Origin of the sequence: Peribacillus muralis (assembly GCF_001439925.1) — a bacterium.
Taxonomy (GTDB): domain Bacteria; phylum Bacillota; class Bacilli; order Bacillales; family DSM-1321; genus Peribacillus; species Peribacillus muralis.
In genome coordinates this window covers 1-55,766 of the sequence record NZ_LMBV01000027.1, presented here as the reverse complement: position 1 = coordinate 55,766, position 55,766 = coordinate 1, and the positions used below count along the sequence as shown (strand labels likewise).

General features: G+C 40.1%; 48 protein-coding genes, 1 other RNA gene and 1 pseudogene. 17 read left to right on the top strand and 33 right to left on the bottom strand.

Annotation, left to right across the window (positions count from 1 at the left end; all coding sequences use genetic code 11):
- Positions 1-953 precede the first annotated feature (953 nt).
- The 4 genes from ASU00_RS21160 to nirB (ASU00_RS21145) form a co-directional block, all read right to left on the bottom strand.
- Positions 954-1,274 (bottom strand): hypothetical protein, encoded by a 321-nt coding sequence (locus ASU00_RS21160; RefSeq protein WP_057915441.1) that lies wholly within the window; start codon positions 1,272-1,274, stop codon positions 954-956.
- 137 nt (positions 1,275-1,411) lie between these two features.
- Positions 1,412-3,028 (bottom strand): family 14 glycosylhydrolase, encoded by a 1,617-nt coding sequence (locus ASU00_RS21155; protein ID WP_057915440.1) that lies wholly within the window; start codon positions 3,026-3,028, stop codon positions 1,412-1,414.
- A 212-nt stretch (positions 3,029-3,240) separates the two neighbouring features.
- Entirely contained in the window at positions 3,241-3,558 is a 318-nt protein-coding gene (gene nirD, locus ASU00_RS21150) for a nitrite reductase small subunit NirD (RefSeq protein ID WP_057915439.1), read from the bottom strand.
- 17 nt (positions 3,559-3,575) lie between these two features.
- On the bottom strand, positions 3,576-5,990 hold the full coding sequence (gene nirB, locus ASU00_RS21145; RefSeq protein WP_057915438.1) for a nitrite reductase large subunit NirB: 2,415 nt from the start codon (positions 5,988-5,990) through the stop codon (positions 3,576-3,578).
- A 201-nt stretch (positions 5,991-6,191) separates the two neighbouring features.
- Here nirB (ASU00_RS21145) and ASU00_RS21140 point away from each other — a divergent pair, with 201 nt between their 5' ends.
- Complete coding sequence (locus ASU00_RS21140; protein ID WP_057915447.1) at positions 6,192-6,518, top strand: MerR family transcriptional regulator; 327 nt, start codon at positions 6,192-6,194, stop codon at positions 6,516-6,518.
- 166 nt (positions 6,519-6,684) lie between these two features.
- Here ASU00_RS21140 and cobA read toward each other — a convergent pair whose 3' ends face one another.
- From cobA to ASU00_RS21120, 4 genes are all read right to left on the bottom strand, one after another.
- Positions 6,685-7,458 carry a uroporphyrinogen-III C-methyltransferase gene (gene cobA / locus ASU00_RS21135; protein WP_057915437.1) on the bottom strand — a complete coding sequence of 258 codons (774 nt, stop codon included), beginning with the start codon at positions 7,456-7,458 and terminating at the stop codon, positions 6,685-6,687.
- 72 nt (positions 7,459-7,530) lie between these two features.
- On the bottom strand, positions 7,531-9,681 hold the full coding sequence (gene nasC, locus ASU00_RS21130) for an assimilatory nitrate reductase catalytic subunit NasC (RefSeq protein WP_057915446.1): 2,151 nt from the start codon (positions 9,679-9,681) through the stop codon (positions 7,531-7,533).
- A 100-nt stretch (positions 9,682-9,781) separates the two neighbouring features.
- The gene (gene nirB, locus ASU00_RS21125; protein ID WP_057915436.1) at positions 9,782-12,103 is read right to left on the bottom strand and encodes a nitrite reductase large subunit NirB; all 2,322 of its coding nucleotides are present in this window, start codon (positions 12,101-12,103) and stop codon (positions 9,782-9,784) included.
- Between the two features lie 27 nt (positions 12,104-12,130).
- Positions 12,131-13,336, bottom strand: coding sequence for a nitrate/nitrite transporter (locus ASU00_RS21120; RefSeq protein WP_057915435.1), 1,206 nt, complete (start codon positions 13,334-13,336; stop codon positions 12,131-12,133).
- A gap of 277 nt (positions 13,337-13,613) precedes the next feature.
- Here ASU00_RS21120 and ASU00_RS21115 point away from each other — a divergent pair, with 277 nt between their 5' ends.
- Positions 13,614-14,156 (top strand): ribonuclease H-like YkuK family protein, encoded by a 543-nt coding sequence (locus ASU00_RS21115; protein ID WP_057915434.1) that lies wholly within the window; start codon positions 13,614-13,616, stop codon positions 14,154-14,156.
- 118 nt (positions 14,157-14,274) lie between these two features.
- Here the strand turns inward: ASU00_RS21115 and ASU00_RS21110 are convergent, their stop codons facing one another.
- The 5 genes from ASU00_RS21110 to ASU00_RS21090 all read right to left on the bottom strand — a co-directional run bounded on the left by ASU00_RS21110 (position 14,275) and on the right by ASU00_RS21090 (position 18,322).
- A complete protein-coding gene (locus ASU00_RS21110; RefSeq protein WP_057915433.1) occupies positions 14,275-14,532 on the bottom strand; it encodes a DUF2533 family protein in 258 nt (85 codons plus the stop codon).
- Between the two features lie 219 nt (positions 14,533-14,751).
- Positions 14,752-15,177 (bottom strand): OsmC family protein, encoded by a 426-nt coding sequence (locus ASU00_RS21105; RefSeq protein ID WP_057915432.1) that lies wholly within the window; start codon positions 15,175-15,177, stop codon positions 14,752-14,754.
- A 262-nt stretch (positions 15,178-15,439) separates the two neighbouring features.
- Positions 15,440-16,666, bottom strand: a complete 1,227-nt coding sequence (locus tag ASU00_RS21100) for an MFS transporter (protein ID WP_057915445.1) — start codon at positions 16,664-16,666, stop codon at positions 15,440-15,442.
- A gap of 359 nt (positions 16,667-17,025) precedes the next feature.
- Positions 17,026-17,907 carry a mechanosensitive ion channel family protein gene (locus tag ASU00_RS21095; RefSeq protein ID WP_057915444.1) on the bottom strand — a complete coding sequence of 294 codons (882 nt, stop codon included), beginning with the start codon at positions 17,905-17,907 and terminating at the stop codon, positions 17,026-17,028.
- Between the two features lie 22 nt (positions 17,908-17,929).
- Entirely contained in the window at positions 17,930-18,322 is a 393-nt protein-coding gene (locus ASU00_RS21090) for a sporulation protein (RefSeq protein WP_236712793.1), read from the bottom strand.
- A 637-nt stretch (positions 18,323-18,959) separates the two neighbouring features.
- Between ASU00_RS21090 and ASU00_RS21085 the strand changes: the two genes are divergently transcribed.
- On the top strand, positions 18,960-19,496 hold the full coding sequence (locus ASU00_RS21085; RefSeq protein WP_057915430.1) for an IseA DL-endopeptidase inhibitor family protein: 537 nt from the start codon (positions 18,960-18,962) through the stop codon (positions 19,494-19,496).
- A gap of 437 nt (positions 19,497-19,933) precedes the next feature.
- Here the strand turns inward: ASU00_RS21085 and ASU00_RS21080 are convergent, their stop codons facing one another.
- Together ASU00_RS21080 and ASU00_RS21075 are read right to left on the bottom strand one after the other, a co-directional pair.
- Positions 19,934-20,926 (bottom strand): HAAS signaling domain-containing protein, encoded by a 993-nt coding sequence (locus ASU00_RS21080; protein ID WP_057915429.1) that lies wholly within the window; start codon positions 20,924-20,926, stop codon positions 19,934-19,936.
- Positions 20,913-21,260, bottom strand: coding sequence for a PadR family transcriptional regulator (locus ASU00_RS21075; protein WP_057915428.1), 348 nt, complete (start codon positions 21,258-21,260; stop codon positions 20,913-20,915). The genes ASU00_RS21080 and ASU00_RS21075 overlap by 14 nt, the downstream gene beginning before the upstream one ends.
- A gap of 159 nt (positions 21,261-21,419) precedes the next feature.
- Between ASU00_RS21075 and ASU00_RS24765 the strand changes: the two are divergent.
- Positions 21,420-21,593 (top strand): annotated as a pseudogene (locus ASU00_RS24765) (glutamate synthase-related protein); the annotation flags it as partial.
- A gap of 191 nt (positions 21,594-21,784) precedes the next feature.
- On the opposite strand, the gene ASU00_RS21065 reads toward ASU00_RS24765, so the two are convergent.
- Entirely contained in the window at positions 21,785-22,723 is a 939-nt protein-coding gene (locus ASU00_RS21065) for an MBL fold metallo-hydrolase (protein ID WP_057915426.1), read from the bottom strand.
- A 553-nt stretch (positions 22,724-23,276) separates the two neighbouring features.
- On the opposite strand from ASU00_RS21065, the gene ASU00_RS21060 reads away from it, so the two are divergent.
- Entirely contained in the window at positions 23,277-25,343 is a 2,067-nt protein-coding gene (locus ASU00_RS21060) for a Na+/H+ antiporter (protein ID WP_057915425.1), read from the top strand.
- Positions 25,344-25,440: 97 nt separating this feature from the next.
- On the opposite strand, the gene ASU00_RS21055 is transcribed toward ASU00_RS21060, so the two are convergent.
- The 6 genes from ASU00_RS21055 to ASU00_RS21030 all read right to left on the bottom strand — a co-directional run bounded on the left by ASU00_RS21055 (position 25,441) and on the right by ASU00_RS21030 (position 32,915).
- Positions 25,441-27,240 (bottom strand): S9 family peptidase, encoded by a 1,800-nt coding sequence (locus ASU00_RS21055; protein ID WP_057915424.1) that lies wholly within the window; start codon positions 27,238-27,240, stop codon positions 25,441-25,443.
- Positions 27,241-27,532: 292 nt separating this feature from the next.
- On the bottom strand, positions 27,533-28,540 hold the full coding sequence (locus ASU00_RS21050) for a C40 family peptidase (protein ID WP_413783537.1): 1,008 nt from the start codon (positions 28,538-28,540) through the stop codon (positions 27,533-27,535).
- Positions 28,541-28,567: 27 nt separating this feature from the next.
- Positions 28,568-29,650, bottom strand: coding sequence for a dipeptide epimerase (locus ASU00_RS21045; RefSeq protein ID WP_057915443.1), 1,083 nt, complete (start codon positions 29,648-29,650; stop codon positions 28,568-28,570).
- Positions 29,651-29,849: 199 nt separating this feature from the next.
- The gene (locus ASU00_RS21040) at positions 29,850-30,167 is read right to left on the bottom strand and encodes a DUF3870 domain-containing protein (RefSeq protein WP_057915422.1); all 318 of its coding nucleotides are present in this window, start codon (positions 30,165-30,167) and stop codon (positions 29,850-29,852) included.
- Between the two features lie 377 nt (positions 30,168-30,544).
- Positions 30,545-31,777 carry a Zn-dependent hydrolase gene (locus ASU00_RS21035; protein ID WP_057915421.1) on the bottom strand — a complete coding sequence of 411 codons (1,233 nt, stop codon included), beginning with the start codon at positions 31,775-31,777 and terminating at the stop codon, positions 30,545-30,547.
- 244 nt (positions 31,778-32,021) lie between these two features.
- Positions 32,022-32,915 carry a hypothetical protein gene (locus tag ASU00_RS21030; protein ID WP_057915420.1) on the bottom strand — a complete coding sequence of 298 codons (894 nt, stop codon included), beginning with the start codon at positions 32,913-32,915 and terminating at the stop codon, positions 32,022-32,024.
- Positions 32,916-33,850: 935 nt separating this feature from the next.
- On the opposite strand from ASU00_RS21030, the gene rocF reads away from it, so the two are divergent.
- The 3 genes from rocF (at position 33,851) to ASU00_RS21010 (ending at position 36,608) form a co-directional block, all read left to right on the top strand.
- The gene (gene rocF, locus ASU00_RS21020; RefSeq protein WP_057915418.1) at positions 33,851-34,804 is read left to right on the top strand and encodes an arginase; all 954 of its coding nucleotides are present in this window, start codon (positions 33,851-33,853) and stop codon (positions 34,802-34,804) included.
- A 93-nt stretch (positions 34,805-34,897) separates the two neighbouring features.
- A complete protein-coding gene (locus ASU00_RS21015; protein WP_057915417.1) occupies positions 34,898-35,116 on the top strand; it encodes a hypothetical protein in 219 nt (72 codons plus the stop codon).
- Between the two features lie 55 nt (positions 35,117-35,171).
- Positions 35,172-36,608 (top strand): amino acid permease, encoded by a 1,437-nt coding sequence (locus tag ASU00_RS21010; protein ID WP_057915416.1) that lies wholly within the window; start codon positions 35,172-35,174, stop codon positions 36,606-36,608.
- 438 nt (positions 36,609-37,046) lie between these two features.
- On the opposite strand, the gene ASU00_RS21005 is transcribed toward ASU00_RS21010, so the two are convergent.
- Positions 37,047-37,331: a hypothetical protein gene (locus ASU00_RS21005; protein ID WP_057915415.1), complete on the bottom strand. Its 285-nt coding sequence runs from the start codon at positions 37,329-37,331 to the stop codon at positions 37,047-37,049.
- 200 nt (positions 37,332-37,531) lie between these two features.
- Between ASU00_RS21005 and ASU00_RS21000 the strand changes: the two genes are divergently transcribed.
- Both ASU00_RS21000 and ASU00_RS20995 read left to right on the top strand, forming a co-directional pair.
- Positions 37,532-38,863, top strand: a complete 1,332-nt coding sequence (locus tag ASU00_RS21000; RefSeq protein ID WP_057915414.1) for an oligosaccharide flippase family protein — start codon at positions 37,532-37,534, stop codon at positions 38,861-38,863.
- A 369-nt stretch (positions 38,864-39,232) separates the two neighbouring features.
- On the top strand, positions 39,233-39,424 hold the full coding sequence (locus ASU00_RS20995) for a DUF3934 family protein (RefSeq protein ID WP_057915413.1): 192 nt from the start codon (positions 39,233-39,235) through the stop codon (positions 39,422-39,424).
- A 141-nt stretch (positions 39,425-39,565) separates the two neighbouring features.
- Here ASU00_RS20995 and ASU00_RS20990 read toward each other — a convergent pair whose 3' ends face one another.
- Together ASU00_RS20990 and ASU00_RS20985 are read right to left on the bottom strand one after the other, a co-directional pair.
- A complete protein-coding gene (locus tag ASU00_RS20990) occupies positions 39,566-39,931 on the bottom strand; it encodes a DUF948 domain-containing protein (RefSeq protein WP_057915412.1) in 366 nt (121 codons plus the stop codon).
- A gap of 94 nt (positions 39,932-40,025) precedes the next feature.
- A complete protein-coding gene (locus ASU00_RS20985) occupies positions 40,026-40,412 on the bottom strand; it encodes a DUF948 domain-containing protein (protein ID WP_057915411.1) in 387 nt (128 codons plus the stop codon).
- A 395-nt stretch (positions 40,413-40,807) separates the two neighbouring features.
- Between ASU00_RS20985 and ASU00_RS20980 the strand changes: the two genes are divergently transcribed.
- The gene (locus tag ASU00_RS20980) at positions 40,808-41,119 is read left to right on the top strand and encodes a hypothetical protein (RefSeq protein WP_057915410.1); all 312 of its coding nucleotides are present in this window, start codon (positions 40,808-40,810) and stop codon (positions 41,117-41,119) included.
- 78 nt (positions 41,120-41,197) lie between these two features.
- Here ASU00_RS20980 and ASU00_RS20975 read toward each other — a convergent pair whose 3' ends face one another.
- Positions 41,198-41,866 carry a DEAD/DEAH box helicase family protein gene (locus ASU00_RS20975; protein ID WP_057915409.1) on the bottom strand — a complete coding sequence of 223 codons (669 nt, stop codon included), beginning with the start codon at positions 41,864-41,866 and terminating at the stop codon, positions 41,198-41,200.
- A 245-nt stretch (positions 41,867-42,111) separates the two neighbouring features.
- Here ASU00_RS20975 and ASU00_RS24760 point away from each other — a divergent pair, with 245 nt between their 5' ends.
- Positions 42,112-42,318 carry a YqaE/Pmp3 family membrane protein gene (locus tag ASU00_RS24760; RefSeq protein WP_082630544.1) on the top strand — a complete coding sequence of 69 codons (207 nt, stop codon included), beginning with the start codon at positions 42,112-42,114 and terminating at the stop codon, positions 42,316-42,318.
- A gap of 76 nt (positions 42,319-42,394) precedes the next feature.
- On the opposite strand, the gene ASU00_RS20970 is transcribed toward ASU00_RS24760, so the two are convergent.
- Positions 42,395-45,040, bottom strand: coding sequence for a helicase-related protein (locus ASU00_RS20970; protein ID WP_330219557.1), 2,646 nt, complete (start codon positions 45,038-45,040; stop codon positions 42,395-42,397).
- A gap of 422 nt (positions 45,041-45,462) precedes the next feature.
- Here ASU00_RS20970 and ASU00_RS20965 point away from each other — a divergent pair, with 422 nt between their 5' ends.
- On the top strand, positions 45,463-46,443 hold the full coding sequence (locus ASU00_RS20965) for a sensor domain-containing diguanylate cyclase (protein ID WP_057915408.1): 981 nt from the start codon (positions 45,463-45,465) through the stop codon (positions 46,441-46,443).
- Positions 46,444-46,692: 249 nt separating this feature from the next.
- On the opposite strand, the gene ASU00_RS20960 is transcribed toward ASU00_RS20965, so the two are convergent.
- Together ASU00_RS20960 and ASU00_RS20955 are read right to left on the bottom strand one after the other, a co-directional pair.
- Positions 46,693-46,872 (bottom strand): hypothetical protein, encoded by a 180-nt coding sequence (locus ASU00_RS20960; RefSeq protein WP_057915407.1) that lies wholly within the window; start codon positions 46,870-46,872, stop codon positions 46,693-46,695.
- Positions 46,873-47,622 (bottom strand): type II toxin-antitoxin system SpoIISA family toxin, encoded by a 750-nt coding sequence (locus ASU00_RS20955; RefSeq protein WP_057915406.1) that lies wholly within the window; start codon positions 47,620-47,622, stop codon positions 46,873-46,875. It abuts the gene before it with no gap.
- Between the two features lie 238 nt (positions 47,623-47,860).
- Between ASU00_RS20955 and ASU00_RS20950 the strand changes: the two genes are divergently transcribed.
- Positions 47,861-48,946 carry an MBL fold metallo-hydrolase gene (locus tag ASU00_RS20950; RefSeq protein ID WP_057915405.1) on the top strand — a complete coding sequence of 362 codons (1,086 nt, stop codon included), beginning with the start codon at positions 47,861-47,863 and terminating at the stop codon, positions 48,944-48,946.
- 73 nt (positions 48,947-49,019) lie between these two features.
- Here the strand turns inward: ASU00_RS20950 and ASU00_RS20945 are convergent, their stop codons facing one another.
- A complete protein-coding gene (locus ASU00_RS20945; RefSeq protein WP_057915404.1) occupies positions 49,020-49,934 on the bottom strand; it encodes a DMT family transporter in 915 nt (304 codons plus the stop codon).
- 220 nt (positions 49,935-50,154) lie between these two features.
- Here ASU00_RS20945 and ASU00_RS20940 point away from each other — a divergent pair, with 220 nt between their 5' ends.
- Positions 50,155-50,481, top strand: a complete 327-nt coding sequence (locus tag ASU00_RS20940; RefSeq protein ID WP_057915403.1) for a YnfA family protein — start codon at positions 50,155-50,157, stop codon at positions 50,479-50,481.
- Between the two features lie 83 nt (positions 50,482-50,564).
- Here ASU00_RS20940 and ASU00_RS20935 read toward each other — a convergent pair whose 3' ends face one another.
- Both ASU00_RS20935 and ssrS read right to left on the bottom strand, forming a co-directional pair.
- Positions 50,565-50,753, bottom strand: a complete 189-nt coding sequence (locus ASU00_RS20935; RefSeq protein WP_057915402.1) for a hypothetical protein — start codon at positions 50,751-50,753, stop codon at positions 50,565-50,567.
- Between the two features lie 229 nt (positions 50,754-50,982).
- A non-coding RNA gene (gene ssrS, locus ASU00_RS24755) (6S RNA) lies at positions 50,983-51,170 on the bottom strand.
- A gap of 280 nt (positions 51,171-51,450) precedes the next feature.
- On the opposite strand from ssrS, the gene tatA reads away from it, so the two are divergent.
- Positions 51,451-51,657: a twin-arginine translocase TatA/TatE family subunit gene (tatA, locus tag ASU00_RS20925; RefSeq protein ID WP_057915400.1), complete on the top strand. Its 207-nt coding sequence runs from the start codon at positions 51,451-51,453 to the stop codon at positions 51,655-51,657.
- Positions 51,658-51,926: 269 nt separating this feature from the next.
- On the opposite strand, the gene ASU00_RS20920 is transcribed toward tatA, so the two are convergent.
- Positions 51,927-53,228, bottom strand: a complete 1,302-nt coding sequence (locus tag ASU00_RS20920; protein WP_057915399.1) for a globin-coupled sensor protein — start codon at positions 53,226-53,228, stop codon at positions 51,927-51,929.
- Between the two features lie 847 nt (positions 53,229-54,075).
- Between ASU00_RS20920 and ASU00_RS20915 the strand changes: the two genes are divergently transcribed.
- The gene (locus ASU00_RS20915) at positions 54,076-55,137 is read left to right on the top strand and encodes a DUF3900 domain-containing protein (RefSeq protein WP_057915398.1); all 1,062 of its coding nucleotides are present in this window, start codon (positions 54,076-54,078) and stop codon (positions 55,135-55,137) included.
- The last annotated feature ends 629 nt before the right edge of the window (positions 55,138-55,766 follow it).

Genomic DNA, 55,766 nt, shown 5'->3' with positions numbered 1-55,766 from the left:
CGTATCTTACTGAGGGGCTCTATTTTTTTCAAACCTGATATTTAACGATCTACAGGAATGCTAACCTGCCCATTTAGTTGCATAGGAAAAAACCAAAATCAATAATTGATTTGGTTTAACATTCAACTCTCTAAATTCCCTCCACCTAAGAAGATCAAAAGAGTTCATTAGAACATTAATGTGGATCTTTGAACAAAGAAACCACATATTGAATAATAAATCACCAAACCTATCTTCATTGTTATATAAACAATGAAAAAAACCCTATTATAATAGGGTAATGATAGAGTCAGTAAAGATAATTACCTCAATGTAACCTTAGCCACAAAATTGCCTCTTGTTGTGTTTAAACGCAACTTTTTAAGATCTTCTGCTGTGCTAGTTTAAGTACATTTTATTGCATTCCCTTTTCTGCCATAGCATACTTTTCAATTTTAACATTCCTAAAAACATAGTTACGTTCTTAAAAACAGGAACCCTCTTTGGTGCTAAAACGTTGTACAATCAGTCTTAAGAAGATGGAAAGGTTGATTTTGGGTTATGCTCGTTTCAGTACAGAAGTACAAAATTTAGATATGTAATTGGATGCCTTGCAAAGACTTGGAGTGGAAAATCGATACTTAAATAAGATTTACCTATAAAAAGGATTACTTCACCTTATTTAAAAATTATGGAGACTCTATCTTTGCTCTCAAGCACAGTGGAATGAAGCAGAGGGGGCGACACACCAGCGGGAAATGCGCGTCTACTTGAGACCCCACAGGCTGAAAGTCTAAGGAGGCTCAAGGACCGGCTCTGGTCTGGATAGGGAGCGCCTGCAGTGCAATGATACGGTCAAAACTCAGAAAGCTAAAAACCGTAGACAAACTCCATTATTATCGAGTTTGCCTACGGTTCCAATTATGTTAGCAATGGCTTTATATTATTTGCTTATAAGATACACGTTCAGCCCTTTAGTAGCCTCCCAAACGCTCCTCCAAAGACATAATCCGGAAGGTCATCTCTTGATTTCTGGATAAACCACCCATTACTATTTGATTATCTTTGGTAATGGTGACATATCTGAACGTTTCATCGCCGTTAATGGTAATTTTAGTTTCCCTTGTCGTTTCCATTTTCGCAAAGCCTTGGTCTGTGTACGTAAGCGGAAGTAAGTCATCCAACCCTTCATCAGGACTACCGAGCCACTTAAACATGAAATCCTTCAATGAAAATTGTTCGATCATCGATAAATGCTCTTTAAAAATTAATTGATCCATTGTTATTTCTTTCAACTTATCCACTCCTCAATCTTAGTTAAAGTGTATATGGATAAACGCCGAGCATCAAGAGCATTCCAATGACAAACGATTTACATTTAGATTACGTGCCTCATAGGCAGCAATATATTAGGCCAGGTTAGCAGAACCTATTACCAGGAGGAACTATAAGTTCCTTTGCCAGTCACTGGAGTTTTAATGCTTTTATTCGGACCTTGTTGCCACGTAATCTTACCATTTTCATCTTTCATGACGAACTTGAATTGATAATTTCGATCTGCGGCTAAACGAAAGGTCCCTCTCCAGCTGCCCTTTTTATTTTGAGTGAGCTTGTATTCGTAATCGACCGGATTCCACCTTCCGATTTCTCCTCTATCACCAATTAAGAAAACACCCTGTGTAGCAGGGACATTTTCAACGGTGAAGGTAACTGGAATCGATCTGCCTTCCAACTTATTCGCCAACATTCGTAATTCTGCTGTGGGATTTCCTTTATCATCGAATAAATACGACATCCTTAGGAAAGTGAAACCGTCAAAATCATAGTTAAAAACCATTTCCGCTATATTATCAAAGCCCGCTTCATTGTTGATAACCGGTAGTGCATTTTCCCCGTTTAATGAAATCCCTTTTTCATTCGCTAATTCAGCAATTTGGGCAACCAACGTTTTAGGGGCACTATAGTAAGGTGCTGCATGTGCGTCTTGATCTCCCATTTCCAAACAGGTGAACGTAAGGGCCATGTTTGATTTCTTGAATTGATTCAATAATTGGGAGTAGTTATAGTACCCGGCACTATACTCTGCTGAATGCGGCATGATTGGATCATTCATTTTCCAATGGACTCCTGAGATCTTGGCACCAATGGGGACGCTGAACACTTTATCGAAATGTTTATGGGCAAATTTGGAGATTTTGGCAAGATGCTTTTCAAGCGCTCCTTGATACCATTGCATGAAGTCGTTTCCATATTGTGTATCGATTGCTCCGCCCTTGATGAAAAATTCATCCCCGTTTTCTGGCGGTTGTATCTCCTTCCAGTTTTTATATGATTTGCCCCAAGCGGCATTTAATTTTTTTATTGTTGAATATTTTTCTTTCATGGTCAGCCTGAAATCCCGTTTTGCTCCTTCTGTATAAGCTTGGAGCTGTCCCCTTTCAGGATAATCCCAGCCATCAGCATTTTGATAAGAGGGGTATCTTAGTTCCCCAGCTGGTCCCGCACTTAGATATATTTTTGCGATTAGATCCTTCTTATCAGCAAAGTTCTCTGCAAAGGATTTATACAATTCATTGTATTGATTGGCTGTACCTTCCCACCAAGGAGCAAGCACTTCTTTATTCCAGAAACCACTTTCACTCTTGAATGCCATGTTTTCTGCAGTGTCTTTACTCCAGAGCCAGCTCGGGATGGGATAATTACAATCATCCCCCACATTACCTCCGCATTGATGCGTAGACAAAATGGGTACCCACTTTAAACCGGAAGCTTTCACTGTTTCTCCATACTTTTGATAATAGGACCAATCAAACTGATTATCTTTTTTACTCTCGACCAACCCCCACCATATATCTGTCGTTATGGCATAGACTCCATGATCCTTCAGCTGAATCAGCTCTGCTTCAAATGCCTTCCAATCCGTTATTTCACCTAATGGAGCCATCACATAAAGCTTGTAATCTGGTTTTACTTCTGCTAATCCAGGTGTACTTGATAAAGGAACAAAATACAGCATAAAGGTAAAAACGCCAACAGATAATTTGTTCATAAGAACGCCAACCTTTCCCCTAATCTTTTATAAACATCTCTAGTTGTAATCGTTACATTCATTTCGTTTAATCCAGCCTTCCTTTACTAGAAATTATATTTGTTTTGGTAATATTTATCAATTTAATTCGTCAAGGTAATTTAATTCATGGCTTCACAAAGAAAAAATGGATAGTCCAATAGACTATCCAGTGAGTGAGTTATCTATATTTTTTATAAAACAATATAAACATTATCGTCTTCTATTTCAACATTGAATGTCTTTACACAGCCATTATCAGGTTTTTGGACTTCTCCATTCGTAACATTGATTTTCCAGTCATGCATCGGGCAAAAGACGTGATCACCACTCACGATGCCTTCAACCAGAACGCCGCCTTTATGTGGACAACGATTTTCAATGGCTCGGAATTCACCATTTGCTAAATGAAAAAGAGCAATTTCATGAGAGCCTATGGTTACGGTTTTTCCCAAATTCTTTGGCATCTCATTTACTGCTGAAACCTTGATCTTTTGAAGCGTTTCCCCCATTTTGGCTTCCCCCCTATTCATTTATTTGATATAGCTGGAATTTTCACTTTTTGAAAAAACCCGGTTTGGATTACATTGCTATCAATGATTTCTTTCCACGGTTCTTGCAATACTGATAAGGCCTCATTTAACCGTTGATTAAGCTCCATCCTTTTTTGTTTATCACCCATAACATTTTTAATGACATCGAACCCTACACGTTCGACCCAGACAGACGTTCTTTCTAAATAATTGGCAGTCTCTCTGTAATGCTGAATGTATGCACCGGTAATTTCAATTACCTCATCACTTGTTTTCACTTTGCATAATAATTCTGCAGCTCTTAAGTGGGTACCTCCGTTGCCGCCGATATAAATTTCCCATGCACCGTCAACTCCGACAACACCAAGATCTTTAATACCTGATTCAGCACAATTACGAGGACATGCCGACACAGCCATCTTAACCTTATGCGGCGTGCCTACACGTTCAAATTTCTTCTCCAGGGCAACGCCTAGCCCGATTGAATCTTGGGTGCCAAAGCGGCAAAAGTTTTCACCGACACATGTTTTCACAGTCCGAAGCGTTTTCCCGTATGCATATCCAGAAGGCATATCAAGGTCAGCCCATACACTTGGAAGGTCTTCTTTTTCGACACCGAACATATCTATTCTTTGTCCGCCTGTAACCTTAAGTAGCTTAACATTATACTTGTCGGCAACATTTGCTATTTTCCGTAATTGATCAGGATTAGTGACGCCGCCATACATTCTGGGCACAACCGAAAATGTACCATCCTTTTGAATATTTGCATGTAATCTTTCATTGACAAAGCGAGATTCTTTTTCATCTTCATATTCAACAGGATAGATCATGCCTAAGTAATAGTTCAGTGCCGGTTTACACTTCGAGCATCCATCACTTGTACTCCAGCCGAGAACATTCATGACTTCACGAGTATGGGTCAGACTTTTTTCGCGTATTTCAGCAACAACCTCATCTCTGGATAAAGTGGTGCAGGTGCATATCGATTCCTTCTGATTTGTCTTACTGAAATCAGCGCCTAATGTCAGTTCGAGAATATCACCGACTAACGGTCTACAACCACCGCATGATCTTGAAGCATTTGTGCAGCCTTTTACCTCATCAATACTTGTTAAAGCTTTAGATTCAATAGCCGACACAATATCGCCCTTCGTTACTCCATTACAACCACAGATGATTTCTTCATGTGACATCGAACTGACAAGACTAACACTCGGTTCACTTGTTCCAACATGTAAATATTCGGAAACGTCGGCATTTTTATTAATCATGCTCAATAGGTTATTGCTTTCTTTTGTATCCCCGAATAATACCGCACCAGAAATTTTCCCATTCCGAATACTTACTTTTTTGTAAGTACCATTCCATTCATTAAATTCCTTGATTGATTTAGTATGTTCATCCTCAAAAATTTCTCCAGCTGAAAATACATCAACACCAGATACTTTTAACTTAGTAGACAGCACTGAACCCTCGTAAGGTTTGCCTTCCATCCCGCAAATACTTTTGGCCAATACTTTTCCCTGTTCATATAGGGGGGCGACTAAACCATACACCATCCCTCGGTGCTCCGCACATTCACCAACAGCATAAATATTAGGGATTCTTGTCTCCATATAATCGTCCACGATAATTCCTCGATTAACAGGGATGCCGCAATTCCGGGCCATTGCAACATTTGGTTTAATCCCAACTGCCATGACCACTAAATCTGCACTTATTTCCTCTCCATCACTAAAACGTAATCCCTTTACATCAATCTCACCTACAACCTCCTGCGTCTGTTTCCCAAGATAAAAATTCATTCCTTGGCTTTCAAGTTCCCTTTGCAGCATTTTTCCTGCTGTTGGATCAAGTTGCCTATCCATCAAATATTGCGAAAGGTGGATAACATCTACCTGCATACCTAGATTCAAAAGCCCTCTGGCCGCTTCAAGACCTAGTAATCCTCCTCCAATGACTGCAGCTTTATTTTTGCTTTTCGAATATCCAATCATTTTTTCGCAGTCTTCAATATTTCGAAAGGCGGTCACTCCTTTTTTATCAGCCCCTTTTATCGGTAGAATGAAAGGAATTGATCCGGTAGCTAAAATTAATTGATCATAACCCACTTCACGATTCGTGTCTGAGTAAATGATATGCTTAGTGGTGTCTATGTTCGTGACGGTTTCACCTGAAAAAAGTGTAATATTGTTATCTTTGTACCAGTTCCAATCATTTATTGTCATTTCATCTATTGTCGTAGCACCTTGTAATACATTGGAAAGTTGAATTCTATCATAATTCGGATGTGGTTCACTTCCGAAAACAGTCACCTCAAACCTATCTGGTTTTATTTTCAAAATTTCTTCTATACATCTGACTCCTGCCATGCCATTCCCGATGAGTACCAATTTCTTCTTCGTCATGTTATGTCCTCCAATTACGTTTTTTTGAAAGGATTATGTGCTTGATTATAGGCGAGGACAAAATGTATAACAACAAGCGTGTTATATAATCTAACATATTTTTTGTAAATTTGTTATAAATGTTAGATTTTATAACAAATATTCAGAAAATTGAGATATAATACTTACTATTCTAACTAAATCTCAAATGAGGTGATTTTCATCGTCCAGCAAAAAGAATCGTATTTAGACAGAAAAGTAATATCCATAGGAGTAGTCAGGGAGTTAACCGGACTTTCGGAAAGACAAATCCGCTATTATGAAGAAAGAAAGCTCATTTTTCCCGAAAGGTCTAAAGGAGGTAACCGCAAATACTCTTTTTCGGATGTCAAGGCATTAGTGGAAATCGCCGATAAAATAGAAGATGGTGTGCAAACCAATGAAATTAGACAGGAAAAATTAAAAGAAAAGAAAAAAATTGAACAAGAAAACATGCGAAAAAAAATGTTGCAGGGCCAATTAAATGCACACTTTGGCTTACGCAATTGATTTTCGCTAAGAGTTCGGTATGATTATCCAATTCCATACCCAGATTTCATATTTAAATAATCCCAGATCACGGTTTCAATACTATGCAGTTCTAAAAAATAAGTAACATTATTACACTGGGCATGATATCTTAAGTGTCCAGTTTTCCATTTTCATTACAGTCAAGCTATCTAGTGAACTGCCTATCGTTTACTTTCTCAGGAAACCATGATAAGTTTTCGGATAAATTCACCACTTTTCCTATGATAATCATGGCAGGATTGGCAATTTGCTCTCTTTTAACAATGGCTACTATTGTATCAATTGTCCCTGTAAAAGTTCGTTGAAAACCTGTCGTTCCTTGTTCAATGACAGCAATAGCCGATTCAGGCTTCTTTCCGCAGGAGCGTAGTTGTTCACAGATATAAGGAAGGTTTTTGATTCCCATATAAATAGCAAGAGTGTCAACACCATGTACCAAATGGTTCCAGTTGATGTTATCAGGTTTGCCCGTCACACCATGTCCTGTGACAATCGCGAAGGAACTCCCCCATTCCCTGTGCGTCACGGGAATTCCTGCATATGCTGGCGCAGCGATTCCAGCTGTGATTCCAGGAACTATTTCGAATTGAATTCCGTGCTTTACTAGCACTTCCGCTTCCTCACCGCCTCGTCCAAAGATGAAAGGATCTCCCCCCTTTAGACGAACGATTGTTTTTCCTTCTAATGAGTTACTAATTAACAATGAATGAATGTCCTCTTGAGAGACACAATGTTTACCGGGCGCTTTTCCGCAAAAAATGTATTCAGCTTCAGTTTTTCCGTATAAAAGCAATTCACGATTGACTAATCGATCATACAAGATAACATCCGCTTTTGCGATGCACTTGGTTGCCTTGATGGTAATTAGATCTGGATCACCAGGTCCAGCTCCTACAATATAGACCTTACCCTTTTCCATGATTTTTCTCCTTTTTTGTTAGTTATGCAAACTTCATCTGAAATCCAAACTGAGTGGACAGTCTCTTTCTGATTAATTAGAAGTTAACTCAACTATCGGTTGTACTTTTACAGCACTGACTTTAAAGCCAGGCATTTTACATGTCGGGTCTAAATCCTGTGAAACGAGGTTATTGACATTTTGTGAGTCCGCCCAATGAAATGGAACGAATATCGTATCATGGCGAATGGTTGCTGCCCATTTGCTTCTTACAACAATACTTCCCCGCCTTGATTCGATTTTTACCAATACATTGTCTGGAATATGATATTTCTTGGCTGTTTCCGGGTGGATTTCCATAAAGGATTCGAAATTTCTTGCCGCCAGTGATGAGCTTTTTCTCGTTTGAACTCCCGTTAAATAATGTGACATGATTCTTCCTGTTGTTAAATACAACGGAAAATCCGTACATGGCTGTTCTTTTGGGACAAGAGGCAAATTATTGACCACAGCCATGGCCGCCTTGCCATCCGTATGTGCAAAAGACGATTCGAATAACCGCTTTGTCCCTTTATGGTCAATGGTTGGACATGGCCACAAAATGCCCCCTTCTTTTCTTAATCGATCATACGTTATCCCATAATAATCAGCAGCGCCCCCGCGACTTGCCACTCTTAATTCGTTGAAAATATCTTCTGCAGTTAGAAAGTTGAAATGCTCCCCTTTGCCAAGAACTTTTGCTATATCGCAAATGATTTGCCAATCATGCTTCACTTCCCCCGGTGGTGGAAAACTTGCTTCCCGCAATGTTACCCGTCCTTCTACATTTGTCATTGTTCCTTCATCCTCCAAATAAGAAGACGTGGGTAGGATTAAATCTGCCAATCTAGCAGTTTCAGAAACGAACATATCCACTGCAACCAGAAACTTTAATTTTCCCAAAGCCTTCTTGACAAAGTTAGCATTAGGGTTAGAGACAATGGGATTAGAGCACATTAAAAACATGCCGGTTATTTCTCCTTCATTTATTTTTTCGATCATCTCGAATGCTGAGACACCTTTACGTGGCAACTCAGCCTCATTGATTCCCCATACACTGGCTATATGTAATCTGTGTTCCTCATTTTCGATCATACGATACCCAGGCAGTTGATCTGCCTTTTGGCCATGCTCTCTTGCACCCTGCCCATTTCCCTGTCCAGTAATGGCACCATAACCCGAATTCACTTTTCCGATTTTTCCGGTAACAATAAGAATATTAAGAAAATTACGAACAGCAGCAGAACCATCTGTTTGCTGCTCAACGCCTCTTGCTGTAAAAATCATCCCGGATTCTTCTTTCCCGAACATGGCAGCTGCCATCCTAATTTGGTTGCTAGCAACCCCTGTCATTTCTGCAATATCCTCCAACCTTAAAGATCTAACATACTCTTTAACTTCGTTGTAGCCATTTGCTCGTTCCCGGATAAATGCTTCATCGATAAAACCCTCTTCAATGATCACTTTCAATAATCCGTTTGCCAAGGCGGCATCCATCCCTGGTTTTATTTTTAGATGTAAGTGAGCCATTTTCGTTGTTGCTGTTTCTCGCGGATCTACAGCAATGATATATGCGCCATTCTCTTTTGCTTTCTCAAAGTACGGCATGATGGTAGGTTGGCATTCCGCAATATTCGTACCCGCCAAAATGATGCACTCTGTGTACGGAATCTCTGATAGACTGTTAGTTAGGCCCCTGTCCATACCAAATGTTTGACTTGCTGCCGAAGCAGCTGCGGACATGCACAAACGGCCATTATAATCTATATGCTTCGTTTTTAATGCAACTCTGGCAAATTTGCCGAGCAAATATGCTTCTTCATTTGAAATGGAGGCACTTCCGTATACAGATAGAGCATTTACACCATCTTCCGTTTGAATCTTAGTGAAATTTTTCTTAATGTGGTGTAAGGCTTCGTCCCAAGAAATGCGAACAAATTCACCATTTTTTTTAAGTAACGGGTATTTAATTCGATCGTTATGCAATGCATGCTGGTGTGCATTCATGCCTTTAATGCATAAGCGCCCCTCTGAGGTTGGATTATCTTGACCAATGGTCATATACTTTTTTCTTGAAACGATTGTTTGTTCCAGCAACTGCATTTTACATTGCACGCTGCAAAACGGGCATTGTGTATCATACCTTTTTTCTGATTGGACTTCGATTTGCTTCATACGGAAATATTTTAATAGTAATTCTGTCAAGTCTCCCACCCTTTACTCATGGATTTCTTTGGATCCTTTTCTCCTTGCTTTTACCGTATGCCTTAACGTGCATGTAAACGTACTTGCTCCTTTCTCTGAGCTATGCCATTTCAAACCGTTGTGACAGTTGCTGACTGAGTTCTTTATCGAATAATACTTCCCTAACATGAATTAATCCCACTCGTTCAATCCACTGCCAAGTCCTCTCTAAATAATTGGCTGTCTCCCGATAATATTGAATAAAGCCGATGATGGTTTCGATTGCATCTTCATTAGTAGAGGCTACACATAACAGTTGACCGGCACGTACATTACGCCCGCTGCTTCCTCCCACATAGATTTCCCAGCCCCTGTCCATACCCATAACACCTATATCCTTCGTTGTTGATCCTGCACCATTATGCATACAAGCAGATATGCCCATCTTTATACGGTAAGGTGTTAAGAGATGCTCGAATTTTTTTTCCAAGTTTACAGCAAGTAAAAGGGATTGCTGTTTATCACAAGAGCAAACATGTTCCCCAATACAAGTTTTGACGTTGTGAACGGTATTGCCATATTTCGAGCTTAACGGCATATCTAAATCGGTCCACACACCTGGTAGATCTTCTTTTTTTACACCCATTAAATGAATCCTTTGGTCGCTTGTTATGGCCAACTGCGCTATATCATATTTATCTGCAACATTTGCAATTTTTCGCAAGTCTTTCGCATTCGTCATACCACCGTACAATTGTGGGATAACGGAGTATCTGTCATCACTTTGAACGGTTGCATTCTTTTGTTCGTTTATGTAAAGCGTTTCCTGCTCAATCTCGTATTCAGGATGAATCATTCTTAAGTAATAGCTCAGGGCTGGCCGGCATGTTGCACAACCAGTTCTATTTCCCCATGCGAGTACATCCATCACGGCTTGAACAGATGTTAAGTTTTGAAGCTGAATTTGATACACGACTTCATCTTCCATTAAAGTCGTACATGAGCACATTATCTTTTGTATTTTTGTATCATCAGTAAGATTACTTTGAATATATGCCAATAGTTCGGTCACTGCCGGCTTACACCCACCGCAAGAACCGGATGCCTTTGTGCATTGTTTAACTTGTTCCACTGTGGTTAATCCTTTATTTTGAACAACATCAATGATTGCCCCTTTAGAAACAGCATTACAATTGCAAATGAGTTCATGATTGTCCATTGCTGCCATTTCACCTTCACTCATTTGTGCTGAGTGAAAAAGCACCCCTCTTTCCTCAGACGATACTTCTTGCCGATTTATAATCAGATCCAGTAATCGTGAGCTGACCTTTGTATCTCCATACAGAACCGCACCTATTATTCTTTTTCCTTGAAAGACCACTTTTTTATACATACCATCTATTTCATCATAAGCTGTAATGGATTTCGTTGTTTCATCACCTAAGAAATCTCCAACAGAAAATAACTCAACTCCTGATATTTTCAACTGGGTCGATAGGACAGAGCCTTGGTAACCGTGGCATTTTCGCTCACAAATATGCTTTGCCAGCACTTCACCTTGTTCATAGAGGGGTTTCACCAGTCCGTAAACAATGCCCTGATGTTCCGCACATTCGCCAACCGCATAAATATTTGGGATGCTTGTTTCTAAATGGTCGTTTACAACAATGGCACGATTTGTATCAATACCGCTTTCTTTTGCCAATTGTATATTCGGTCTGACTCCCGCCGCCATGACCACTAAATCGGCTTCCAGCTCGGTTCCGTCCTTAAAACGGACTCGCTCTACACGTTCATTACCGATTATCTCCTGTGTCTTCTTTTTTAAAAGAAAGTCCATACCTTGGTTTTCCAACTCTTTTTGAAGCAACAGTGATGCCGTCGAATCAAGCTGCCTTTCCATTATATGACCGGAAATATGAACGACCTTCACTTCCATGCCAAGGTTTAACAGCCCTCTCGCTGCTTCTAACCCTAATAAACCTCCTCCAATAACGACTGCTTTTTTATACATCCGTGCAGTTTCAATTAACTTTTGGCAATCTTCAATCGTCCGAAAGGCAATAACTCCTTGTTTATCAAAACCGGTAACTGGAAGAATAAACGGGACAGAACCTGTGGCAATTATGAGCTTATCGTAGTGAACTTCCCGTTCTTTGTCCGTTTTTATTTTCCGAGTCTCTTTATCGATTTTCACTACCGTTTCTCCCGTGTACAATAGGATATTATGCTTCGTATACCAGCTCCGTTCGTTTATCGCGATATCTTCAAATGAGGCCTTGCCTTGCAGCACAGACGATAATAAGATTCGATTATAGTTAACATGTGGCTCACTTCCGAAAATCGTAATCTCAAAAGCATGTGGATCATTTTTGATAATCGACTCAATGCAGCGCAATCCGGCCATACCGTTCCCTACTAAGACCAGTTTTTGTTTATTCATTTTATCCCCCCGACACGTAATGAAAATTTATATCTTAACTGAACCCTTTCCAAGCACCCACGTTTTTCTCCATGAAAGCTGAGCTAAAACCAAGATCATGAAGGCCATGATTCCAATTGCTGAAAAAACTAAAAAACCTGTAGCATAGGTTCCAGTCATCTGTTTTAACGTTCCAAGTATGTTAGGAACCAAGAAACCACCTACACCTCCGGCAGCCCCAACGATGCCAGTAATAAAACCAATTTCTTTAGAAAATCGCTGTGGAACTAACTGAAACACCGCTCCGTTGCCCATACCAAGAAAGAGCATGCCGAGAAAAAGTAAGGTCGTAACGACAGTAAAAGAATATAGGAAGCTAATGCCTAACATACATAATGTGAGTCCAATGAATAAAAACATAAGTAATTTAACTCCGCCTACTTTATCGGCAATTAATCCTCCAACAGGTCGAAAGAAGCTTCCAGCGATGACACATAATGTGACAAACTCCCCGGCCCTTACTCTGGATAACCCATACTCATCAACAAAAAAGATGCTTAAAAAGCTTGTAAACCCAACAAATCCCCCAAAAGTAACGCTATAGAGAATGCAGAAGTACCAAGTATCCCTTATTTTAAAAACGTTAAAATATTCCTTGATCGGTTTTGCCGGTGGTTGAGATGGCGCGTCCCTTGCAATAAAAATATAAATGACAAACACGATGGTTAAAGGAACCAATGCTAACCCCATCACATTATGCCAGCCAATGGACTCTGCAATACGCGGTCCGAATAATGTCGCAAACAGAGTTCCACTGTTACCAGCTCCTGCGATACCCATCGCAAGGCCCTGCAAGTGAGGGGGATACCAACGGCTGGCCATAGGAAGTGCTGCTGCAAAACTTGCACCTGCCACTCCGAGTAAAATCCCAATTATATAAAGTTCTGCTAAATTCTCTCCGAACAACCATCCCCAAAAAAGTGGTATCATCGTAACAAGCATCCCTCCGATGGCCGTTTTGCGGGGACCGATGCGGTCTGTCAAAAAACCGAGAACAAGCCGGAAAAACGAGCCGCCCAATATGGGAATAGCTACAACAAAACCTTTTTCAGCTGGGGAAAGACCGAAATCTTTTGTAATATAGACACCAAGTGCTCCTAATAATACCCAAATCATGAAACTGATATCAAAATAAAGGAATGACGCTAATAAGGACGGAGCATGACCGTTTCTTTTCAATTCAGATATTTTCATTTTTCATCTCTCCAATACTTTATAAATTGTATATTCGCTTATTTTACGCTTAAATAAGCAAGATTTCTTTGTTTATGTAAGAAAACATTACATACTTTTTTTGAAAGATAAAATAAGTATAGTTATTTTCTTGAATTAATGATGACGACTCCGTTATTTGTGGATTGGTTCTTCTTATTGCACGAAACAAAGCTCCTCTTCATATGCTATATGTAAGGGAGCAAGTAGATTTTTTTTAATCGGTATGAATAGTCGGAGAAAGGTTGGGTGCTGCTATATGAGACAATCTCCAATTTACAACATTCCGTTTCAAAATCTCCAGGAAAAAAGCATGTCATTTGAAGCCGTCTTCAATCGTATTGTGGAGTTCATGAAATTAAATCCAGCTGGTAACTTTCGTCTAATGGTTGGAACCGATTCCCAGGTACATAAAAAACATACAGTTTTCATAACTGGCATCGTGATTCGGCAGGTTGGGAATGGTGTTTGGGGTTGTATAAGGAAAGTGATGGTTCCTAGAAGGATGACACACTTACATGAACGCATTTCTTATGAATTGTCGTTAACAGAGGAGATCGTTTCCATGTTTACCGAAGAAAGAAAAAACCAGTTAATCGATATTGTTCTGCCCTCCGTCTATCAAGGAGCCACGTTCACTATGGAGGGACACATTGATATCGGGATTGGAAAACGGAACAAAACAAGTGAATTCGTAAATGAAATGATCGCTAGGATGGAATCGATGGGAGTGGAGCCGAAAATCAAACCTAATGCTTTTGTTGCCTCAAGCTATGCCAACCGATATACAAAGCAAGAGTAAACGTTGCTGCTGGCTATCTTGATACTTATATCGAAGTATTTCACAAAAAAAACACCCATTATAATGAGTGTTAGACTTTGAGACGTTTCAAAGCAGTGTACTACCTAAATTGTGCTGCTTATACCAATGTCCCCACATAGGAACGGATCATTTCCGGGGTAACCAGTTTACGAGTAGGTATTAATCTTTCATTTGCCAGCGCATTAATTTGCATGGTGACCTGGTTAATGGAATCTGTTGAAAATTCCATTTCATCTTTACATAATATTACAGCTTCTTGAATATAGCTTTCCCGCTTCTGGTCTAAAACCAAAAATTCAGTGAATTCCTGATTTTGCTTGTGGGCAAGTAACGTAATGGCCTTATGTACACTCATATTCCATCACTCCTAAGATTTGTCTTGGCAATACTATCATACTAACAAGTTATAGGGGAAAACTAAAGAATTAATAACACAAATATTTAATCAATTTGAATTATGTACGCATGAAAGTGTCAAAGCAGCAAAAAAGCCCTTGAAGCGGAAACTCAAGAGCTATGGAGAAGTGGCATCCCAAGAGCTTATTTGCAGCGTAATTACCTATAAGTCGATAATTTATACTTTTTGTTGCCCTTTAATTCCATTAATGGAATAGCTTACTGTTATGGGTGCATTTAAGGAGTGATAGACTGAACAGTACGTATCCTTCGATAACCGGATGGCGCGTACCACTTTATCTTCGGGAAGCTCCCCTTCTAATGAATAATGGATACTATATTGCGTGAATCGTTTAGGATGCTCATCTGCCCTCTTCCCTTCAATCTCCATCTGGAAAGTAAGCGGTTCCAAACGCATTTTTTTTAAGATCATGATGATATCAATTCCTGTACAGCCTGCAAGGGATTGTAAAAGGAACTCTGTTGGCCTCGCTCCACTATTTCTGCCCCCTGCATCTTCTGCCGCGTCCATTTTTATTTCATGTCCTGACGGGGTGGATCCGGCAAATGCCAATTCCCCTGTCCATTTAAGTTCTGTCTTCATTTTTATCAACCCTTCCCTGCCCTTTATTCTTAGCTGAAATGTTCGGAAAGCTTTATTACGGTTTAATGAACCAACGAATACATTTTCATAATCCGTTTGAGTTCGTTACGAAGAGGATTTGCTATTTATTTTATGTAATAAAGCTTAAAAATATCTAACAAAATTTCCAGATGCCAAATAATATTGGGCAGGAACTTTTTGAAGGAAGAAGCAAATTGAAAAAAGCAGGGAGCATGCTCCCTGCTTTTACCGTTTATTTCAGCTACTGAATTTCCAAAGGTTTCGTTTCCGCCTTTTGGTTGTATAATGGCAAAATGCAAACCATCCCAAGAATAAAAAAGAAAGCTGCCGTTTCAAACATGGCAATAAGTGAAAATTGTTCTTTCAACATGCCAGCCAAACTCATGGTCAATACCATCGAGCCAGTGAATAGTGGGGTTAATATTCCATTGACCCTCCCGATGAACGCCCCTTCCGTCCGCTGTAATATTAGGGTATTAATCCCAATTTGGATGCAAGGCAGCATAAGTCCGTTAAAGAACTCCGCTGTAAGTGTGACCCAAAGGTTTGTCGAGAGCCCCAATACCGCCAATCCGATGGCATTTATAAACATGCCAAGGACTAATAGCCTTTGTGGTGCCACCTTTTTGGCAAAGATCATCACACCTGCTCCGCCTAAGATCATTCCAATGCCATTCATCATGAATAACCATTGCAGGTTTTCTTTTGGCAGCCCTAAACGCTCGGTAACAAGAAAAATGGAAAGCGGCTGAATGAAGCCAAGGCCAAGGCCGGCTCCAAGAAAACATAATCCAAGCAGACTCAGTTCTTTTTTTCGCAGCACGTAGTTCACTCCGCTTTTCATTTCCTGCCATAATGTCGTTTTACCGTTTTCTTGATCCAATTTCCGATCTTTCGGAAGGAATGCAAGGGCACCAGCTGAAAGTAAAAACGCTCCACCAGTTATCGCTATTGAGATGTTGATTCCAAACGATTGGAAAGCAAATGTACCGAGAATGGGTCCTAATACCATGAATACGGCGAATACCGTTTGATACACGGACATTCCTGTTTGAATTTGGCTTTCCGGCAAATGCATCTTAAATAACTTCATGCCTGATGGCTGGGAAAATTGAGAAAGGATCGCCGAAATCAAAGTGGCAAAAAACACGATCTTCCACGTTCCGAAGATAAGGGCGATAAGCACCGCAAATACGGATATTGCGCTTAAAATATCGCACCACACCATCGTTTTCTTAGGGCTCCAGCGATCTGCAAATGTACCGCCGATAAATGAAAAAATAAAAATGGGAGCAAATTCCGCCACGGAAATCATTGAAATCGCAAAGGCATCTCCGTTTGTTTGTTCCATGACAAATAACAAAACGGCAAAATTCCGGACCCAAATCCCTATTTGCAAAAATAATCCGGAAAAAATGATTGCACGAAAGACAGGATTCGAAAATATGTTGGACTGCTTTTGGTTTATTGGTGCAGATGTATTTTTTTCCAATATAAAACCTCCTGCTTTAGTATCTGGACAGGAGGCGGCACAATACAAATTAATGAAACAAAATATCCCGAATGAAGGGACACAATGATCGTTTGTATTTTAATGTACAGACCAATCCTATCCAAAAAAAAAGATCGTATTTAACACGCTTTTTCCTTCAAGAATAGGATTAAATGATCATTGTTTAAAATCCACCCTTCCATTATATGCTATTTACATAATAAGCGAATCAAATTGAATAATCAAGGGTGATGTTGAACTTAAAAGGACTTTCTTAGAGCGGAAAGTCCTTAGTATTAAGCATATATAATGGCAATTTTTTATTTTGTTTTTCTTTAATTTTCAATGAGGCGTTCTTGATTCGGATTAGCCTGAACGAGTAAATGGGAAGAAGGCATTAGGATTCGATGCTCATGCAACGCGGTCATCATCTCAAACCTTACATTTCTTGACATTTCAAAGTAATCGTCAGGCTTCACAAGTCCGACTATACATAGCTCATAGCCCACATATTTCAAATTCGGGTTTAAATCGGTGATGCCGAAGTACCGAAAATCTTCTTCAGGTGTACCATCCTCGAGTCTTAGCAGGCTTTCACCGAATTTCTCGTTACAGGTAAGGCAAATATCTTCGAGCAATCGTTTCACCTTTTCCGGGTTTTCCTGATAGCTTACCGTGATGCGCTCGATGATTCGCATTCTTCCTTTATTATAATTTTGTATCGTCCGTATCTCGCTGTGTGGAATGGTCAGAAGTTTCCCAGACCACTCCCTGATCTGCATGAATCGAATCCCGATCTCTTCGACCGTTCCGGAACTTGTCCCATTGAATGTCACGAAATTCCCGACGCGGAACTCATTATCCGATAGCCTTACAAACCCTAATAATATATCCTTAAGCATTTGCTGAGCGGCAAACCCGATCACGACTCCTACAATACCTGCTCCAGCCAGGATTCCTTTTAAGTCGATAAACTGGCCAATTAGATAAACGAGGAAAAGCGCGGCAATTCCGTACCTAAGAGTTGAACGCGTAACCCCCTGTATCGTTCTTTCCACCTCTTCCTCAAAAAAGCTTGACCTTTTAAAGAACCATTCGACCATTTTATTCAAAATATAATAAACGGCCAAAAGCAGCAGCGCTAAGATAAAGAGCCTCATTAATAAAAATTCTTGCAAATAAGTTAAAGTACGCTCCGTAATATTTAAGATATTCAAGTTGCCAACTCCATTTCCGCCTTTATTCAGATTCGATAAAAATCCAGTCATCGTCCTTGCCGATTATCCCTCTATCAAGCACCAGCCTCGTTTTCAAGCGATAGGAAACCTCGCTCTTATATGGATCCTTAAGTATGGGCAGACAGAAGTTAAAAGGAATTTCATTACTCTCCCCTGAATGTATTTCTCTGGTAGATAAAATCGTACTCGTCTTCAAAATTTCTTCCGTTCCTGTAGCATGAGTATCCATGATTAAATCACACTCGATCCTTCTTAGTCTTTGTTCCAGGGTACCACCCTTAATCATGAAATATCCATTTATGCATTCCCCAGATTTATACGTATTTTTTGGAAGGATCAAATCGATTTGGGCTGACCCTATTCCTAAAAGTAATAATGATTTTCTAAGTATCAAAGAATACACTCCATTTAAATTTATTTGTTTTTCCATTATCATCTGCCAATAGCCTACTAAAAAAACCTTCACCGGCTTCGGTAAAGGTTTTCTAAACAGAAAATAGACCTTTACCGATAGGTAAGGTCTGGCTAACAGCACGATGCTGCCAACAACGCCGAGAGCCTGAAGCTCCGTAATGACGACATTGCTGTGAAAGCTACTCCCCTTAGGAGATTATATTCATTATCATAATGTAAGAGTGGAAAGTTTGTCAAACCTTTTAAGTATGACAGTTTAATAATATGCATGTAAAATTGCAGACCATATTCACGTATTGTAAATAGATGAAGTAAAGGTGTTCCGTTCCCTCTTTAGGTTTTACGGGAACATGTTAGGGTAATATGAGTGTAAGGGTATTCATTACATCTTAGACCTTCCCTTTCAGATAGCTAGTTGGTGCCACCTTTGTCTTTTACGAAATAGAAAGAATAAACTGAACAAATTATGTATATTTTAAAGAAACAAAAAACATTTAATATTTTAGAAGTTTTTTCTTTTACTTCCTTCGAATGTGTTGTAATATAAATGTAACAATTGTAATAATAATTACACTTTCGTTACATAATCATCCTAATAGGGATTGGAGAGAGAAAGTATGAATAAAATTTCGGGTATGCTATTATCGATCATCATTTTAATTTTCACTACATTGAGCACGGGTGCTACAGCACAAACCACTTCACAAAATTTATCTGACACGAATGCACTTAAAATTGCCGATAATGCCAGCAAGCATTTTTGGAATGCCTTACATGGTTACACCAACCGTCCATGCACACAAAAAACGTTTACCTATAAAGGCACCGAGTATTCTTACCTTTGCCAAGAATTCAATACAAAAGATAAATTGGTTACTTATTTAGGAGAAACTTTTACTAATAATGCTGTTGAAAAAGGATTAACAAACTATCGTTACATCACCTATAAAGGAAAATTAGCCCGACCTGTCGGCGACGGTGATGGAATGCTGGAATGGAAAAAAGCAAAAATTAAATTAATCCATCAAAAACAAAACGTTAGATCCTATAATCTAACCGTCCCTACAGTCGATGGAGATTCGGTCAAAAGATCGGTTACGTTTTATAAATCAGGAGCCACTTGGAAAGTGAATCAATTCGATGCCGTTCAATAACTTATAATCTGAATGCCCCCCAAATGTCGTCATCACATATGGGGGGCATTGTTTTGGTTTCTTCCTTTGAAATCGTAATAAACCCTTCCCTATCTGAAACATCACAAAACAGCAAGCGGTTGGGTTCACTCGTATTTTTTTAGAAATTCTTGCCGCCTCCGTTTCATTCCACTGAAAATGAAATGAAATTCTGTTTGCCCACAGTTATGGTAATTTATCCTTTAACGTTCCACTCTGGACTCGAAATTGATGCTTTTACTAGTGTATCCCTCTTCTTCGGCTTCTTCCTCATCCAATTCCCTGATTGTGAGCTGGACTTGGCGTGGACGAATTAGATGATGAGCATACGGAGAGGTAAAGCAAGAACTGCTCCAAGAACCAATAAAAAAGGGTTCGAATGGAAACCATTCTGACCCCTTTTTCAACGAAGCTCTATCTTAGCGAATTTTCGCTTTACGAAAGCCTTGATAGCTATCGTAGGCGGCAAAAAAGATGGCGATGAAAATGATCCCCCAATAAATCGAGGTACTCCATTCATCGATTGAAAATAGTGTTTTTTGATATGCAATGAATTCTGGGTTCAATAAATGTGGATTACTGATGATGACAATGAAAGTCAGAGTGGAAAACAGCTGGTAGAGGGCATGAAATAATGCTAGTTTCATCGTCCATCTTCTTAAAAATAATTTATAAATCGCCAACAGCCCACCTACGATAACAACTCCGGATACCAGCAGCCAATAGGAATTCAAAACCCCTTGATTGAATGTAGGGGTCACGAAAATGAGGCTGTCATTTCTGTTTTCATAGACGCCTAATAGGTTTGCTGCATTAAAGTAAAGGGCAGCGAATACAGAAAGTCCTAACAAACTTGCAAAAATCTCGACTTTTGGAATCGCTTTTTTCTTTGATATATTCGGAATATCTTTTAGGTTTTCCGGTGTCCATGGTTTCAAGTCTTTGGTTAAAGGCGACTGGTCTTTTGAAGTATCCAAGCGTTCAAAAATCGCAAACAAAACCGTTAACCAAAAGAATACTTGGATTCCTGTACTGACGATGCCCGCTATCCCTTGCCCGATCATGATGGCAATGCCTTCGATTACCGTTTTCTCACCAAATTCCCCAAATGCATTATCTCCAATTATGGCAATCAGTGATATGACAGCTGCGATTGGAAAAATCATTTTCAATAGACTGATATATACATCATAATAACGGGGTCCAATCAGGTGCATCGGCCGATCTCTATACCCGCTTGCCAGTGTAATCGGATCTCCTAATTTTACAAGGACCTCTTTCACGTCTTGCTCATTATAATCCTTCGGAAGCATATCTTCGATTGTAGAATGAAGCTCTAGAGCAATATCCTCCCGGCTTTTTTCTGGCAGCCTGCGAGTCACTTCCTGAATATAAAGTTCAATCAGCTCCATCTTCTTCCTCTCCTTTTAATAATATATATAGCTCTTGAGACGTTTTTTTCCATTCCTGTTTTAATTGAATGTAGATTTCTTCCCCATAATCACTCAATGAATAATACTTACGTGGTCTACTTTCAGATGTATCCCAGGAGCTTGTTACCAATTCTTGCTTCTCCAGGCGACGAAGCAATGGATACAATGTGCTTTGGTCAATCGTAATTCCAGACTTCTCTAAACGCTGGACAAGCGAGTACCCGTACTGGGGGGTTTTGAGCTGACTTAGAACGGCTAATGTTAAAGTGCCTCTGCGCAGCTCGGTTGTTAATGAATTCAGTAGCGTGCTCATCTCATCACCTCATCTCTATACTATGTGACATACACCATACTTTATACTATGCATCATACACTATTTTAGTTCTTAAACCAACATGAAAATAATAATATTTTCCATAACAAAAAAAGGAAGCGCCAAAGCTCCCTAAAATGAGACAAACCAAATAGGACGTCAGCCATGAGCTATGGCTCTTTGGGTAAGAACGCTATTACTGCGCTTTCTGAGGGAATGGCTCAAGCAAAAGGCACATGGATGAATACAGGGGAAGGCGGTCTGTCGCCATATCATTTAGCAGGTGGAGTCGATTTCTTGTTACCAACAGAGAGGGACTGTTTCGGATTTCAGCTGCCGCTGGTCTGGATTCACCAATCCATTTTCGCCCTGAGCATATTTGCTACAAGGACGATATGGGATTGTCACTTCATTTGACGACATCCTGAATGAAGTAAAGGGACAAATTAAAGCCAGTCAATGAAAAGCAACTGCAATTCTTGGCAGTTGTTTACATGCTTTCTTCCATCATTCAATCACTCAAATCAAATGGCTTGATAATACCAAATGCCATCACGAGTAAATTTTCTGCATTGGTCGTTCAAAAAGAGGTATTCCAGGTGTGCCAGCGTTTCGCCAACCGCAAACCTGGATTCGTGAATGGGTAGATCTCCAAATAGGATTTGACATCCTCTTTTTACTGTAATCGGCTCTTTCATTCTTTCATGAATGACTTGCAAACGGTCCTGATGGTGATCCAATAATTCAGTAATTCGTTGGTTCGCATTTTGAAACGGTTTTCCATGAGATGGGATGACATATTCAACGTCCAACTTTTGTATTTTTTTCAAAGATGTAAAAAACTCTTCCAATGGGTTACTGAAGCCTTTAAACCAGTAAGATATATTAGGAGAGATTTTTGGCAATATATGATCAGTTGAGAACAGAACACTATTTTCCTTGTTATATAGCGATATTAGGCCATCAGAGTGCCCAGGCGTGAAAATCACTTCATATTCGCATTTGCCAAATCGCAGGTGCATCCCTTCTTCAAGGTGATGGTTGACCGTAGGATATGGTTTTACTTGTGGCATAAAGCTGCTTTCGTCACTGGATAAGGCCGTGGCTATGTCGTCCTCCAATCCACATGCATTATAATTCTTTTTAAGGAGATTAAGCGAATCTGCTTCCCAATACGTTTTTCCCGCTTGTTCATCGACTTGTGTCATCCAAACATCTGCACCAGTTAATTGTTGCAAGACTCCTGCATACCCAAAATGGTCTGGGTGATAGTGGGTGATGATAATATTTTTAATAGCATGTTTTTCAATAATTGGATTCCATATTCCCCTGGTCGTGTCATTATTTAATCCCGTATCAATGATTGTCCACCCTTTTTCACCTTCTGCTAGGAAACAATGAACATGGTCCAGCCTAAAAGGCAAAGGAATGGTAATTTGAGTAACTTTCAATTCATTCAGCAAGTACAACTTCCCCCTCCCGTTGTAGCTTTCAATATCACTTTTTTAAAGCGAGTACGTATAAAATCACTAAATATATCAATTCGACAAATTCCCTGTACTTCCTCTATCCAACTTTTACATTTTACGCTACGCAAAAAATCTGGCCGCATCGATTTAGTCCTCGGAATGTAAAAGGGCGTTTATGCCTCATATGGACATGGACAACGAATAACAGACAAGACTACGAGGAGGCTAATAAAGATGGAATCAAGTGGCTACCCTCCTTGAAACAAATGAAACTATCTTTGTTATAAGGCTCCTCTTACCCCGATAATAGCACGATCCGCTTTGCACAATTCATAAAAATTTGCCCTGATAGGATTAACGTATCCATGCGCGGGTATGTTAAGAGCATATGTCTATTTACACGAAGGTCGATGCTGAAAATATTTCAACACGTATGAAGTAGGGGTTGATTTTTAGAGGAATGATCATCCACCTTAAGCACCCCTGTTTTATTCCTTTCATAAATGGATCAGTTGCAGCCTGACTAACATTTAGATAGGGGGATTTTATGTCATTTTTGATCACCATGCTCGGTTTATTGGTTTCTACAATACTCGCTACAATAATGAATGCCAAATGGCCCCGTATCCCATTACCGATTTATCAGATATCCGCCGGAGCAGTACTTTCCTTACTGCCGTTTCACTTATCTTTGGATTTCCATTCGGAATTATTCATGATTTGTGTCATTGCCCCACTCCTCTTTACCGAAGGAAAAAATACGTCCCGTAAAGAAATGCTTGAATTGCGTAAGCCTATTCTGTTATTGGCTTTTGGGCTAGTCTTTGTGACTGTTTTTGCTGGAGGTTTTTTTATCCACTGGCTGATACCGGATATGCCGATGGCCATCGCTTTTGCTTTAGCGGCAACGATAACCCCTACGGATGCTGTAGCAGTCCAATCGATTACAAAGGGCTTGAAGCTGCCGGGCAATATGCTCCCGATCCTTGAAGGTGAATCACTTTTGAATGATGCCGCAGGAATCGTTGCTTTTAAAGTGGCCATGGCAGCTGCGTTAACAGGTGTATTTTCCGTAAAAGATGCTTCGCTCAATTTTATCTTTGTCGCCATTGGCGGGATCTTCATCGGTCTTCTTTTGGGTTATTTAATCGTTAGATTGCGATTGTTTTTACGGGTTCAAGGGCTTGAAGAAATCCCCATGTCCATCGTGATGGAGGTCATTACCCCTTTTGCCATTTATATGGCCGCTGAAGAATTCCATGTTTCCGGTATATTAGCGGTAGTATCCGCAGGTGTCATTCATGGCATCGAGCGGGATCGACTTCAAAATACAACAACGAAATTGCAAATTGTCTCAACGAATACATGGTCGGTACTAGGATATTTATTGAATGGGCTTGTGTTTACATTATTAGGATTCATGTTGCCGAGCGTCTATCGGGAAATCGAGTCCAACTTAAATAGAGGTTCCCTTTTCGGAATAAGTGTCTTGATCGTTCTGTTATTATTGGTGATCCGTTTTATTTGGGTATACATCTTGCATGATACGTTCACCAAGAATAGGGTCAATCCATTGGAACAATTCATTATGTCCCGGATTCATAGGGAAGATAACAAAGTCAGCGATGATAAAAATGTAACTAGAACACGGTATGCACTCTTGACATCAGTTGGCGGCATCCACGGAACCATAACCTTGGCTACCGCTTTATCCATCCCTTATTTCATGCCGGATGACACTTCATTTCCGATGCGCAATACAGTTTTGTTTATCGCAGCATGTGTCATTTTGTTAAGCGTCCTATTGGCAACAGTCATCTTGCCGATGCTTGTAAAGGCACCAGCTGAATCAATAGATGAACGGCTAACCTTGGATGAAGCTTATAAAATCGTGTTGAACAAAACGATTCATCAGTTGAGCAAAGAGGCCAACAGCGATAATCAGAAAGCCGTTTATCAAGTGATGGATGAATTGAATGAACAACTGATCGATTTGGAGCGAGGCATTACGGATAGACCGGATAATAAGACGATACAGGATTTAGTCAAGCTAGGGGCGAATACCGAATTGAAAGTCGTTTCTGGATTAGTCGAAAAAGGAGCTATATCGGAAACGGCCTTCGAACTATATAAAGTTTATATTTCAAGAACGTTGAATTACGTGCAAAAATCATTTCTGCAAAGAGTTTGGCTTTCCGTGCAGGCCATCCTTTTCAAGAAAAAACTAAATGTCAAATGGGATAAAAAATGGGAAGCAAAATTAGAGAAATCCCTCGATAATAACGCGGACCTGATTCAGGAATTCCGTCAAGCGCAAAAAGAAGCAGCCAAGGCCGCCATTTCATTGATCAAACAACAAACTGAGCCAGAAAATCGCCATGAAGTGATGCTTGTCATCCAAAGATATAACCGGTACTTGAATCCATTTCCAACATTAACTGAAAAGGAAACAAACCGTTTACAAGAAATGGTAAGTCATTTTCAGTTGAACGCGATGCAAATCGAACGGGATATCATTCAGCAAATGGTGGAAGATGACCGAATATCCTCCAAAACAGCAACTGAGCTTAGACAAAACCTGATCTATGATGAAATGATCATGATGCAAAATTGATTATATAAGAAAAAAGCATCATGAGGTTCGATAAGAAAAACCCTGCCATTCATCATCCGTGATGTGGCAGGGTTTTTCGCTTTCAATCTAGCTTTGCTTAAACGTTCTCCGTAACTCCTGTGAATTGGTTTAAGAACGAAAGTATTTTTTGATAGACGGCAATTTCATTTTCTTTTTTTGAAAATCCATGTCCTTCATCTTCCAGAAGCATATACTCAACAGATCTTCCTTTTTCCTTCAAAGCTTTCACGATTTGATCCGATTCCTCTTTGACGACACGCGGATCATTTGCTCCCTGGATGACAAGCATGGGCTTATTCATGGAATCCAAGTAAGTGATAGGCGAGTACTCGATTAATTTCTCCCGATCTTTTTCCGGATTTCCTACCCACTGATCCATGACTGGCTTCCAGTCTTCAGGAACGGAATTGATGAATGAAAATAGATTGGAGGGTCCAAAAATATCGACTACCGCCTTAAAATAATCGGCATGACGGCCATGTAACAGCAGGGCCATATACCCGCCAAAGCTTCCGCCCATCAATAGTATGTTCCCTTTTTGTGCATAACCTTGCTCGATCAGCCAATCGAGGCCAGCTACATTATCCATGCGTGGTCCATTTCCCCAATCACCTTCTACCATTTTCATGAATTCCAAGCCATAACCAGTCGAACCGCGGAAGTTCGGTGCAAAAATACTATATCCGTTATTCAGGAAAAACTGAAAAGAGGCTCTGAAAAATTCACGTTCGGCTGCTTGAGGCCCGCCATGAGGCCAGAAAATGACTTCACCATTATCATTTTCCTTTTTTGCCCGAAAAAATAACGATTCGATCTCCAAGTTATCAAACGTACGGTACTTGATAATGTCCGGTTCAACCAATTCATTGGAATCGACACCTGGCACTGTATACTTAGTTAATGATACCCACTCATCACCCGTTTTTTTATAAATATTATGTGGCTTGGTTGCGCTCATTCCAGATAAGTAGAGTGCACCTGATTTTGCCACCTCAAGTTTTACAATGACACTGCACGGAATAGGGATGTTGCTCCAATTGCCATTTTGCAGATCAAGCTCGTATAAATGATCGACTACACCTTTCTCGCTCGCAACCAATAACAGCTGTAGCTCCTCATTATATTTAAGCATCGTAAAACTTTCATTTTCCAATTCTTTTATCTTCGTAAATTGGTTAGTTTCTAGATTGAAAGAGGCCAAATAAGTAAAATCGGAATCATAATCCGTCAATAAATATACCAATGAATCCGAGACGAAAACACCATGGGTGACTGTATGTTGTTTCTCAGATGGAGGAGTAAGCAACATATCCTTGCTTCCACACTTCGCATAGAGAAGGGAATATGTATTTGCATAGTGTTTGTGGTAAAGATAGGTTTTTTCATCGGGACTGAAACCGATGATATAGGTTGCCGCATCTTCCCCCTCGAGAATTTGCGTTTCCTGTCCTGATTCTAAGTCTAAGCAATAGGAATTTAGAAAGGACGGGTTTCCTCTCGACGTCGTGTAATACAGCCTTTGGCTGTCATTTGATAAAATCGGCATGAAATTTCGCGTGTTTTCATGATGGACAATCGCCTTCATCGCTCCGCCTTTCAAGGGAATCCCATAAAACTGGGTGTTTTCATTCCCGTCTTGATCAAAACCAGCAATGATGAACCGGCCTTGCTTATCAAATAATAGTTCTTGGCAGCTTTGATCAATGGATGTAAGCGGATATGGAAATGAGTTTGGTAAATCCATTCCCCACAAATTATACTTACCGCTCAAGTTCGTACTGAAAACCAGCTGTTTTTCATCCGGTCTTACTATAAAATCGCCGATCGAAAATGTTCGTAAAAACTGCTCAACATCAGGTTTTGGAAAAGTGATCATCGTTTAAAACCCCCTTTTTTCAATATATTGAATAATCCAATATCAATTATACCATATTTTACCTTACTATAATTAAATGAATGTTTTCCAGCTACTTCGAATTCAATCAACGCCTTGCATCTTAGATCACGATCTAATGCTTTCTCCTTGCATGTTGGTTTACAAAAAAGTGCCTGCCGACAATTCGATTCGATTCAGAGCAAACATGAAGCCTTGTTTATCGATTCTGTCCGTGAACGAGTAGAACGGATTTCGAAGTGGAGAGAAAAAGCACGCCTTAGGTCAGGCAAAATCAATCAATATACCTTTTTGCTCCTGCATATTCCTCACCATAACCTGATGTATTTATTTCATCTATTCTTACATGGGTAGAGCTGTTTGGTGAGTGGATCATTTTATCATCACCGATATACATTCCGACATGATGGACCTTCCCTTTCCCATTATCATGGGCAAAAAATAGTAAGTCGCCTGGTTTGAGGTTCTCTCGTTCTACCTTTATTCCATGTTGTGCTTGAATTGAAGAGTCCCTAGGAATCGTTATACCATTGGCATGATACATGGTATAAGTAAAGCCGGAGCAATCGTAGCCAAACCCGGACATTCCTGCCCATAGGTAAGGCAGTCCTAGAAATGCCTTACCGGATTGTACAATGTCATCACCTGTAGGGTACGGTATTCGACTCTCCTCTTTATGGAGTGAAACGTCTTTCTTATTCATCCATTTCACTCCATCACCTGGTGTCATCACCTTTACTTTATCCTTTTTCACCTGTAACAGCGGGAGGCGGGTATCGAAGCTGACTTCCATGAATTTCGACCGATGATTCGAATCTTTATAAAGCCAAGCCTTTGGTGCGTTTACAAGGGCAAATCCCCTTTTATACTGCTTCTCGAAGGTTCTGGCATTCGTTAATTGGTCCTTTGGCATCCAACCTGGATATCCTGCCTCATTACGAGGTGTCGGCTGATCGGCAACGGCTACTTTTACCCATTCACCCCGCTCTTCAATGATGGTCACTTTCGAGCCGTACAAGGCTTGTGTTTCCAGATTGCCGACAAGCCATAATTTGTCTTCATAATTCATCGCATCAAGCCAGTCTTCCAATTGCACGGGATTCGATGCCGAAGGCGCATCTATATCCCTTAATAGTCCCGGTTCGGTCCAAAGGGTTGCGACAGCTACATCAACATAAGCGGTTTTCTCCTTCTCTCTTGCACTAGCATCATGGGGATTGAATACGAAAAGACCTAGGGTAAAGAAAGATAAGATTAAAAGGGTAACGTCTTTAGTTCTAATCAAAATGATCATCCTCCCAAAAATATATTATTGAATGAAAGAGGGGTTCCTCTTAATTCCAAGTCCAGGTCGATCGGCAATGATGATTTGATCGTTGATGAATTGAATTCCTTCAAAAGGCTCATTCTTAATCCATAATGGTGCATCTAAGTCGATTTTTGTGATATTAGGATGGGCGATTGCCAAATGAGCTGCGGCCGCTACACTTACCTGTGCCTCCATCATGCTGCCAATCATGCATTCGACTCCGGCTGCTTCCGCCAAATCAGCTATTTGAAGGGCCCTTCGGATGCCTCCTGTTTTCATTAATTTAATATTAAGCAGATCAACCGCCTTTTCATTAAGGAGCCTCAAGGCATCGCGCGGCGAAAACAAACTTTCGTCAGCCATAATCGGTACATTGACGCTCCTTTTTATTTCTTTTAACCCTTCAATATCATGGGCTTGCACGGGCTGTTCCACCAACTCAACATTCAGCTTCCTATCCTCAAATTCATGAATGATGGAAATCGCTTGTTTTGATGTCCATCCTTGATTGGCATCAATCCTGATACTGACGTGTTCGCCAACAGCAGCACGAATGAGGGAAACCCGATCCACATCACTCCGCCAATCTTTCCCCAGCTTTATCTTCAACGTGGAAAAACCATTTTGAATAATAGGTAATGCGGCCTTTACCATTGCCTCAGGTTCATCTAGACTGATGGTCATATCGTTTTTCAAAGTATTTGATTCACCGCCAAGATATTGAAACAACGGGAGCTGCCACCTTTTACTGACTGCATCATACAAGGCGATCTCCACTGCAGCTTTTGCACTTGTATTGCCTACGCAAGTTTGTTGGATTAATCGAGACAACGCATTGATATTCTCAATGTCGCGGCCGATCAAGTTTGGCGCGATGACTTCTTCAATGATGGTGACGATCCCGCCAGTCGAATCACCGGTGATGGCAACAGTCGGAGCCGCCCCTCCCAGGCCTTCCGTTCCATCTTCCAGCAATACCGAAACCAATATATGTTCAATTTCCGTTGCTGTCCGCAACGCCGTCTTGAATGGCTTTACAAGCGGATATGCTTCCACTGAAACTTGTAAACTCACTATCTTCATCAAACAACATTCCTTCCTTAAAAGCTTGAGAGTATATATGATGTAATAAGCCCAAAATAGGTACCATTTGCCGGTTTTTCTATGCTCCCTCTTGCCCTGAATGCACAAATTGTAAAACCCTGCAAAAAAACCAGCTGCCAAAGAGAGCTGATGTCCTCTTTAACAGCTGGATTTCAGTTGCGAATAACAAAAGAAGCAGCTAAAGCTTATTAAGTTGCCGATATTTTATGCTCGCATTCCTTAAAGCGACAGTCAGTGCTTTCTGAGAGGAACCAAAATACCGTCTCTTGATTTCTTCCTCCAATTCATCGGTTTGAAGGATCGATTTACCGGCAAATATGGAGTGAATGAACCGCGCTGTGAGCGATATGGTGGTCGAGCATTCCACGTCGACAATATCATGTGTGTCACGATCAATGATGAAGCCGATAAAAAAGCAGTTAAACTGTTGCATGATGGGATTATTGGAAGCAGCCTTGGCTTCGCCAACAATATATATCGTACTTTGATGAAACATATTTTTTGTTCCTCCTGCCATTACAGATATCATAACAGGTATAAATAGGGTAGCTATTACAATATGAAATGGTTACACCCATTGTAATATAGGCTGACTGCACTCGACAATATATTTTGAAAATTCAGTCCTTTCGGATTATAGAAGAAAAAACAGATTGATTAGGCTCATACTTAGCATACCAGATTGTACAGCGGTTATAATCGATGAAATTGGTTGCTGCATTGTTTTTACGATTCCAATAGTGTTCCTCCATATCCACCGTACTGATCATAACAGTACGCCCGGAGAATTTAACTCCGCTATTCCATCGGCTGCCCATGCACAATCACAAGGGCTGAGAATATTTGCACGGTCTAAAAGCTTAGGCCACCACCTTATTTGTCTTGAAGCTTAAGGACCGTTTCCAATAGGACATTGACTCCTTTTTCACAATCCTCCCAAGTGGTCAGCTCTTCTTCACAATGACTTTTGCCGTTGATGCTTGGAACGAAAACCATTGCTGTCGGGATATAACTAGCGATAAACTGGGCGTCATGTCCGGCTCCACTAACCATCCTTTTATAAGGCAGCCCTAATGAAAGGGTCGATTGTTCAAGCAAGTCACAAATTGATTTGTCGAACCAAACCGTATTCCTGTCCCATAATTTTTTTACTTGGATGTCACAGCCACTTTCCGTGCCATTGGTTGCAAAACCTGCAATGATCTCCTCAACCTGTTTGATGACCTTTGGGTCCTTATGTCTTGCTTCTAGAGAAAATACCACTTTGTTGGGGATGACGGTATGGATGTTAGGAAAAACATTGACCCTTCCCATCGTGAATACCAGCTCGTCATGAATCATCGCTAACTTTTGCCTTGCCTCCATGATCAGGCTATTGGCAGTGAAAAAGGCATCTTTTCTCATATTCATCGGAGTGGTTCCAGCATGATCGGACTCCCCGGTGACTTCAATCTCATAACACACCATCCCCAGGACACATTCAACGACTCCTATCGTTAAAGATTCTCGCTCAAGGATGGGCCCCTGTTCAATATGCAGCTCTAAAAATGCAGTCGCTTCTTTTAAACGCACTGCTTCATCCCCTGCATAGCCAATCGCATGCAAAGCGTTTTCGAAGGTAGCTCCTTCACTATCCGTCTTTTTCAGCATCAGCGATTTTTCGAATTTACCGGAGAGAACGCCCGATGACATCATGGAAGGTTCAAACCTGGCTCCTTCTTCATTAGTGAAATTGACGATCATTATCGGGATTTCAGGCTGGATATTATTTTCCACTAAAGTCCGAACGACCTCGAGGCCGGCAGCCACACCCAAGATCCCATCAAACCTACCGCCCTTTTTTACAGTATCCATATGTGAACCCATCACAATGGGCGGTTTGTATTCAAGCCCTGCAAGGGTCGCATAAATATTTCCCATATCATCTACCTGAATCGCCATCCCCAATTCCTTGCAGCATGAGCAAAAATAATCACGGACTAACCGATCCTCCTCGGAAAGAGATAATCTTGTAACTCCGTTGTTTTCCGTGCGTCCAAAATCGGCAAACCTCTCGAGCGTACGACTCAGCCTATCCCCATTTATTAATACCCTTTGTTTTTTCAAAGCGAATATCCCCCTTTATATAATCAACCAGCATTCCACGCACCTTTTTTCCTGAAACCCCATTAAATTGTTTGAACATTCAGTTTCTTATAGTTTCATTCTATCTATTATTTATTGTGAAATCACTAGACAAATCGTTAATATTTTTATCGATTTGTTATACCTTTCATCTAATTATGTCTTGTTTAAATAATGAAAAGGGGACATAAGCACAGCTGCGCTTATATCCCCCGAAATTCCATTTTTAGTTCTTCTCACCTTCATCCAGCCTCCCGAATATGCCCACAGTCAAATACTGTTTATCTTCATTAAAATCCCATGGCCAATATCGAAGGGTTAATTTACTTTTATCGACTTCTTCCATAAAAGCTTTTAAGCCAATCAATGCAGCTCCATAGCCTAAGTTGGCTGCTAAGGAAAAAATGGCATTAATCCCTTCGTTGATGGTATCGCTATATTCAGGCTCAATCTTTGAAATATCCGACCAAGTAAGATAAAATCCATTTTGCTTGATACATTTGGATAAGGAGTGACTCAGTGTACGTACGATCTCATCCCTTAAATCCAAGAACCCCTCTTTTACCTGTTCCATCTCGTTTTCCTCATAGTTGGCTCCGTGCACAGCTAGCAAATCCATGGCCCAATTATAAAAAAGCTGAGTGTAAATCGCAGAAGTTGCTACAATGTCAAAATCATGATAATAGTTAGAGAAAACATGTTCAGAAAGCTGGCCCAGCCGATTTTCAGTATCCTTTACATACTGAATGATCACCTCTGCCTCTTCACCCCGATTCAACATCGAGGATAGATTTTCATCAAAACCCATTGTATCGAGGCCAGTAACATTAATTTTAACAAGCTGGATTTTTTTTCGAACAAGCTCTGGCAAATCCTTTATACCGTTTTCCATACTATCCTGATCTATATCAAATAAATAGATCGAATGGCATCGAGCTGCAAGATATTCCAAATCTAGATCATCGCAATTCCCAGCACCAATGATCGCCACTTTTTCAACTATCGGTTCCTTTGAAAAAACGGCTTCGAATAATCGTGTAACTTGGAGACGGTGCTGTTTCCACCTTATCTTTCTCCATTCATCTCGATCATGATTCATGTCCCTTTGAAAAGTTTCCAAGTAAATCGCTCCCTTTACGGTACGTTCCATTTAAATATAGTATCAAAGTATCCCAATAATGTGGTAACGAAAGGTGAACCTAGATCGTTTTATCATGAGTGAAAATGGACTCGTCCATTTAAAAAGCAGGCACCTTTTTCAAAAAAAATTTATTCTTTATAAAATAGCAAAAAATTTACAAGAATCTCTTATTGCAACAGACTCACCAAATAATGCACCACTTGTGAAAATAGTTCATTCCTCGCCGTTACACTTAGTCTTCCGAACATCTCTTCGGTCTTTTATCGGAATTTTTCTCATTCCCCCAACGGGTAAAAACCAGGATAATCTTTTAACTTATGAGATTATGAAAGCATCAACCTTTATTCATTTGGTTTGAGCAAATATTCACAAGTTGCTTCGACTTAAAGCTCCTATTCTTCTGACTCTATATCACTTCCTTGCTTTTCGACATGAATGCCTCCTCGTTCCATACATATTTCTAAATGTATTCATTAATGAAAAAATGCCTGAAAATCGTTATGCCAGAAAAGTGAAATGACTAGAAAAATCAGATTTTTTTCGTAATTCTTATTATATTCCAATAAATTTTTACAATCTTCCCACGATTTTTCACAGTCATTGCATCAATTTCTGAATAAAATCAGTCGTAAATTTTTGTTCACGCACTTTGTAATATATATACCTTTGTTAGATTTGGAATAAAATGAAACAATCATCCTAGTTGTTCCATCCCTTTCAGGAGTAGTATTTCTCCTTACTTTGTCCAGTTTTCCACTTTATTTCCCTTGTTGTCGCTAATCTTAAAACAGGGAATTCAACCTATGGATGTCACCCTTTTCCCAATCGTATAAATATTCAAAAAAATGTCGAGTTGAGTCATCGATCCTTTTACCCTTATACTAGGGGAGAAAACTGAAAGGGGAGAATCATACATGAAGAAAGAAATTTCAATAATTGGAGTCCCAATGGATCTTGGCCAGACTAGAAGAGGCGTCGATATGGGCCCTAGTGCCATCAGATATGCAGGATTGAGCGAGAGACTTGAAAACCTCGGCTATACAGTTCGTGATGAAGGAGATATAAAAGTAGAAATACAAGAAAGAGCACATAATGATTCAGACACAAATTTAAAGAACCTGCAGGATGTTGCAGAAGGTAATGAAAAACTGAGCCAAAAAGTGGCTGAAGTCATCCAATCGAATCGCTTTCCTCTAGTATTGGGTGGAGATCACAGCATTGCCATTGGCACATTAGCCGGTTTAGCTAAGCATTCCGAAAACTTAGGTGTCATTTGGTATGATGCACATGGCGATTTAAACACAGCGGAAACCTCGCCATCTGGAAATATTCACGGTATGTCCCTGGCAGTAAGTCTAGGCCTTGGCCACCCTGCTCTTACTAACATTGGCGGATACTCCCCAAAAGTCAAACCTGAGAATATCGTCATCATTGGTGCCCGTTCATTGGACCAAGGTGAAAAGGAGTTAATTAGAGAAAAAGGGATTAACGTTTATACCATGCATGAGATTGATAGAATGGGTATGACAAGAGTAATGGAAGAATCGATTGCCTACCTGAAGGAACGTACGGAGCATGTACATTTATCTCTAGATCTTGATGGACTTGATCCAGATGATGCACCCGGAGTAGGAACACCTGTAATGGGAGGAATCAGCTACCGAGAGAGCCACCTAGCGATGGAAATGCTGGCTGAAGCTAATATCATTACATCTGCCGAGTTTGTAGAAATCAACCCAATTCTGGACGAGCATAATAAAACGGCTGAAGTGGCAGTTGCTTTAATGGGCTCATTGCTTGGAGAAAAGTTATTATATGGAGCAGAAGATCACTTTATTAAAGCTGATTTACTGGAAGAAGTTAAGTAAGTGTCATTCACTAAAAGACAATCTATAGGAATATAGTAAGCTTTCATTCATGGATTATCCATTGAAAAAGCCCACGCTACGTAAGGATGCTTGATGCTTGAGCATAGAAGGATCAAACTTTTCATCCCTGATTTCCTGACGCTTGGCTTCCTTTTCTTTATTGATCGGCGCTATCGATATGATTTCTGCACCGGAATCGCGTTCACTGTCCGAAATGCAGAAGTGATTTCTTATCCGAGGGAATTCAACAGCAACTTAGATACAAAAAATCAAGCTTTTACACATGTGCATGGAAAAACACATATTCCCTAATACCGTCCTAACATAAATGAAACCGTTTGCACCCATCAGGTAAAGGAGTTTTTCAATGAAAACAGCAGAATATCAACCAAATGAATTAAAACGGAGCATGAAAGCCAGACATTTATTCATGATTTCTATCGGGGGATGTATTGGTACGGGCTTTTTCATAGGATCAGGCTACACCATTCATGAAGCAGGAGCCCTAGGTGCGATCCTCTCGTACATAGTCGGCGGTTTCATCATGTATTTAACGATGTTGTGTTTAGGTGAACTATCCGTTGCAATGCCGGTTGCCGGTTCATTTCAAACATACTCGACCAAATTCATCGGTCCTGGGACCGGCTTTGCCATAGGATGGCTATACTGGCTAGGTTGGGCCGTAACCGTTGCCTTGGAATTTCTGGCAGCAGCACAGCTTATGCAAAGGTGGTTTCCTGAATCGCCCGTGTGGATGTGGTGTGCAGTCTTCGCGTTGCTCATATTCATGCTCAACGCTTTATCGGCAAAAGCCTTTGGTGAATCGGAGTTTGTTTTTTCAAGCATCAAGGTATTGGCCATCATTCTGTTCATCGGAGTTGGCGGTGCAGCCATGTTTGGTCTCATTGATATGAAGGGCGGACAAGAAGCGCCGTTTTTCTCGAATTTTTTCTCTGAAGGTCTATTCCCGAATGGCATATCCGCCCTGCTTATCACGATGATTACAGTGAACTTTTCTTTCCAGGGTACAGAGTTAATCGGAATTGCTGCAGGTGAAAGTGAAAATCCGGAAAAAGTCATACCTAAATCCATTAAACAAACGGTATGGAGAACGCTTTTCTTCTTTGTTCTTTCTGTAACTGTACTCTCTGCTTTGATTCCAAGAGAAAAAGCGGGAATCGCTGAAAGTCCTTTCGTTGTCGTCCTGGATAGTATCGGCGTTCCGTATTCGGCTGACATCATGAACTTCATCATTCTGATTGCACTATTGTCGGTCGCCAATTCCGGTCTTTATGCTGCGACACGTATGCTGTACTCGCTATCAAGGGAAGGCATGGCAAGTCCTAAGCTCGGCATGGTAAATAAGAGAGGCGTTCCACTCAATGCGTTACTTATCACCCTTGCCATTGCTGGACTATCTTTACTTTCCAGCTTCATCGCTGCAAAAACCGTATTTGTTTTTCTTCTCTCCCTGGCAGGTTTAGGGGCGCAAATTGGCTGGATAGCCATCGCTGCGTGCCTTCTCGCTTTTAGAAGGGCCTATAAGCGCCAAGGAGGAAAAATAGAAGATATCAAATTTAGAGTACCATTATATCCGTTCATACCTATATTAGCTTTAATAACAAACTGTATCGTCATGATCAGTTTGGCATTTGTTCCTGAGCAGCGTATGGCCCTATATTGTGGCGGAGCATTCTTCATTGGTTGTTATGTGGTTTACCACTTTAAAGTAAAGAAATCCAAGAAAGCGGATACAACTCAACAAGAAGTGCAATTGACCGAGGGTAAAAAAATGGTCATTTAACACCACTATAAGGAATGAAAGAAGTCAACCCTTGATTGTTCATTGCTTGGTTTCTCTCATTCGCTTCAGATATTAAAAAGAAGAAGTAACCTGGATGCTTACGCACATAAGGTTACTTCTTCTTTTTGTGATATCCGGCTGTTTCCATCCGTTTTGAACATGCTGGGATGCTAACGTGTATATTAATAGGAGGAAAATCATCTATAACGTGTTGCGTTAGCCTTCGAATTTGCTTACCAGGACGCGTATCCTCCGCAGGAGTCTCGCACACCTGCTCTGATCCAATTTGTTTTAACTTTTAAAAGAGCCTCCCCACCTTAATCTGTGCGCTTGTATCACATGAAAATATATTGAAGAGCCAAACAAGACTGTGTATAAGCTAAGCTTTATAAGGTTACCTTTGCCTAACGTCGGAGTTTTTAAATTCTAAAAACTACTTCATTCGAATCGATTAGTTTTATTTTTTGCATATTCTTTCAATCTAGGCAGAATGGGCTCCAAAATTTCCTTGGCTATGTAATCTGTTTCCAATCCAATGAAGCGACTGCCTTCTAATTCGACAGATCTTGCTTCTTTTGGGTCATTGCAGAAAATGAATGATATGATACCACTATCTTCCACCATGTCGACATATTTAAATGCGATGTCATGCCTCGAAAGGCAGCTTTCAAATGCAATGCACAATTCATCTATGTTTGCTGGACTAATAGATGTGAATTTCATAATGATCATCCCCTCTGCTACAGGATAGCAAAATAAACCTTCAAATACAAAGTGTGATTCTTTTTTTAATTTCATTCAGGGATAATCAGTATTTTCATAGCGATAATCGACGGATGTATCACTTCGAACGGAGCTCCTTATGAATATTCCATGGCATGTCTCATATCTATATACAAACACCTTGTTAGGAGTGGGCCAACATGAAGTCTTTTTATAAAGGGACGCTCATTTTGATAGTTGCAGCGTTTTTCGGGGAGTGTATCGAGTTTTTGGTGAACATGATCCTAGCCAGGGAATTACACGAAGAGGGCATGGGGTTATATATGTCGCTACTGCCCATTTTCTTTTTGATATATGTGATTGCCAGCCTTGAATTACATATTTCCATATCAAAATTCGTTGCCGAAAATAAACAGGCATTGCACTATAACCTGATCATCCATGCCCTTAAAATGGCTGTAGTCGTCGTCTTGATCATGTGTGTAGTCATGCCGTTCATCCTTTCTTATTCATCCATGATGGACCGTTATCATCCTTATGTTAAATGGCTGCTCATTACCTCGATACCAATCGTCGCCTTTTCTTCCATTGCGAGAGGGTATTTCATGGGTGTCCAACAAATGGGGAAAATCGCCTTTTCCAACTTTTTAAAAGATATCATTCAATTCGGTTTACTTTTCTTCATTTTCAACTTATTTCACTTTAACCAAGAAAAGTCCCTATTAATGGCATTTTTTGTATTGATCGGCAGTGAGTTCATCGTTTTTCTATATTTGGTCAACCTGCTGATACTGCAAATGCGTATCATGGGGCGAGGAACGAACTCACGCACAACCGGTAAACATGCTCGCCAAACGTTATTGGCGGTATCGCTCCCGACCATGGGCTTAAGGATTTTCCATGCGATAACGAATGCGATACAGCCATTTTTGATTCATGCGGCACTTCTCTCGGCAGGCTTCGGGGCGGTCGTGGCAACTGAGCATTTCGGGATGCTAACGGGTGTTGCGATGACCATCGGCTTCTTTCCGGCTTTTATCGCGCATTCCCTAATGATCATGCTCATACCGAATGTTTCGAACGCGCACAAAAATCAGGACAAGGAAAAGTTGAGGATATTATTGCAGAAATCGATGTCTTTTACAGTGTTGTATGGGGTCCCTGCGGTGTTTTTCATTTATTTCTTTGCCGAACCATTGACCTCACTCTTTTTTTCATCAACCTCTGCAGCATATTATTTAAAATTATTATGTCCTTACTTCCTTTTTCATTTTTTTGTCATTCCCATGCAAGCCTATCTTATCGGGTTAGGTTTAGTGAAAGATGCTTTCATCCATACCGTATGGTCCCATATCGTCGCCTTCTTAATGATGTATTTCCTAGGTTCTCAGGCTTCACTAAATATGGGAGGCATCATCTTAGGAATGAATACAGGCGCCGTATTATTAACTCTCATGCACTATGTGACCATCTGCAAAAAAATCGGGATAAGCATCTTATTGACGAAATCCAGTTCGATTTCCATAAAGTGATGGACTGTTACTCATTATCATCCACCCACTTTTCCTAAATACATGAATCAACATCGCTTTTGTTAGAAGTGGCGAAACTTCGTAAAACGCCTTATCAAAAATGTCATGCATTTTTGATAAGGCGTTTTAAAGTATTTCCGCAATATTTTCATGGCTAAGCTGGTGTGAAATCCTTTACCTGTTTAGGCAAAAAGCGATTAATATAGGGGTCATTACATGCCTACTGTGACACCTTTTTAAGGATTGACGATAAAAATATTGAGCCTTTTCCTGTACATATCAGCTTAGTTGCTGTATATTTCAACATACTTGGGTAATAATCAAGTAAAATGGTTTAATGTAACCATACAATAGTAATGGAGTGATTTCATGAGTAAAGCTAAGGCGAAGAGTGGTACGGGTAAAGGGACGGGCACAGGAACGGGCAAGAAGGGCTGGAATCGTTGGAAAACGGGCGCCAACAAGAAAAAAAGCGCAAAGCCTTACGTGAGTAAAGGAGTCAAGCATTCCAATGACTCTAAATCTACAGGCAACCCGACTGGTGAAAATTCGGATAAATAAAGGGTATTGTTTAATGTCCTTCTGTTCCATATTCTCATACAGGCAATTATAAATCTGTATGAGAGACATGGGTCCAATCATACATACTATTAAAAAGACACTCCTCATACCGGTAGTGTCTTTCGTGTTTTTACGTGTTATTCATTTGATTTGGCTCTTCGTTTTGATAGCATTGATTTTTTTCGGTGAAAACTCTGTGCGAAATCCGTTTGTGGCTTTTTTGACGGAGTCTGTCACGGAATGAATTGCTTCCCCAACATCCTGTGCGGAATCCAATAGCGGTTCCACCGTTTTCATTTTCGCTTTCACATCGTCTGTGATATCGTTTGCCGTTTGTAATAATTGTTTCGATTCACCCGATAAATCGTGGATGGCATTTCTCACTTCAACCAATGTTTTATTGGCTTCTCCTATCGTCACCATGCCCTTTTGAAGTGTAGCAATCAAAAAAACGACGAGCCATAGGAACGCTAAAGCGATTGCAGCGACACTATATTCAATAATCATGATTAAAGCTCCCCCTCTAAATTTCCATATTGATTGGTATTGTTCGGATATGTTAGTGGATCCCGGGGTGACTTGGTTTTTTTATGATGCCAGCTTATTTAAGCTTAATTTGAACGCCCTCTGATTCCGCTTGCGGTGGCGCTGTTGGAGTGCTTAAACGGTCTTTCGTTGCATCCAAACTTGCCTCTTTCATGGAATGGGTTACATTATGAATCATTTCCCCAACATCTTGAGCCGATTCTAGCAAAGGATTGACATTTCCCATCTTCCCTTTTACATCTGTTGTTAATTGATTGGCAGAGTGGATCAATTGTTTGGACTCATCCGTCAATCCATGAACGGCATTCCTTACCTCTTCCAACGTCTTATTTGTTTCCTCGAGCGTTCCCATACCTTTGCGCAGCGTTTGATTGACATTATAAATCAAATAAACGACAGCTCCGGAAACACTGGCTACACTTAATTTAATGAACATTTTCATTTATCCACTCCCTTCGTTTAAATTTATGCTACTACCTCGTCTTTCATTCCCTAAAGTCCATGCTTGTCCAGACACTTTAATTCATTGCCTAACCGAATGAATGGATAAGGAAGAAAACAGAAATCCGAAAAGAAATCGTTTATAAGGAAAGACGAATGTATCAATTATTTCTTAACGTGTTAATGCTTCCTGTTATCTACTTATTTATTAGATGTTGAAGCTGTTATAGGATGATGAGCGAATTTATATATTCTATCGAGGTAGTTAGTGGGATAATTAACCTAATTTTTACACACTTCCTTAACTGCTGCTAGCTCCCTTAAGCAATAATTTTCAAAAAAAGATTGTGAAATCCATGTTTTCAGGCACACTATTACTAAAAACAGGAGGATATCATGACACCTCGAAATGTTCCAGTTAAAGATGATGCAAAAAAGATAGATGCTGCTTCACCTGTTACCGAAACTGAAATAGCCCAGCTCAATCGCTTGCTGGGCGCGGTCATGAAATATTTAGCAGATGATGAGCAAGAAGAGATCGATATTGAGTATCTTCTCGAAAACACTGAAGGCTTGCGGGATTGGTGGAACGAATATAGAGAGCTTGATCGAAAAAGGGTCGAGGAGGAAATAAAAAATTCCTTGACGGTTTTATCCTTGGAAGAACTTGAAGCGATCCGTGAACAGATTCGTAATAAGGATCAATAAAGAAACCGTGTCTACTATTCCATGGAATCATCTATAGCAAATCAATCCATCCGACTGATACATCTGAAGTGCTCTTATTCATGATACGCTCAGTTCCAGGCGGCTGGCCATGAAATCGACTAATGCTTGCAGCGGATTTACAATAACATTTCCTGTTTGATGTTCATAGCTCATTGCTGCATGGACCATTGATAACTGCGCCACTGAAATCGGTCTTTTTTCGTTCGTTAATTGCTGTAAGCAATTCATGATTTCCTGGTTATATTTATCACTCAATCCCTGCATGATCAATTCAAAAGCATGGTCGATGATGATGATTTCAACATCCACTCCCCCATGATTCCTTGCATAATCATGTAAACGTTTTACGGTCCCTTCGACAGTAGCCGGGTTCGTGAACAGCATGACTTGCGGCTGCTGTAAATGGCAAATCTGCTCAAAATATGGTTCATCGATCTTTATGATAGGCGTAGATAAAGAGAGTTGTTCTTCGTTTAATAATGCGATATAGTTTGTACAAGTTATCAGGATAACATCCACTTTGGATGCGGCAATCCACTCGACTTGATCTTTGACCCTTTTTTGAGCATCCGAAAACGTAAACGTTTCATCTGATGCCATCCTATTCATCAATCCTGGGTCTACAAAATGAAGCCAATCAATTTCGAATTTCGAGAATGCTTTTTCTATGTATTCTACATTTGAATAGTGTGCATGCAAACAGCCGATCTTTTTTCTCATGAACATCCCGCTTCCATCTATTAGTTATCTGATTATTCTAACATAAAAGACAATGTTTCTTTGACTTTTCTTTTGGCTAATTATGCTCAGGTGGGATTGAATGTGGTTATCGAGCATATATTTATCAAGGCATTATAAGGGATATCATCTAAAAAAAAGCCGGAAGAAACTCGGTGAAGAGAATGCAGATTGTCAAAGCGAGATGACCACGTAATGGTCAGACTGAACATCATTATTAAGGAGTGTTTATTATTTTATATTTAATCGCGATTCTTTTTCCTCCATTAGCCGTATTACTGGCAGGTAAACCTATATCTGCCGTGGTTAATTTGATTCTCACACTTTTTTTCTACATCCCCGGATTGATTCACGCCCTCTTTGTGGTGCATGATAAGAAAGCGGATAAACGAATGAAGCAGCAAGCATCTCTTATTGCTAAATCGCAACGCAATGATTAATTAGCTTTTTATAAACGCAAATAACGTACAGCTATGGTGTACGTTATTTGCGTTTCCTAAGATTGGAAAAAACGAGTTAATGTAACCGGTGCGTTTTCCTATGGCCTCTGCGATAACAAGCATCACATATATGAAAGCGTGAGTCATCAGGCAGTTTTTTTCCACAGCGTTTGCATTTTTTTTGATAATTCAACATTTCATCCTTTAGCTGATCATGAACGCCCTCACTAATTTCTTCGCGGATACGCTCCCAATAAACGGCTTCGGTCTTCCGGCCCATCCGATATAAAAATAATAGATGCAACCCTATCGCTTTATAAGAAAGCTCCAACTCCTCCAAGTTTCTAGTCTTGATGATCGGTTCAGGTAGATCACTGCTCTCGGCTATCGCCTCCACCGTCTCCAGCCACTGCCTGATGAGACTTGGTTCTTTCGCTGAAAAAGGGATATGAAGGAAACCATATAAATCCATCAAGGAAAAACGAACTTCGGTTTCCGTCCCCCTTATCAGCTCGTATAGCTCCCTTTCTTCCGATAAGGATGCTTTTTTCGTGCCTTTAGGGGGCTCAAACCGCTCCCACATTTCGAAAAAAGTACCCATATTGCGGTAATACTTCTGAAAACGTTCGAATACGGCAGAGGTTGGGGCTATTGTAAAGGTTTGAACAGGTTCATCCGCTTGTTCGAGCAACTTATTCATGATTTTAATTTCTGCTGTAAAGGCGACCTTGCCCGTATCATAAATGCCCTTTCTTCCCGCTCTGCCTGCAATTTGTTTTATTTCCTGTGACGTCAATCTCCTTCTTCGTGTCCCGTCGAACTTTTCATTCTCAAGAAAGACAATGCGCCGGATCGGCAAATTCAAACCCATTCCTATCGCGTCCGTAGCAACGACAACCGACGTTTCACCACGATTGAATAGCTCTATTTGCCGTTTCCTGTTCTCAGGGGGCATGCTCCCATAAATCATGCTGACATTATGTCCACTCTCTTTCAGACGTGATGCCGTCTCCAATACCTGCCTTCGCGAAAAACAAATGAGCGCATCCCCTTTTTTCGTAAATTTCAATTCAAATTCACGCTGTTCCACCTCAAGCGGTATGTCCCGCCGGTATTCACGAAGCTCCAACTCCGCTTCTTCCAGCAGGTTCAAGAGCATCACTTTAATATTTTTGCTTCCGATAATGTGGACTTCCTTCGCATTTGCTTGCGTGATTGCCCGAAACCAGGCAAAGCCGCGATCTTTATCGGCAATCATTTGCGCTTCATCAATGACGATTACTTCATGGTAGTCTTTTTCATGAAACATTTCCACGGTACTGGAGGTATGGGTAGCACCGGGTACCAACTTTTCTTCTTCACCGGTTTTCAAGGAGCAAGGAATGCCCTCTGCATTCAGTTTATCAAATACTTCAAGCGCCAACAGCCTAAGTGGAGCCAAATATAAACCGCTTTGTGCTTTTTTCATTTTTTGTAGGGCCTGATGTGTTTTGCCGGTATTGGTCTCTCCAATGTGGAGGATATAGCTTACCCTTTTGCCTAATGATGGAGTGTAGGCCTTACCAATAATGTCATTGATCATCCTTTGTTCTTCTGCCTGTTTTCTTGCTTGCTCGGCCAATGCTTCAGCTTTTCTGATTTCCCTATTTGCCTCGTCTTTTTCAAAGATTTCCTCATGCACTGCTTCATCAAAAGGAATTCCCTCAAGGTTCAATAAATCAGACACGTATTCTTCTTGAAGTTCATCAAAACAAGCCTGGGACAAATCAGTCAATTCATCTCGCACTATATCCTGTAGAGCGATGGCGGTCAATCTCTCGCCATAAGACTCCAAATAATCATGATGCAAGCCAACAGGTAATTGGTTCAAGCATTTTTCGGGGGCAATCTTCACAAGTAAATCAGATACTAACCTCTCGTACCGATAAAAGTAATTTTCATATTCAAAACGGTTCTTTCCCCAATCGAACAAGGAATGGATATCACCAGTCAGCTCTTCAAAAAAATCAGTGACCATCAAGTATTCGGTTGCCTGAAACCTTCCTTCTTCAACCAATTTTTCTTCCAAAAGGTATGGATCGACATATTGGAATTTCGGCTTGTTTTTAAGATCCTTAGCCAAAATTCCTGCAATATAAGACCTGACATGTAAATATAAAACAAGTGAGTTATTTTCAAAGTATGCTATAGCCTCATCTTGGAGTCTTACGCGTATTTTCCACCTTTGTTTCGCAAGACGCTGTTCTTCTTGCCTTTTAAAGAAATTCCCCCTCGCTTCTTTATATCTATTCTCCCAGTCAGCTTGCTTGTTTGAAAAGGCTTCGTTCATCCACGTTAGCGCATCAAATGGTCGATGCGATTTTAACTCGTTACGGAACATACTGTTGATCAGCTTATGATCTGAACCTTCCGTAACGAAGCCTCTTTCATTTAAAAACACCTTCTTTTCCTTTCTGGGCACATCATTTGATGCTTTATTCAACCAAACATTAAGCCAAATTTGCTCTATGAAGGACAACCTTTCTGATACATATGCTGCAAACGGAGGCAATGTCTCTTGACTCTCCAAATAATAATTCATATCCTGAATGATTTTTTCCTTCGTATTCTCTATAGCTATAGGATATATACTTTCTAATTTTCCCATAATGATCCCCTTTTGAATGATCCCTGTATGTACGTTACGCTTACCTTTTATCGTCTCCAAAACATTTTTTTCCATGAGCGCGATACAGCCGTTTTTTTGTTATATTCAGGTATCTTCGCATGATGTAAACCAAACGACAATCTATACCAAGTAAGCGGTTTGAATGGTCCTCTTAACCATTCACTTACAGTATAATACATCGTATATGACGATTACGCATCTCCAATTCATGAATAGATACTTTACTTGTAATCCTTCTATGAGCAGTTAATGAATCGAAAAAAAAACCGAAAAATAAAATGAGGCGCATTTAATAAGTGTCCTATTGGAAAAGCAAAGACAGCTTATTGATTTGGCAAATACAACGAACCCAAGCTTATATTCGAGTTTAGTGGAAATTCGGACAACTGTCACGTCTCGGCATTTGGATCTGTATCGTTCTTTCGCAATACCTTTGAAAAAGCTAATAAGATTATCGATATGAAGGAGCCTGGAAAATGATTCAGCACGATATCAATTACTATAAAAATTTCGACTCCATCGCTACTGAAGTGTTGGAACTATTATCACAAACCATCAAAGTGAACACTTTTTTCCTTTCGATTTTGAATCCCGCCAAAAGTTTTATGATCAAGTCCTTCAATAGGCATGCAAAGTTAATTTGTGATGGTGACGTACTTCCTTATAATATGGTATTTTGTAAATTAGTTGCTGAAAATGGCTTCGAGCCACTTGTCATCCCAAGTTTAACTCAACACGATTTAACTAGTGATCATCCCGTAACGAAGTTCATTGGCAATGGCTCCTTTATGGGCGCACCACTTATCCATGACGGCGAGGTGTTCGGGACGTTATGTGCCTTTGATATTCACCCTTACGATTTTAAGGAATATGACCTGATCTTGATTAAGTCTCTTGACACTTTAGTTAGTCAAACCCTCGTTCTTGAAAATGGTATTATTAGGGATGCTTTGTCAGGGCTTTATAATAGGAACTTCGTTTCCCACTATTTCAGTTATAATGAAGATAAAACAAACGCTGTAATGGCGATTCTTTACATCGATCTTAATGATTTTAAATCTTTCAATGACTCATTTGGCCATGACGCTGGTGATTTCGTCATTAAGAAGACGGCTGAATGTCTAGTTAAAAACGTACCAGAAGAAAGTCATGTTGCCCGGATTGGTGGTGATGAATTCATTGTATTGTTGCCCCCATCACAAGGTGAGGATTTAATGAACAGCACGCAATACAGTGCTGAGTTATTATTTATACGTTTATCCACCATGGCTGTTGTTATTAATGGAAATGATTATTTCATTACCGCCAGTATCGGGATTAGCTTTTATCCTCATGATGGGACGGATATGGAGACGCTTTTGAAAAAAGCGGATCGCGCAACATGTATATGGCAAAGAAATCGCGTCAAAAGGATGATTACTTCCGTCCGTGAAAACAAAAAAAACCAGTTCTCATGAGAGACTGGCTTTCAGTTACCTTAAAAATATCCATCGTTTAGCTTTCAATCTTAGCAAGAGCTTCAGCAAATCAGCATTATCTTTATGTATCCGTTGCTCGGATGGTGAAGCGGAGGGGGTCGGGATGTTCACTCTCTCGGGTTTTTTGTTCATTTCTAAAATGACCCTTCCTATTCTTTAATTTTGAATAGTATATGCGCATTTTTCACAAATATGATCAAGCTTTAAGAAAAACCTCCGCTTGGATTCCTATAAAACATTTTTTAAGCGGCTGAAGCGTGCCGTCTTTTCTTTTTCTTTCAAGATGATGCGCTCATTCTGCTTCATCACTTTTTTAGTATGCGGGCTTAACCCAACATCGGGTATTTTAACCTGTGGTTTGATTACAGCAACCGAAACTTCACTGCCGACTTTATCATATATGCTCATTTACCCTTCACCACCTGGTTTTTGTTTTATGACCATATCGAACATCATGATCAGTAATGCTATCAATAAACAATCGACTTCCGAAACGAAGCTTTCTGATTTAACGTCAAGGACAAATGGTTCCAACAATATGCTTACTGGCTGGAGTGCCATTTTTTCTTCATCATTATAATACGTATCTTCTCTTTCCAATGTAGCACGAATGGTGCTGCCATTCAAGTTAGGATGCCCATTTATCACCAATTGCTTGTCCTGTTCCGTCTTGAAGGGAAGAATGTTGACGCTCATCGCTTCCTTTGCCGCATAGGCTTGCAGGAGGATGCTTAAATAAGCCAAATATTCTTTATTGGTTTGATAGTATTCAGGAATCCCCTCTTTCTTTAATAGGTGAAACATATTTTTGACCTTTTCCCTATTGTCCGTTAAAAGCTTATCGCTTTCGGCAACGGCTTTTGTAGCATAAGATAATTCATTATCACCGATTTTCGATATATACATGCTCAAGAACACGAACATATCAATCAGGATGAATACAACTGCCATGATCAAAAAATTCTTCCACTCGTTGAATATACTCATCGGATAGAAATTCCAGTAAATCAGCGCTCCTAGTATAAAAATGATATACCAGGTTTTCCGGATCGCTTCGATTTTTCTACTTACTTTGTCTTTATATTTCCAAGACAGGATAACATAGGCCAATAAAGCGAAAAACACTACCCAGACAAAGACCCTGAAAAAAATTAACAATCGTTTATCCCCCTACCCCTCATACGCCTTTTGCATCTTCTCTCTATATTATTCATTTCATATTCCCCTTTTCCCTGCCTGGAGTGCATGAAACTTACACACTCCTCCAAAAGTTGAATCAGCATCGAACCTTTCGGAGCAACACGGATTTTTATTGGACATCACAGTAAATAACCCTACCTATTCTGTGATATGATAAGGAAACGAAAAGATCTGATAATTATGGAGGAACGTATTCATGTTAAATATAATAAAAATCATCCTTTCTTCTTTTATTTTATTGTTACTTTTCCTTAAGCTTTATCCTCCGCTAGGGAGGCGGACAACGAAAGAGAAAGTAAGAATATTCAAAGAAAAAGAGAACTTTGCCAATGGAAAATTTCAAAATCAGATACCTGCGAGTCAAGCAATGAGCCTTAAACATACCGGTTCCATTTTACGTGACTACATAAAAGGCAACCCGCGAAAACGGCCAGACACTCCAATCGTTATTGGAACAAAAGGAACTGCCGCTGATTCTTCCAATAAAATCACTTGGTTCGGTCATTCTGCCTTCATGTTGGAGTTAGATGGAAAAACCATTTTGGTGGACCCAATGTTCGGCAAGGCCCCCACTCCTTTTCCTTGGTTCGGGAACAAGCGGTTTAGCGGCGACCTGCCCGTTGACCTGGATTCACTGCCACCTATTGATGCCGTTCTGCTGTCGCATGACCATTATGACCATTTGGATTACCACTCTATAAAGAAATTAAAAGACAAGGTCGGTCAATTCATCGTCCCCCTCGGTGTCGGCGGACATCTGGAGCGCTGGGGCGTTAACGGCAAACGGATATCTGAACATAATTGGTGGGATGAGGTTTCATTCAAGGGTTTGCATTTTGTTTGTACGCCTGCCAGGCATTTTTCCGGAAGAAGCTTAAACGATAGCAATTCAACACTATGGTGTTCTTGGGTCATTAATGGCGAGAAACATAAAGTATTTTTTAGCGGCGATAGTGGATATGGCAGCCATTTTACTGAAATCGGCGAAAAATACGGTCCGTTTGATCTAACCTTAATGGAATGCGGGCAATATGATGAGCGCTGGTCCACGATTCATATGATGCCTGAAGAAACCGTACAAGCACACCTCGACGTGCAAGGAAAACGGATGATCCCGATTCATTGGGCTGGATTCACTTTGTCATTCCATGATTGGACAGATCCAATAGAACGGGTGACAAAAGCCGCCAACGAACGTGCCGTTCAAGTCTGCACACCCCAATTAGGTGAATCAGTATTAATCGGGACAGAAGACTTTCCGCAAACAAAATGGTGGAAATAACAATGGTCCATCCCAATGGGATGGACCATTTCATTCATTTCACAATTCGTTCCTCCTTTAAACCGAAATTCATTTATAAGGATTGCTCTTTCTTCCCTCCAAAGTAATTCGTGCCTACCACACCTAAAATGATCAATATTGATCCCGTTATATCATAAATGGTTATCTTTTCATTCAATATGAAAGCCCCTGCAGCAATCGTGACAACGGTGGAAAGGTTGGCAAATACACTCATTTGGGACGCTTTGATTTTTGTTAAAATCGTATTGGATAATAACGATGTGACCAGTGAAGCCAATATCCCTAAATACAAAATCGAGCTGATGAATTCCATGCTTGACCAAGGAGAGAAAAATGCAGCCATCGATCCTTGCTTCAGATGGGAAAAGAGCGCGGCAGCATTAAAAATGACAAAACCAGTTCCCATCATGAAAAAGGACATTTCACCAGGTGTATAACTCTTGGCGAGCGAACGGGTCATCGTTGTATAACAAGCGGTGGCAATACAGGATAGCAGGATCAACATCATACCTAGCATATCTGAAAAATTGATGGTGCTTCCCTTCATCACAAATATAAAAATGACGCCCACTACCGACAAGACAATCGAAACCTTTTGATACAGCGTCGTCTTCTCCTTTAAGAAATACCCTGCTACCATCAATGTTAAAATCGGGGTAACGGCAGATAAAATGCCCGCATCCGTCGATTGTGAATACTTTAGCCCAAAGGTTTGAAAGGCAAAGAAAAGCGTTGGGAATAATAATGAAAGTGGCATTAGGTACTTGATCGACTCCCACGTATACTGTACCTTAATGACTTTCATGGCGACAAGCAAGCAAATGATGCCGAATGAGACGGTGAATCGAAATGCCAAAGTATCCAGCGGATTCGATTCAGCAATGGCCATCTTCGTGAATAAGAAAGATAGGCCGACTATACTTGCATGTATGATCGCCAGCAAATATGCAAAGGTTTGGGATTTCATCGTTGCAACTCCTTATACTAGATTACAATACCGTTTTAGGTATTTAAGTACCCCATTGCAACCAAAGTGAAGCTTTTTTTACGGCTTATAAATTTCATTCCCTGAAAAAACATCAAGGAGTCGCTTATACGATGAGCTTCTTCTTGTCGTTTCCGAGTTTTTGTTAAAAAAATCCTGCTAAATATGATAAAATTTCAACGAGAAAGCGAGTGATACATATATGTTAATAACGATCGGGATATTCCTTATGGCAGGTCTTGCCGAAATAGGCGGAGGGTATCTTATTTGGCAATGGTTAAGGGAGGGCAAATCCATTTACCTCGGTTTAATTGGCGGCTTTGGGTTGGTGTTATACGGCATCATTGCCACTTTCCAAACGTTTCCCACCTTCGGACGTGTATATGCCGCTTATGGCGGGGTCTTCATCGTATTATCTGTATTGTGGGGCTGGGGCATCGATAAGAAAACGCCAGATGCATATGATTGGATTGGTGCTGTTATCTGTTTAGTCGGAGTTTCAGTCATCATTTGGGCTCCTAGGCATTGAAAACTTTCAGCAATTCAGTTTCTTCTTGCTGATTTCATTTCAACAAAAAAATCCCTCTCTTTGAGGGATTTTAAATTTATTCATTATGCATCTATGGCTTCCTTACGCTTTCTTTCCCTTGATTCAGTTATTAAATCATAAGCAAGATAAAGAAGAATGGCTGCGCCTAACAATTTAATGTACAACGGTATCTCCGCTACAAAGAAATAACCGACTGAGAATACCGTTCCGAGCATGCATAACCAAAAAATTAAATGTTTTAAAATTTTCAACGTGGTGACTCCTCTCAAAAGATGAGATTAATTTCTGTTTCGCTCCAATTTCAAGGAGGAAGTAATTATCCGTACCTTCATTCTAACATTTAATCTTAAGATGTTGGAGCAATACGTATTACAAAATTATGAACAATGACGCATTCTTTTAAACATCATCTTCATTGCTCTCATCTCTTGAAAACAACAAAAAACCAATTCCGTTAAGGAATTGGTTTTCATTTCTAAAATGGAAGCCGCCATTGCCGTATTCAAGTAAGAAAGTTTTAAACCACCACTCCTCAAAGTGGGTGTTTGCAGAAACAATCCTGTTGTCCAGGTCAGTGACTAGGCATAACATTCCTGTTCCGATGTAAAACTCCCTATTACAGCTTAAAGGTTAAAACTTAATTATCATTACGAACAACGCAGCTTGTATAGTAATAATACATAAAGCCCTTCAATCTTGCAAGTAATTTCACTGCTAAGCGAAGAAAAACCTACACCTTCTACGACAGGCGCGTTATCTTCCTTTGCTGCCCGCAGTGATCCGCCTCTTCACAAACACTGATTGTTCATTGATTTAATGCTTACTATTGCAGAATAAAAAGCATCCTCAGACGGAAGCCTAATCTTAACAATATATAGTAAATAACCTTTGCAATTAAACATCAGCGGTCTATAATATTAACTAACAGATTCGATTGGAGTGACTTTCATGCTTTCAAACATTGGTTTTCCCGGTTTAATAGTAATCCTTCTTTTAGCTTTGATTGTTTTTGGACCGAATAAGCTTCCACAAATCGGACGAGCAATTGGCACCTCTCTCAGGGAGTTCAAGGATGCAACAAAGGGAATCACGGAAGAAATTCAAGAGGAATTCAAGGAGGATGTCCAAACGGCGAAGAAAGAATCGGCAAAATGAAAAAGACGCCTGCACGCAGCAGGCGTCTTTGATGCGTTTGAGGCGTAGAACCGTCAGGCCACATCCCGACGTTTAGCTAAGAAAGCTTGTTCTGCGGCTTACACAAATTAGCTCATCGCTTTATTACTATAACATTAACCCGCACCGTTTTCAACAGTTTCTTTTTCTGGAAACCTTTTTTCAGAAAGGGTTTTTGTGAATATTCTAGCGAGTTGATTTTTGAAATATATAAGGTGGAATACCCTGTTTGTTCTTCTCTATTAATTTCTTTATAAGTTCGTCGTCAATTCCGTCAATTGATCTGAGGAAACTGCAACTGTAGTGAACGCAGCGTTAATTTCATCGAATATCGCATTCAATTCTGTCATTTCCTTGGTGATTTTAATATTTTGTTGCTTTACCGAAAGCATCGCCTTGGCGATATCAGAAAAAAACAGGCCCGTTTCTTTACCTTGCTTCGTTCCTTCCGTGATTTCCCCGCTTACCAAAGAAATCGATGTATTCATAACATCCGTAAAATGAGCTATGCCGCTAACCAACTTCACTACTTCGGAGACAGAATCCTTGGTGTTTTCCGACAGCTTCCTTACCTCTCCCGCTACAACCGCAAAACCTTTACCATTTTCACCTGCTCTTGCCGCTTCTATCGCTGCGTTCAGCGCCAACAAATTCGTTTGCTCCGCAATTGTTGTAATGATCGTGACGATCCGTTCGATTTCCTTTGATGTTTTCGATAGCTGCTCCATGTCCTTTGCAATGATTATCATCTGCTCCTGCGTTTTCACCAATCTTTTCTCTAGCCCTTGTAACAGCTCCACTCCTTGATTCGATTTACTCTCTGCTTGAATCGCAATCTCTGAGCCCTTTTGCGTGAAACCCTGAATTTCGCAAACCTTATTTGCCATTAATTGAGTGGACGAGCTTGTCTCTAGACTAATGGCAGCCAATTCTTCCGCATTATGATTCACCTGCAGCTTAATCGTTTCTTTTTCTTCCAGGTTTTCTTGCCTAATTTTCTCATGTTCCAGTTCATACGCCTCTAAAACGATTTGCTGCTCTAAATTGAAAATTTTTGTGACAGCCAGGATGTTTTTTTGATATTGGTCGATATCCTTTATGTTGGAAAGCACGTGAATGATTAATGATTGCAGTAAATCTTGAAATGCGCTCATATACCATTTTGGCTGCAATCCAATTCGCACATGTACGTGCGCAATAGCATAACGCTGTTTTATATACGCATCATTTATGCTACCACTGAACATGTCGAACATATGGCGGTGCAAAGTCTTCTTCAGTCTTTCAACTGAACTGTTATCGGTAATGATTTTTATTAATGAAGGTTCATTTTCTAAAGCTGTATAAAAATTATCAACGATTTCGTTTAAATGATTTTTCACTTCCTCCTGCAAGGAACGAATGATGCATAAATCGGCAATCGTTAAAGAAATCATTTCCACCTGCGACAATACATCAGGATATGAAGTGATATTTATACCGACTTGTTCCTTAAATTTCAAATAATCTATCGTCTCTATGTTCTTCCTGCTTCTCCATCTACTTTTGATCACTGAATTGCCCTCCAATTTTTCTAACACTACCTATTATTTCGACATAGTCGGGAATAATCTTAAATGAATTTGATGAATTTTTGTTTAAAGTAGAACCTTGCACCAAAGACCAAGGTCCTCCCACACTAAAATTCAATTGGATGAAAACGAAGTTAGGTTTCTATCACCCACAATTTGGGAGGTTCTTACTTAGAGCGTTTCGTTCCACTGCAGGCACTACTTATTCAGAGTCAGTCAACCCTGGACACTCTTAATCCTTTGTTTCCTCCCTTGGACTCTCATTCCTAATCCTAAGTCTCCTACACCTGTTGAAATGAAATTTGAGTGAAATCTCCAGTATTCACGGTTTGGATGAACTGTACTTTGTACGTTCCATTTCACTGAACTTTGCATGAAAGCTATGTTTAGTATCCGTTTGGTCACATTTCTTCTAAATGGGAGTCGCGGAACTTCCGCTTTCATCCACTCTATATGAAAAACCGACTAGTACTTTATTAGGATTAGTACTTTGACCGCTCTTTACAATTGCAGGCACTTAGCTTTCTAGAGGCTGCTGTCCGCCGAATCGCTCTATCGCATCCATAGTTCCCTTGGACTCGCATTTCCGCAGGATTTTCGCGCCTTCCGTTTCATTTCACTCTGGATGTAAAATATGTTTAACATTCTCGTTTGCCCACTCGTTTCATGCCAGTTCAAGCACTTTCACTTTGAATGCCATGATAAAAAATAGTGGGCCGAATCCATTAAGAATTCTCATGATGTTGACGCAATCACCGTACATCTCTATACTTATTAAGTCATAAGAAAAGTACGGAAGTTTATATACTAATTGGAAAAGGTGACAAGCATGGATTTTACGATTACCTATCTGTCTTTTTATTTAATTCAAGTCGAAGGAAAGGGCGATCAGGCCGATAAGCGTTTTAAGCATTTTCAAACGCTTGATACGGCAGAATACGAAGAAAGTCCTCTTAAGGATTTCTTGGATGGGGAATTGATGAAGATTTCCAAACGGAAAGTGGACCGTCATCCAAAAACGGAACAAGTACCGACTAAAATTGGTACATTCATTGTCGAGGAAGGACATGCACTTGATTCCAATCCTAATTACAATGTATTTAGCCGTGTTCGCTATGCGAAATCGAAAGAAGAATTCCAGGCGGAAAATGAACAATTCACACGGTCTTATATTGATACGAGTGCTGTCCGTGGCGGTGTTTTTCTCATCGCTTCAGCCAAATTAACAAAGTATTTTGATGAGCCATTCGTTTTCTTACTCAAATGCGATTTCGAGCCAAAGGTTGCTTCGATTTCGGACGAACGCACCTTAATCAGACACGTCGAAATGGCCATCACCACCAAAAATATGAAATCGATTCAATATCCCTACATGCCCGAAGAAGGCATCGTCGAGGAAGCCGAACTGAAAATCCACCAGGCTTCACATGCCCGCTACTTCGAGGACTTCTTGAAATTCGTCGAATATGGCGAATCGATGCCGGAAATCATGAAAAACCAGGTCATCCATATGGTTCATGAGCATGTATCCTCCCAATTCGAAGAAAACAGTGACGAACTGCAGAAATTCGAACAAGACCTGGAAGTCTGGGAAACGAGTGAAAAGCGTGAAATTCAAGAACGCCTTGAAACGCACCAGGTCGTTGAAGCCACAGCCCAGATTGTCGAGCATACACCTGAAGCCGAGCTGCGCATGAAGCTTGGCAGTACATCCATCAAAGGACTGTTAGCCGATTTTGGCGAAAGCATCCATTTAGGAAAGATTAATGGCAAGTATGTATTGATGATAGAATCCGATACGATAGAGTTCGATAAAGGCGTGTCGCCGATTGAGTTTCATAGGCCGGATGATTTGATGGAGATTGTGGAGAAGATTAGTAGGAAGGTTTGAGATGTTTAGAATATTCGTGGTAGAGAAATGGCGTCATTAATGTACTTTAAACTCGATTAGTGACCAAAAATGTGACCAACTTTATTACTTGGAAAACTGCTTTACTACAGTATTTATGACTGGTTCAGTGACCAAGTTAGTGACCAAAATTTATGCTCTTGAGGCTGTGAATAAAGGTTTCCTTTAACTATATAAGACAGGGAGATTGTACGTTACTCTCTGTCTTTTGTTTGCAAACTATAACATTACTTAATATAGTAGAGTATTTACTACTGTATCTACCTATTACTTTAGGATTTTTAAGAAAACAAATTCGGCAACGGAAGACCAGGTGAATATTTTTTTTCACGGTATTTATTATACTTATTAGCCAATTCTAATCCTTCAATTCATTTCCATTCAATACAACTGTCTCCTCCATCTATTAGACACTCCCCTAATTAATAATGTAATTTAAATACAAACAGACGCACCAACCACTGTATCAGAGACAATGATCGATGCGTGATTAGTTGTGTTCTATTTTCACAAAATAAAAAAAGCACCTCATAAGAGATGCTTTCAGTTTGTAGACAAAAGGGGTTCGGAATAAAAAAATTCCGAACCTCTTTTGAAATTCCTTTGAATTT

What these genes read in the sequence shown, in the direction of transcription:
- ASU00_RS21085 (WP_057915430.1), top strand. Translation starts at nt 18,960, where the DNA reads ATGAATAAAATTTCGGGTATGCTATTATCGATCATCATTTTAATTTTC.
- ASU00_RS20950 (WP_057915405.1), top strand. Translation starts at nt 47,861, where the DNA reads ATGTTAAATATAATAAAAATCATCCTTTCTTCTTTTATTTTATTGTTA.
- ASU00_RS20975 (WP_057915409.1), bottom strand. Translation starts at nt 41,866, where the DNA reads ATGTTCATGAGAAAAAAGATCGGCTGTTTGCATGCACACTATTCAAAT.
- ASU00_RS20945 (WP_057915404.1), bottom strand. Translation starts at nt 49,934, where the DNA reads ATGAAATCCCAAACCTTTGCATATTTGCTGGCGATCATACATGCAAGT.
- ASU00_RS21155 (WP_057915440.1), bottom strand. Translation starts at nt 3,028, where the DNA reads ATGAACAAATTATCTGTTGGCGTTTTTACCTTTATGCTGTATTTTGTT.
- nirD (WP_057915439.1), bottom strand. Translation starts at nt 3,558, where the DNA reads ATGGGGGAAACGCTTCAAAAGATCAAGGTTTCAGCAGTAAATGAGATG.
- ASU00_RS21055 (WP_057915424.1), bottom strand. Translation starts at nt 27,240, where the DNA reads ATGATCACTTTTCCAAAACCTGATGTTGAGCAGTTTTTACGAACATTT.
- ASU00_RS20970 (WP_330219557.1), bottom strand. Translation starts at nt 45,040, where the DNA reads ATGGAAAAAAATGTTTTGGAGACGATAAAAGGTAAGCGTAACGTACAT.
- ASU00_RS21120 (WP_057915435.1), bottom strand. Translation starts at nt 13,336, where the DNA reads ATGAAAATATCTGAATTGAAAAGAAACGGTCATGCTCCGTCCTTATTA.
- cobA (WP_057915437.1), bottom strand. Translation starts at nt 7,458, where the DNA reads ATGGAAAAGGGTAAGGTCTATATTGTAGGAGCTGGACCTGGTGATCCA.
- tatA (WP_057915400.1), top strand. Translation starts at nt 51,451, where the DNA reads ATGCTTTCAAACATTGGTTTTCCCGGTTTAATAGTAATCCTTCTTTTA.
- ASU00_RS21045 (WP_057915443.1), bottom strand. Translation starts at nt 29,650, where the DNA reads ATGAAGATAGTGAGTTTACAAGTTTCAGTGGAAGCATATCCGCTTGTA.
- nirB (WP_057915436.1), bottom strand. Translation starts at nt 12,103, where the DNA reads ATGAATAAACAAAAACTGGTCTTAGTAGGGAACGGTATGGCCGGATTG.
- ASU00_RS20960 (WP_057915407.1), bottom strand. Translation starts at nt 46,872, where the DNA reads ATGAGCATATATGATAAAGTCGGCAGTGAAGTTTCGGTTGCTGTAATC.
- ASU00_RS21115 (WP_057915434.1), top strand. Translation starts at nt 13,614, where the DNA reads ATGAGACAATCTCCAATTTACAACATTCCGTTTCAAAATCTCCAGGAA.
- nirB (WP_057915438.1), bottom strand. Translation starts at nt 5,990, where the DNA reads ATGACGAAGAAGAAATTGGTACTCATCGGGAATGGCATGGCAGGAGTC.
- ASU00_RS20980 (WP_057915410.1), top strand. Translation starts at nt 40,808, where the DNA reads ATGACACCTCGAAATGTTCCAGTTAAAGATGATGCAAAAAAGATAGAT.
- rocF (WP_057915418.1), top strand. Translation starts at nt 33,851, where the DNA reads ATGAAGAAAGAAATTTCAATAATTGGAGTCCCAATGGATCTTGGCCAG.
- ASU00_RS20995 (WP_057915413.1), top strand. Translation starts at nt 39,233, where the DNA reads ATGAGTAAAGCTAAGGCGAAGAGTGGTACGGGTAAAGGGACGGGCACA.
- ASU00_RS21000 (WP_057915414.1), top strand. Translation starts at nt 37,532, where the DNA reads ATGAAGTCTTTTTATAAAGGGACGCTCATTTTGATAGTTGCAGCGTTT.
- ASU00_RS20940 (WP_057915403.1), top strand. Translation starts at nt 50,155, where the DNA reads ATGTTAATAACGATCGGGATATTCCTTATGGCAGGTCTTGCCGAAATA.
- ASU00_RS20985 (WP_057915411.1), bottom strand. Translation starts at nt 40,412, where the DNA reads ATGAAAATGTTCATTAAATTAAGTGTAGCCAGTGTTTCCGGAGCTGTC.
- ASU00_RS21080 (WP_057915429.1), bottom strand. Translation starts at nt 20,926, where the DNA reads ATGGAGCTGATTGAACTTTATATTCAGGAAGTGACTCGCAGGCTGCCA.
- ASU00_RS20915 (WP_057915398.1), top strand. Translation starts at nt 54,076, where the DNA reads ATGGATTTTACGATTACCTATCTGTCTTTTTATTTAATTCAAGTCGAA.
- ASU00_RS21060 (WP_057915425.1), top strand. Translation starts at nt 23,277, where the DNA reads ATGTCATTTTTGATCACCATGCTCGGTTTATTGGTTTCTACAATACTC.
- ASU00_RS21110 (WP_057915433.1), bottom strand. Translation starts at nt 14,532, where the DNA reads ATGAGTGTACATAAGGCCATTACGTTACTTGCCCACAAGCAAAATCAG.
- ASU00_RS21015 (WP_057915417.1), top strand. Translation starts at nt 34,898, where the DNA reads ATGCTTGAGCATAGAAGGATCAAACTTTTCATCCCTGATTTCCTGACG.
- ASU00_RS21075 (WP_057915428.1), bottom strand. Translation starts at nt 21,260, where the DNA reads ATGAGCACGCTACTGAATTCATTAACAACCGAGCTGCGCAGAGGCACT.
- ASU00_RS20990 (WP_057915412.1), bottom strand. Translation starts at nt 39,931, where the DNA reads ATGATTATTGAATATAGTGTCGCTGCAATCGCTTTAGCGTTCCTATGG.
- ASU00_RS21040 (WP_057915422.1), bottom strand. Translation starts at nt 30,167, where the DNA reads ATGTTTCATCAAAGTACGATATATATTGTTGGCGAAGCCAAGGCTGCT.
- ASU00_RS21005 (WP_057915415.1), bottom strand. Translation starts at nt 37,331, where the DNA reads ATGAAATTCACATCTATTAGTCCAGCAAACATAGATGAATTGTGCATT.
- ASU00_RS21105 (WP_057915432.1), bottom strand. Translation starts at nt 15,177, where the DNA reads ATGAAGACAGAACTTAAATGGACAGGGGAATTGGCATTTGCCGGATCC.
- ASU00_RS20965 (WP_057915408.1), top strand. Translation starts at nt 45,463, where the DNA reads ATGATTCAGCACGATATCAATTACTATAAAAATTTCGACTCCATCGCT.
- ASU00_RS21010 (WP_057915416.1), top strand. Translation starts at nt 35,172, where the DNA reads ATGAAAACAGCAGAATATCAACCAAATGAATTAAAACGGAGCATGAAA.